The organism is Sulfitobacter sp. SK025, assembly GCF_003352105.1.
Lineage (GTDB): Bacteria > Pseudomonadota > Alphaproteobacteria > Rhodobacterales > Rhodobacteraceae > Sulfitobacter > Sulfitobacter pontiacus.
Genome location: NZ_CP025808.1, coordinates 2,294,508 through 2,350,431 on the forward strand (window position 1 = coordinate 2,294,508; position 55,924 = coordinate 2,350,431).

A 55,924-nucleotide genomic window follows, 5' to 3' on the forward strand; every position below is an offset into this window, starting at 1 on the left:
CGGCATAACGCTTAACACCATGAGCGATCTCACCGGATTTGTAGGCGAAATATTCGGGGCTGGCTAACCGCCCCTTCAAGGAAGGCAAGACGACCATGGAAGGTTTTACCATCATTGACGGGGTTGTGGCGCTTGTCATCGTTCTGTCGGCTTTGCTGGCTTATGGCCGCGGGCTTGTACGCGAATTTATGGCGATCGTGGGCTGGATTGCCGCCGCGATCCTTGCGTTTCTCTTTGCGCCGCAGGTTGAACCGCTGGTGTCAGAGATCCCTGTTGTGGGCGAATTCCTCGCCGACAGTTGTGAACTATCGATTATCGGGGCCTTTGCCATCGTCTTTGCCATCGCGCTGATTGTGGTCTCGCTGTTCACCCCGTTGTTTTCGTCGCTGGTGCAGCGCTCTGTTCTGGGTGGTCTGGATCAGGGGCTCGGGTTTCTTTTCGGCGTGGCGCGCGGCATCCTCTTGGTCGCCATCGCGTTCTTTGTCTATGACACCGTGATCACCGGCCAGACCTTCACCATGGTGGACGAAAGCCGGTCGGCACAGGTCTTCGGGCGCTTTACCGGCCAGATCGAAGAGCAGAACCCGGAAGCCGCATTGGGCTGGATCACCACCCGCTACGAGGCTCTGGTTGGGGCCTGCGGTGCCTAATCGCCGCTGACGCTGCCAAAAGTTATCCATGCGCCCCCGTTTTCGGGGGCGTTTGCATTTCTGCGATATGTTGCATCGCAGCATATGCGGGGGCAAAATGTAACGGCGGGGTGACAAGGCCCGCCCAAAGCCCTACATAGCCCCTATCCCTTCATCGGATTCGGAGTTGCCCCGTTGTCCAAGATCATGCCCCCCGCACACCCGTTTGATTCCTCCTATCTGCGTGATGCAGATGACGGGGATAAACTCAAAGAAGAATGCGGGGTGTTCGGCGTGATCGGCGTTGCAGACGCCTCGAACTTTGTGGCCCTCGGCCTGCACGCGTTGCAGCACCGTGGTCAGGAAGCCGGCGGGATCGTCAGCTATGACCCCGCTGCCGGTTTTCAGTCCGCCCGCCGCTTCGGCTATGTGCGCGACAACTTCACCTCGCAAAAGGTGATGGAGACACTGCCCGGCGAACTGTCTATCGGGCATGTGCGCTATTCGACCTCTGGTCACAAAGGCCCGACAGCGATCCGCGATGTGCAGCCCTTCTTTGGCGAATTCGCCATGGGCGGTGCCGCGATTGCCCATAATGGCAATATCACCAACGCCAACGCCCTGCGCCGCGAGCTGATTGAACGCGGGTCGATCTTCCAGTCCTCGTCGGACAGCGAATGTATCATCCACCTGATGGCGCGGTCCCTGCAACGCAACATTCCCGAACGCATGGAAGACGCGCTGCGCCGTGTCGAAGGCGCGTTTTCGGTCGTGGCGATGACCCGCACCAAGCTGATCGGCGTGCGCGATCCTTTGGGTGTCCGCCCGCTGGTTCTGGGCAAGCTTGGCGACGGTTGGGCGCTCAGCTCCGAGACCTGCGCGCTGGACATCATCGGTGCCGAATTCGTCCGCGAGATCGAGCCCGGCGAGATGGTCGTGATCACCCCTTCGGGCGTCGAAAGCCATTTCCCCTTCCGCCGTGTCGCATCGCGTTTCTGTATCTTTGAACACGTCTATTTCAGCCGCCCCGACAGCATCCTTGGCGGTCGTTCGGTCTATGAAACCCGCGAAGCCATCGGGCGCGAGCTGGCAAAGGAATCGCCGGTAGAGGCGGATCTTGTCTGCCCCGTCCCCGACAGCGGCACGCCTGCGGCCATCGGTTTCAGCCTCGAATCGGGTATTCCCTATGCGATGGGGATTATCCGCAACCAATACATGGGCCGGACCTTCATCGAACCGACCGAGCAGATCCGCAACATGGGCGTGCGGCTAAAGCTCAACGTGAACCGCGCGCTGATCAAGGGCAAGCGGGTCATTCTGGTCGACGATTCGGTTGTGCGTGGCACCACCAGCCGCAAGATCAAAGAGATGATCCTTGATGCCGGCGCGAAAGAGGTCCACTTCCGCATTGCTTCGCCCCCCACCGCGTGGCCCTGTTTCTACGGTGTGGACACGCCGCAACGTGAAAAGCTGCTGGCGGCCACCATGTCCGAAGAGGAAATGCGCGAGCATTTGCAAGTGGATAGCCTCAAGTTCATTTCGCTCGACGGGCTTTATCGCGCCGTGGGCGAGGCAGAGGGTCGCAACAACAAGTGCCCGCAATATTGCGATGCCTGCTTCTCGGGCGATTACCCCGTCACCCCTGCCGACCAGATCAATCAAGGGTTCGAGATGAAGCCAGCCGCAGAATAAAGCCGCCGCTTCCAGACAAGTTCCGCAAGGGCGGGCGCAGGGTTCAACCCCTCGCCCGCCCTTTTGCTATTTCGCACCCCCGTGCCGCTGGCAAAGCTTTGCCGACGTGCAAGCCAGTCTTTGCCAGCTTCCCCCGCGCCCTCTTTCGGCGGTCAGGCAGCTTTGTTAGCCCCTCGGTCTAACCATTCTTTGCCCCCCTAAGCGCAGCAAGAGGCACCCATGTCGACTGACGAAAAAGGCACTCCGACCCCGCAGAAAACACTCAATCTGGCAACGCAGCAGGCGTCCCTGCCCAAGCTCGCCCTGATTGGTACCTTCGGCAGCCTGACCGACCCCGGCGCGTTGATCCGCGATGGCCGCGGACGCATCCACCGCGTGACATTGAACGACAAGATCAGCGACGGCATCGTCGCCGCCATTGGCGACGACAGCGTGGTTCTGGCGCAGCGCGGGCGCACGGTGACGCTCAAACTTCCCAAAGGGTGAAACGCCCCGCGACATGACCACGGGTGCCGCGCCCCTCTTGACGGGGCGCGGTGGCTCAGGCAAAGCCACCCCATGACAAAAACAGCTCTTATCACTGGCGCGTCCCGCGGTCTTGGTGCCGCCCTGGCCGAAGCACTTTGCGACACGCATCACATCATTGCAGTCGCCAAAACCACCGGTGCTCTGGAAGAGCTGGACGACCGCATCCAGTCCCGCGGCGGCAGCGCGACGTTGGCCCCGATGGACATCACCAATGCCGATGCGATGGCGACCCTGTGCCGTGGCATCTATGACCGCTGGGGCAGCCTTGATCTGTGGCTGCACACCGCTGTCCATGCCGCCCCTTTGGCCCCGACCGATCACATCGACGCCAAGGACATGGCCAAATCGGTCGCCTGTAACGTCACGGCCACCTCGACCCTGATCACCTATGTGGCACCGCTGCTGGGGCAGTCGGGTCAGGCCGTGTTCTTTGACGATCCGGTTGTAGCGACCAAGTTCTTTGGTAGCTACGGGGCCACCAAGGCCGCACAGATCGCGCTGGCCAAAAGCTGGCAGTCCGAAGCCGTGGCAATCGGCCCGCGCGTCCACATCATGACGCCCGCCCCCATGCCAACCGCGACACGCGCGCGTTTCCACCCCGGTGAAGACCGCGAGGCGCTGAACACGCCACAGTCGCAAGCCGCTGAAATTCTGGCGCAACTGGCTGTTTCCCAGCCTTAAAACATGATGCGGTGAAGGCTCCTGCCTTGCCGCGCCGCGCCCCGTCGCCTATCAAGGCGCAAAGGGGAATTTATGCGCATTCTGATCACCAACGACGACGGTATTCACGCTCCGGGTCTGAAGACCCTGCAGGGCATTGCCACCGACCTGGCCGGACCCGATGGCGAGGTCTGGACCGTGGCCCCCGCCTATGAGCAATCCGGCGTCGGGCATTGCATCAGCTACACCAAGCCGATGATGGTCGAAAAGGTCAGCGACCGGCGCTTTTCGGTCGAGGGCAGCCCGGCCGATTGTGTGATGGCGGCACTGCATGACTGTATGCTGGATGCCCGCCCTGATCTGGTGCTGTCGGGTGTGAACCGCGGCAACAACGCGGCTGAAAACACGCTCTATTCCGGCACGATCGGTGGCGCGATGGAGGCGGCGCTGCAAGGCATCCCCGCCGTGGCGCTGTCGCAATATTACGGCCCTGCCAACCGCGATCTGGATGACCCGTTCGAGGCCGCCGCCGGCCACGGGGCCGATGTGATCCGCCGTATTCTGGATGCGACACCGGCGCATGGGGATGGCTACCGTCTGTTCTATAACGTGAATTTTCCGCCCGTCGCAGCGGCAGAGGTTCAGGGCATCCGTTTGGCCCCCCAGGGGATGCGCCGCGATACCAGCTTTTCCACGATCCCGCAGTTGTCGCCGTCAGGGCGGCGGTTCTTGTGGATCAAGGGCGCGGACCAGCAGATCCCGACGGACAACGGCACCGACGCCGCGCTGAACCTTGACGGCTATATCTCGGTCACGCCCATGCGCGCCGACCTCACCGCTCATGATACATTTGACGCGCTAAAAGCCATCAATACATGAACGACGAAGAAGACATCACAGACGCGACACGCAAGATGCAATTTCTTTACGCACTCCGCTCCAAGGGCGTCACCGATGCCCGTGTCCTGAACGCGATGGAGCAGATCGACCGTGGTCCCTTCATCCGCGGCCTTTTCGCGTCCCGCGCCTACGAGGACATGCCCCTGCCGATCGCCTGCGGTCAGACCATCAGCCAGCCTTCGGTTGTGGCGCTGATGACGCAGGCGCTGGATGTGTCGTCGCGTGACAAAGTGCTCGAGGTGGGGACCGGATCAGGCTATCAGGCCGCGATCCTCAGCAAACTGGCGCGGCGCGTCTATACCATCGACCGCCACCGCAGGCTGGTGGTAGAGGCCCGCCAGATCTTCGAGGATCTGGCCCTGTCCAACATCACCGCGATCATAGGCGACGGCAGCTTTGGCCTGCCCGAACAGGCCCCCTTTGACCGGATCATCGTGACCGCCGCCGCCGAAGACCCCCCCGGCCCGCTTCTGGCTCAGCTCAAGGTGGGCGGCATCATGGTCGTGCCCGTGGGCCAGTCGGACACGGTTCAACACCTCATACGTGTACGCAAAACCGAGACCGGGCTGGAATATGACGAGCTGCGCAAGGTCCGCTTTGTTCCCTTGCTTGAAGGGCTGGGAAAAGACGGCTAAATGCAGTATAGCAAGGGGAACTCCGCCCGAACGGGGACCCCAAGGCGCTGACGGCACCGAAGACGAGGACGAGCAGATGATCCAACCAAACGTGACCCGTACCCTCAGGCTGACGGTACTGGCGGGCAGCTCTGCGCTTTTGCTCGCCGCTTGTGAACAGCCCCTTGATATGGATTTGCGCGGCGGCTTTGGCGACGGTTTCACCACCGCCCACGCAGCCACCGGCCCGCTGGATGAACGCCCCGCACCGGACAACCGCGGTGTGATTTCCTACCCCAACTATCAGGTCGCTGTGGCGCGGCGTGGCGATACGCTGTCTGACGTGGCCACCCGCGTGGGTGCCGATGTGGGCAGCCTGTCGCGCTACAACGGCATCGACCCCACTGTTCCCCTCCGCAAGGGAGAGATCATCGCCCTACCGACCCGCGTGGCCGAACCCTCGCCCGCGACTGGCGCGTCGGGCACCGGTCCGATCACCACCGCAGCGGTCGATATCCAGACCATCGCAGGCGGCGCGATCAACCGGGCACCCGCCACCCCCGGCGTGCAGACCACCACCCTGCCCTCGGCGCAGACCACCACCCGCGAGAACCCCGCGAAACAGACCGGGATCGAGCCTGTACGCCACAAGGTGGAACGTGGGGAAACCGCCTATACCATCGCGCGTCTCTATGCCGTGCCGGTTGAAACGCTGGCCGAATGGAACGGGCTTGGCGCTGATTTCTCTGTCCGCGAAGGGCAGTTCCTGCTGATCCCCGTGGCGCAGCAGGCCGCCCCGAAACGCAGCGCTGCGGTGCCAGCCGCCGCGACGGCCACTGCACCGACAACGACCAGCTTGCCCGGCACCGGATCGCCAACGCCGACCCCGCCGAGCGCCGCGAAGCCGCTACCGCCCGTGGACGAAAAGCCCGCCGCGCCAAAGCCCGAACCCGCCGCAGCCAAGCCTGTCGCCGATGTGGGCAAGACGACGCAACCCGCCTCTTCCGGCCGCATGTCGCCCCCCGTACAGGGCAGCATCATCCGCGCCTATTCCAAGGGCAAGAACGAGGGCATCAACATCAAGGGCACACCGGGCGCTGCGGTCAAAGCCGCCGATAGCGGCACCGTCGCCGCGATCACCAAAAGCGCCGAGGGCGTGCCTATTGTCGTGATCCGCCACCCTGACAACCTGCTGACCGTCTATGCCAACGTCGCCAATGTGTCGGTCGCCAAAGGGGATAGCGTGTCCAAAGGCGAAAGCATCGCCAAGCTGCGCCCGGGCGATGATTCATTCGTACATTTCGAGGTGCGCAAAGGCTTTGATAGCGTCGATCCGACGCCCTACCTGAACTAGGCCAACTGCAAAACGGAACAGCTTCAACACGCGGCCCCTTTTCGGGGCCGCTTGCTTTTGTGCAGGCCGCTTATCGCTTACAGCGCGACGCCGCGACGCCCTGCCAGATCAACGAAATACTGCCACGCCACACGACCCGACCGCGCCCCGCGGGTCGCTTGCCATTCGATCGCCTCGGCGTGCAGCGTCTTGGCGTCAATCTCGACCCCGTAAGCCTCGCAATAGCCGCGGATCATATCCAGATACTGTTTCTGGTCGCAGGGATGGAAGCCCAGCCACAGCCCGAACCGATCCGACAGCGATACTTTCTCTTCGACCGCCTCGGCAGGGTTGATGGCAGAGCCACGTTCGTTCTCGATCATGTCACGGGGCATCAGATGCCGCCGGTTCGACGTAGCATAAAGCACGACATTCTCTGGCCGCCCCTCGATCCCGCCATCCAGCACCGCCTTCAGCGATTTGTAATGCGCGTCGTCATGACCAAAGCTCAGATCATCGCAATACAGGATAAACCGTTGCCGCGCACCGCGCAGCAGGCTCAGCAGACGGCCAACCGATGGCAAGTCCTCGCGTTGCAGTTCCACGATGCGCAGACGGTCGTGCGTCTCGCGGACATGGGCGTGCACGGCTTTCACAAGGCTCGACTTGCCCATCCCGCGCGCGCCCCACAGCAGGGCGTTGTTGGCGGGCAGACCGGCGGCGAATTGCATCGTGTTGGCCAGCAATGTGTCGCGCGCACGATCCACCCCGACCAGCAGCGACAGATCAACCTTGCTGACCGTTTCGACCGGTGCCAGATGGTCCGGCCCTGTCTGCCAGACAAAGGCCCCCGCTACATCAAAATCCGGGGTTTTCAGCGGCGGAGGAGACATCCTCTCCAACGCCGCTGCAATACGGTCCATCGGGTCACGGTTCACTTCAGGTCGTCCTCATCCTCTTCGAACTCTGCGAGGATCGGGTCATCATACTCGTCGTCATAATACCCGTCTGCGCGCAGCTGCTCTTCTCGTTTGCGTTCAACCCGCCCTACAAGAAAGATAGAGATTTCGTAAAGCCCATAGACCACAACAAACAGGATCCCTTGGGTGATCACATCCGGCGGCGTGACAAGTGCGGCCAGCACCAGAATACCAACCACCGCATATTTGCGCACGTTGCCAAGCCCTTCGGCGCTGACCAGTCCGGCCTTACCCATCAGGGTCAGCAATACGGGCAGCTGAAAGCACAGGCCAAAGGCCACGATGAACTTGATCGTCAGGCTCAGATATTCTTGAGCCGACCCCTGGAACGCGATGGCCGCGATCCCGCCTGCGTTATCCGTCCCCTCGCCGACAAGCGTACCCGCCTGCTGGAACCCAAGGAAGAAATCGAAAGCCAGCGGTGTCACGACATAAAAGGCAAAGGACGCGCCCAAAAAGAACATCAGCGGGCTCGAGATCAAGAAGGGCAGAAACGCGCCCTTCTCGTTCTTGTAAAGCCCCGGTGCCACGAAGCGCCACAGCTGGTAGCTGATATAGGGGAAGCCCAAAACCAGCCCGCCCAGCAAAGAGATAGAGATGGCGACGAAAAAGCCCTCTTGCAGCTTGATCAGGATCAACCCGCAGTCTTCCTGCCCGCGCTCGGCCATAGCCGAACACAAAGGGTTCGTCAGGAAGTTAAAGATAGGATTCCAAACGGTAAAACAGATCACCATGCCGATGATAAAGGCGATCACCGAATGGATCAGCCGCGTGCGCAGCTCGGCCAGATGCTCGATCAGCGGGGCGGCGCTGTCGTCAATATCGTCTGATGCACTCATGTGTCACTCTTTTTGGCCGCTGGCGCTTTGGGCGCGGCTTTCTTGGCTGCAGGTTTCGCTGCAGCAGGTTTCTTGGCGGCAGGCTTCTTCGCAGGTGTGGCTTTGGCTGGCGCTTTGGCGGCAGCTGCCTTCTTGGCTGGCGCTTTCTTGGCTGGCGCTTTCACCGCCGGCTTCTCGATCTGCGGCGCGGCGGCGGGTGTCGCCAGTTTGGCCTCTGCGGCATCGGCCTGTGCCAGCGCTTCGGCAGCTTCACGCTGTTTGCGCTCGGCACCGGCACGGGCGGTGGCGGCCTGGATCTTCTTGACATCCTCGGCCCGCTGCGAGGCCAGTTTGCCCGTCTCGCTTTCGGGGTCGAATTTGGACAGGGATTTGGTCGCTGATTTGACTTCGTCCATCGCCGATCCCAGCGGGTTCGTCGCGGTTTTCAACGTCTTGTTCAAACTGGACGACATCTCGCGCATGCCCGTGTCATCGGCGGCATCATTCATCGCATTGCTGAACTCGCGCGCCATCCCCTTGGCCTTGCCCACAAACTGGCCGACCTTGCGAAACAGCACGGGCAGGTCCTTGGGACCCACCACAATCAGCGCGACAACGCCAACGACCAACAGCTCTGACCACCCCATATCAAACATGAGAGCTTACACCCGGTCCTTGTCGGTCTTCGTGTCGGTGACAACAACGGTGTCATCGCTCAGCTCGGCGGTGTCCTTGTCGCCGTTTTTCACGTCATCTTCGCCTTCGCTGATGCCTTTCTTAAAGCTGGTGATGCCCTTGCCGACTTCGCCCATCAGGCTGGAAATCTTGCCGCGCCCGAACAGGACCAGCACCACAACGGCAATCAGCAAAAGACCCGGAAGGCCGATATTGTTCAACATAGTCTCAACTCCATAATCCGAATATGTGGCAGGGGGACTGCCCCCGCCGGTAAACTCTGTCTCTTTTTAGGCCCCTGCTCTGGCAGCTTGAAGGGCCAAAGCGTTTCCCCCCCCGCGCGGCCCCGCAAAATTTACGCCCTCCGACGACCACCCCAACACTCCTGACAGTTTTTTGGCAGTTGCCTTGCGCCCTGCCCGCCTGCGTGGCACAGATAGACCATGCGCCGCAGCGACCGATTGTTTTCCCTGCTCTCCCTCTTGGGCGACCACCAGCTCCACCGGGCCGAGGATATGGCGCAGGCGGCGGGCGTGTCCTTGCGCACGCTCTACCGCGACATCGCGCGTCTGCAGGCGTCGGGCGTTGCGATCACCGGCACCCGTGGCGCAGGCTACCGGCTGACACCGGCGACGGTGCTGCCGCCGCTATCCCTCTCCCCCGATGAGATAGAGGCGTTGCAACTCGCCCTCGCCGTTGTGCTTGAAACAACTGACCCCGACCTACAGGCCGCCGCGACCTCTCTGGCGCAAAAGATCGACGCGGCCTTGCCCGAAACCGCACAGCCCGCAACGCAGGACTGGCAGCGCATCGAACACCCTTTCGCCAATGCCGCGCGGGGGATGGGGCATCTGCCCGTGCTGCGCGCCGCAATCCGCGCGCGCCAGAAACTCAGGATCGTCTATAACGCCGACGATGGCTCGCTCGATACGCTAGTGCTCCACCCCCACGCGCTCAACCATGCCGCGCGCAGTTGGACCCTGTCGGGTTGGGATGAAACCAAAGGGCAAAACACGACCCTGCGGCTTGACCTGATCGAGGCGACACACCCGCTGCCCGAGCTATTCACCGCGCCGCCCGCCTTCCAAATGGATTAAATCCTCGCCGAAGGCATCCCGCGGTGCCACAGGGGCAGCCGCCAGCGGTCTACCCTGCCGCATGCACCGGAAAAACAAAACAACGATCGCGGCGCACGGTCAGCCACATGACGGCCCCGGGCTGCGGCAAGAAGACATTGGGCACGGTGGCGCGCAGGGTGCTGCCGTCATGGTCCATCACAAATTCCACGAGACTCTCATTCCCCATGAAACGCGCACGCGCAACAACGGCGCGGGCTGCGGTGCCATCGGTCGAGGTTGGCAACGGCCCCTTGCCCGCACGGTCAAAGTCGATGCGCAAATGCTGGGGGCGGAACACGATATCCACCTGCGTCCCGTCCGGCACGCCGGGGGCCAGAAACCGGCCAAAGACAGTATGCGCAAGCGCCCCAGACACCTCGGCCCGCAGCACATTCGCGTCCGAGAAAAACGCCACCGACGCGCGGTCGACGGGACGCGTATACACGTTATAGGGGGCCCCCTGCTGCACGATCTTGCCGTCGCGCATCAAGGCGATCTCGTCGGCCATACGCATGGCTTCCTCGGGCTCGTGGGTGACCAGCAAGACGGCGGTACCTTCCTCTTTCAGGATGCCCAAAGTCTCGTCCCGGATGTCATCGCGCAGCCGGTTATCAAGACCCGAGAAGGGCTCGTCCATCAGCATGATCTTGGGCCGTGGGGCCAAGGCACGCGCCAGCGCCACGCGCTGTTGTTCGCCCCCTGACAGTTGATGGGGATAACCGTCGATAAATCGCAGCAGGTCCACACGTTCAAGCAGTTCCTCGATACGGGCGCGGCGTTCGGCCTTGGTGCCGGTTTTCAGACCAAAGCCCACGTTGTCGGCCACGCTAAGATGCGGAAACAGCGCGAAATCCTGAAACATCAACCCGATTTCGCGCCGTTCGGGGGGCACACGGAAAACCGTGTCACAGATCAGCTTGCCATCGACGTGGATCGTACCGCTGTCCTGCATCTCGACGCCGGCGATCATCCGCAGGGTGGTCGACTTGCCACAGCCCGATGGCCCCAGAAGGCAGGTCACCTGCCCCGGCATGATCTTCAGGCTGACATCATCCACGACGGCCCGCCCGCCATAGGCGCGCTGCAGGTTCTTGATTTCCAGTCTCGGGTGCACGTCAGTCATTTCAGTCATGGGCGCGGTCTAATCCGATCAATTCGCTCGGGATCGACCGCTATCAGCCCCGCCGCGCGCCCGCAAGCACCGCCGCGAAGCCTGCGACCAGAACGACCACACAAATCACCAAAAGCTGTTCGTATTTATGCCCATCTGGCAGCACCGCGGCAAAGGCTGGCCACGCACGGGCAAAATAGGCAAAGGCCCCAACCATCGCCGCCCCGAAGGCCGCCAGATAGGCCCATAGGGCGATCTGCCGCTGCATTACCAGCCCGACCACCAGCACCGGCGTCAGGAACATCGACGCAGTACCCGACACGGCCACCGCATCGAACAGCGTCGCATTGCCCCAGAGCGTCAGCACCGTGCCCGCGGCCATAAAGCCCAGCATCACGATCCGCCCGCCGTTCAGGCTACGCGGTGCGAGCTTCAGCTCTTCAACCACCAGACGCGCGGCAGAAGAGAGCGCGGAATCCAGCGTGCTCAGCGCCGAGACCAGCAGCGAAATCATCAGCGCGACAAACACCCACGCAGGAAACATCGTGGCCCAGGTGCCGATCAGCTCCCCCTCGTAGGCCGCACCGACAAGGCTCGCCTGAATGCCGAAGAACCCGAAGCCGATGATACACAGGGTCGAGATCCAGAAGGCATGCAGAAAGGACCGACGCGTCACCTCCGGGTCGGCGATAAACCCGCGGTCCATCATCACCGGATCATGCGCGGGGTAGGAAAACACCTGCAACAGCGCCACGGCCAGCAAGACCCAGCCGTTATAGGCCCCTGCTGTCCCCGGTGCTGTGACAACCGCACCCAGATCAAAGCCGGGCGACACGACCAACGCCACAAAGGCAACGCCGAAAACCACAAGGAACACGACCATCTGCACCACATCAGTGCGCAGCGCAGCGCTCAGCCCGCCCCAAGCGGAATAGCCCAGCCCCACGAGCGCCACGATCAGGATCGCAGGCGTGCCGCTGCCCGCCAGCACGGCGTTAAAGATCAGCCCCACCACCAGCAGATTGGCAAACACCTCGGACAAGAGCCGCAGCGCGATGACCAGATTATAGCAGGCGTTGCCCGCCCCGCCAAAGCGCGCGCCCAGCCAATCCTGCACCGACAGGGCGCCGTTCTGGCGCAGACGCCCGACGATAAAGCCCCCGGTCAGGAAAGACCCGTAGTAGGCCGCATAGGCCAGCGTGCCCGCGATGCCGTAGTAATATCCCAGGATCGCCGCGTTCATCAGGCTGCGCGCGAAAATCCATGTGGTGACCTGGCTGAGCACCAGCGTCCAAAGCCCCGGCGCACCGCCTTGGGCCGTCATCCCGCCAAAGAACCCCTCGACCGAGGCGCGGCGCGGTGCGGCCAGCAGACTTGCGGCGATGATGGCACCGAAGAGGACAAACAGAACAATGGGGGACATCCGGGAATACCTTTGAAAGGGACAGCAACGTCCATGGGTAGCCTAGCAAAAACCGCCGCGCTATCTGTTGCGCGGCGGTCTGTCGTAAACGTGATGAAATATGTCAGACGGGCGCGCGCTCCGCGCGGACATCGCAGCGCCCGGCCCTCGCCCTTACATCGTGATATTGGTCGCCCCGCCGTCCAGCAGCAAGTTCTGCCCGACGATAAATCCCGCGTGTTGCGAGCACAGGAAAGCACAGGCCGCGCCGAATTCATGCCGCGTGCCATAGCGCCCTGCGGGAATCGTCGATGCGCGCTCGGTGCGGGCCTCTTCCAGCGTGATGCCCTTTTGTTTGACGACGCCGCCATCCAGTGCATCAGCGCGGTCGGTGGCGTGGATGCCGGGCAGCAGGTTGTTGATCGTGACACCCTTGCCCGCGACCTGACGCGAGGTGCCCGCGACATAGCCGGTCAGACCGGTACGGGCCGAGTTGCTGAGCCCCAGAACGCCGATTGGCGCGCGCACGGATTGCGAGGTGATGTTGACGACGCGGCCCCAGCCACGGTCCATCATCGCGGGCACCAGCGCCTTGATCATCGCGATGGGGGCCAGCATGTTCGCATCGAGCGCCTTGATGAAATCCTCGCGGTCCCAATCGCTCCACATGCCGGGGGGTGGGCCGCCTGCGTTATTGACCAGAATGTCGATTTGGCCCGCGGCCTCCAGCAACAACTTCTGGCCTTCATCCGTGGCGATATCGGCGGCGATGGTGGTGACCTCGACGCCATAGTCCTGACGGATGCGTTCGGCGGCTGTTTCCAGATCAGCGGCACCGCGTGCGTTCATCACCAGATCCACACCCGCTTCGGCCAGCGCCTCTGCGCAGCCCAGGCCGAGGCCCTTTGACGATGCGCAAACCAATGCGCGTTTTCCCTTGATTCCCAGATCCATAGCGATCTCTCCCGGTTAGTGTTCGCGCAAGTCGTAGCACTGTCTTCGCGGACAATGCCAGCAAAAGGCCAAAGGCTTGACCCGAATGGGACACAATCCTATGGCAAGGACACAAGAACCACCGGCAGTTGTGTGACTGCCGACCCCGATATCAGTCCCCTTTCGCGCGCAAAGGCCCGCCCCATGACCTCGCCCCGCCCTTCCCCTCCGCAAAGTGTCCCTGTCTACCGTGCGACGCAATTCACGGCGACGGATGGTGCGAATATGGGCGACACGCTGTCTTTTGCCTCGGAGCTGCTGCTGGATGATGTGTACGAGCTGTCCTACGGGGCGGAACCAGTGCGGCTTTCGATCCAGACGGCACCGGATGGCAGCCTGTCGATCGCGCCCGATACGCAAACCGGCACCAGCGGGGCCGCCCTGCATCTGGATTGCGCCCTGACCTTCATGTCGCCTGACGGGCAGATCAACGATGCGATCCTGCTGGTCGAAGTGGCCGATGACGACCATGCCGAAGCGATCTATCTCATCCCGCTCAGCGCGCTGTCGTCGAAAGTGGAATACCGGCTGGTTGGCATCGACACCGAGACGATGCGCCAGAAGTTCGCGCAAGTGGCCTGTGTGTCCTTCACCCGCGGCACGCATATCACCATGGCCACCGGTGAACAGCGCCCGATCGAAGAACTCTGCGTCGGGGACAAGGTCCTGACCCGCGATGACGGCGTGCAGGCGATCCGCTGGATCGGACAAAGCACCGTGCGCGCGGTCGGCGAATTCGCCCCGATCTGCATCGACGCGGGCACGTTGAACAACGACAATGACCTGATCGTCAGCCCCGATCACCGCCTGTTCATCTACCAGCGCGAAGATCGTCTGGGCGCCGGCCGGTCAGAGCTGCTGGTCAAGGTCCGCCATCTGGTCAACGGCGATACGGTACGGGTGCAGGACGGCGGCTTTGTCGACTATTTCCAACTGCTGTTTGACGGGCACCAGATCATCTATGCCGAAGGCATCGCGGCGGAATCCATGCTGATCGACAGCCGTACCAAAGGCGTGCTGCCGCAAGAGCTGTCGGACGCCATGGGCGATGTCATCCCCGGCCATTCCGACCTGCCCCATGCGGGGCTGGATGTGTCGGAACCCCTGCTGGACCGCCCCGACGCGGCAGAACTGCTGCGCCGCGCCAGCATGCGCTGATCAGCCAAAGAATTCCTCGCGCACGATCTTGCCATTGGCCACGTGGTAGATGGCGACCTCTTTCATCTCCATCTCGGTGCCGCTTTCCTTTTCGCGCGCCGCAACATCAAAGATGACGGCAAAACGGTCATCGCCGTGGAGCATCGGGTCGCTGACATTCTGACGCGTCACCTCCATCGCGCTGTCCCACCACGCATGCTTGCCCTTGATGCCCTCAAGGCCCTGCGTCTCGCGCCCGTTTCCGTGGTCCATCCCTTCAACCGACACGGCGTCCTGCGCATAAAGCCGATCAAGGTTCGCCACCTCGTGGCCCTCGCGGCAGCCTTTTACCAACGCATCTGCGATCTCTTTCAATTCCATTGTCACACCCCCTCTTGTTTCATCTGCCCCCATGATACCGCAGTTTCGCGCCTACCCCCAAGGAAATGCCAGCACGCGCCTGATCCAAGCAGACTTGCGCGTGTGTTCGGGCGTGGATATATGCCAATCCATGTTGGATACCCCCTCAAACCGCCCCGCTTTGCCTGCCGAAATCGCTCGGCGTCGCACCTTTGCGATCATTTCCCACCCCGATGCGGGGAAAACCACGCTGACAGAGAAATTTTTGCTGTTCGGCGGGGCGATCCAGATGGCCGGTCAGGTCCGCGCCAAGGGCGAGGCGCGGCGCACCCGCTCTGACTTTATGGCGATGGAAAAGGATCGCGGCATCTCTGTCTCGGCTTCGGCCATGTCATTCGATTTCATGAACAAGGGCACGAATTTCCGCTTTAACCTCGTGGATACGCCCGGCCACTCTGACTTTTCCGAAGATACCTACCGCACGCTGACCGCCGTTGACGCGGCCGTGATGGTGATTGACGGTGCCAAAGGCGTGGAAAGCCAGACACAAAAGCTGTTCGAGGTCTGCCGCATGCGCGACCTGCCGATCCTGACCTTTTGTAACAAGATGGACCGCGAAAGCCGCGATGTCTTCGAGATCATCGACGAGATTCAGGAAAACCTTGCCATTGATGTGACCCCTGCAAGCTGGCCCATCGGCGTGGGCCGCGACTTTATCGGCTGCTACGATATCCTGCGCGACCGGCTTGAACTGATGGACCGTGCCGACCGGAACAAGGTTTCTGAAAGCATTGCGATCGAAGGGTTGGATGACCCCAAGCTGGCCGAACACGTGCCCGCCGCCCTGCTAGAGAAGCTGCGCGAAGACCTTGAAATGGTACGCGAGCTGATGCCGCCGCTGGATGCGGCGCTGATGGCCGAAGGGTCGCTGACACCGATCTGGTTCGGATCTGCGATCAACAGCTTTGGCGTCAAGGAACTGATGGACGGCATCGCCACCTACGGCCCCGAACCGCAGATTCAATCGGCAGAGCCAAGACAGATTTTACCTGAAGAACCAAAGGTTTCCGGCTTTGTCTTCAAGGTTCAGGCGAACATGGACCCCAAGCACCGCGACCGCGTGGCCTTTGTCCGTCTGGCGTCGGGCCATTTTACCCGTGGCATGAAGCTGACCCATGTGCGGTCCAAGAAAACCATGTCTGTTACCAACCCCGTGATGTTCCTTGCCGCCGACCGCGAGCTGGCCGAGGAAGCATGGGCCGGTGACATCATCGGCATTCCCAACCACGGGCAACTGCGCATCGGTGACACCCTGACCGAGGGCGAGGCGATCCGCGTCAGTGGCATCCCGTCCTTCGCGCCAGAGCTTTTGCAAGGCGTGCGCGCGGGCGATCCGATGAAATCGAAACACCTTGAAAAAGCGCTGATGCAATTCGCCGAAGAAGGTGCGGCGAAGGTCTTTAAACCCGCCATCGGCTCGGGCTTTGTTGTGGGCGTCGTCGGGCAGCTACAGTTCGAAGTGCTCGCCAGCCGGATCGAACTGGAATACGGGCTGCCGGTGCGGTTCGAACAATCGCAGTTCACCTCGGCTCGATGGGTGAACGGTGACCGACAAGCCGTTGATAAGTTTACAGAAGCCAATAAACAGCATATCGCCCATGACCACGATGGCGACATCGTTTACCTGACGCGGCTGCAATGGGATATCGACCGTGTAGACCGCGATTACCCCGATGTGCGCCTGACCGCGACCAAGGAAATGATGGTCTGACTTGGGCTTGCCAGCCCGACCGACGCACCGCAAACTGGCCCCATGACTGATGTGACATGGGGCATCGCCTCTACCATTCTGGCACCGACGCGCGACATATTGCAGTTCGCCGCCTATCATCTGGCGGCGGGCGCGCAGCGTCTTTACATCTATCTGGATGCGCCCAATGACGAGGCCTTTGCCCATCTGGACGCCCATCCGAAAATCCGTGTCATCACCTGCGACGCGCGCTATTGGAAGCAGCGCAAACGTGACCGGCCAGACGCCCACCAGCAACGCCAGACGGCAAATGCGACCCATGCCTACAACCGCCGCCGCGAGGTGGACTGGCTGATCCATATGGATGCGGACGAGTATCTGGTCGCAGGCCGCCCGATCGCTGACATTCTGGCCGATATCCCGCAAGCTGCGCCCGCCACCCGCATCCGCCCGATGGAGCAGCTTTCAGGCGATCCGACGGCGTTCAAGGGGTTCATCCCCGCCGGCCCCGACCGCGCGCGCATTGTGGCAGAGCTTTATCCGACCTATGGCGCTTATTTGAAGGGCGGGTTTCTCAGCCATCTTGCGGGCAAGGTATTTGTCCGCACGGGGCTGCCGCATATGCATCTGCGCATCCACAACGTCTTTCAAAAGGGCGAGATGCTGGACTGTCACGACGCCCCGCCCGACATCACGCTGGCCCATGCCCATGCGAAAACATGGGACGACTGGATCGCCGCCTACCGCTACCGCGTGACCAAAGGCAGCTACCGCCCCGAACTGCGCCCCAACCGCCCCTATGATCAGGGCGGCCTATCGCTCAATGACCTTTTCTCGATGATAGAGAGTGAAAGCGGCGAGAACGGGTTGCGCGCGTTTTTCAACGAAGTCTGCGCCGATACGCCGGAATTGCGCAGCCGTCTGCGCGGTCACGGGCTCCTGCGCGAGGTTGATCTGGCGCTGCCCAACCATCTGGCAACACATTTCCCCCGTTTCACAGGGCTTTAGCGCATCCATTTGACGCGACGGGGAGTCTTTGTTAATGGGTGCAGAACATGTCGCGGAGAGCCTCCGCCCCTTGGGCCATGCGGGCCGACATGAATGCTGCCGCGGGCCAAGTGTATGTCCGCTATCATCGGACACACATGACAAAATTTTCTGATCTAAACCTTAATCCTAAAGTCCTGAAAGCCATCAATGAGGCCGGGTATGAAACCCCCACGCCCATTCAGGCCGGCGCGATCCCCCCTGCCCTTGAAGGCAAGGACGTTTTGGGAATCGCCCAAACAGGCACCGGCAAAACTGCCAGCTTTACCCTGCCCATGATCACCCTGCTTGCCCGTGGCCGCGCCCGCGCCCGGATGCCGCGCAGTCTGGTGCTGTGCCCCACGCGGGAACTGGCGGCACAGGTGGCCGAAAACTTCGACACCTATACCAAGCACCTGAAACTGACCAAAGCGTTGCTGATCGGCGGCGTGTCGTTCGGAGAGCAGGACAAGCTGATCGACAAGGGCGTTGACGTTTTGATCGCCACGCCCGGCCGTCTGATCGACCACTTTGAGCGCGGCAAGCTGATCTTGTCCGACGTGAAGATCATGGTCGTGGACGAGGCCGACCGGATGCTGGATATGGGGTTCATCCCCGATATCGAACGCATCTTCCAGATGACGCCCTTTACCCGTCAGACGCTGTTCTTCTCGGCCACGATGGCCCCCGAGATCGAGCGGATTACGAACACCTTCCTCTCTGCGCCCGAGCGTATCGAAGTGGCCCGTCAGGCCACCACGAGCGAGAATATCGAGCAAGGCGTGCTGATGTTCAAAGCCTCACGCAAGGACCGCGAAGCGACGGAAAAACGCAAAGTGCTGCGCGCGTTGATCGACGCCGAAGGCGACAAATGCACAAACGCGATCATCTTCTGCAACCGCAAGATGGATGTGGATACGGTCGCTAAGTCGTTGAAAAAATACGGCTATGACGCGGCTCCGATCCACGGGGATCTTGATCAAAGCCAGCGGACCAAAACACTGGAAGGGTTCCGCAACGGCGATCTGCGCTTCCTTGTTGCCTCTGACGTGGCGGCGCGCGGTCTTGATGTGCCGTCGGTCAGCCACGTGTATAACTACGACGTGCCTTCCCATGCCGAGGATTACGTGCACCGGATCGGCCGCACGGGTCGCGCGGGACGTGATGGCAAGGCGATCATGATCTGCGTCCCGCGGGACGAAAAGAACCTCGAAGACGTTGAACGTCTGGTACAGCGCGAGATCCCGCGCCTCGACAACCCCTTGGGCGGTTCGGAGGCAAAAGCTGCCCCCGCAGCAGAGGCCAAGACAGCCGATGCCCCCGCTGCGAAATCCGATGAGGCGGCCAAATCTGAGAAGCCCAAACGCACCCGCACGCGCAGCCGTAAAAAGCCTGATGCGGCCAAGGCGGATGCCGACCAGACAGAGACGGCGCAGGCGGACAGCCCTAAGGCTGACAAACCCGATGCCAAAGCGGACGCCAAATCTGACGCAAAGCCGCAAGACAAAAAGTCGGACAAACCAGCCAAGGAGTCCGCAGACAAGGCCCCTGCCCAAAAGGCAGAAGCCGCTCAGGACGACAAACCCAACAACCGTCGCGGTGGCCGTGGCGGGCGCGGTGATAACAACCGTCAGCAGAACAACCGCAACGACAACCGCGTCGTCGGTCTGGGCGATCACACGCCCGAGTTCATCGGCCTGAGCTTTGCCGAGCGTCGCGAATAACCCCACGCACCACTGACAGAAACGATTAAAGGCGCAGAGCATCCTCTGCGCCTTTTTCTTTGTGGTTACCGCTTTGCCTTCCAGCAGTTCCGACGCGCCACACCCTGCCCCCACAAACGCAAAACGCCGCGCAGAGGGCTGCGCGGCGTTTCGATGAGCATGAGAGCGTTTTAGCTCAGGCGGCTGACCACGATGGTAACCTCGGGCTTTTTGCCGATCTCATCGTTGGCGGACTGACGCACGGTGCGCTTCAACCCATCGTGCAGCTTGTCGTCGTCGCGCAGGGTCTTGGCATTAGCACGGCCAAGGAACTGGGCCAGATCGGCTTCCAGCACATCAACCAGCGACGTCTTGGACCGACCTTGCTCTGGCAGACCCATGGCATCGACCCAAGGATCGCCCAAAGCTTCGTCATTCTCGTCCAGGATGACGGTCACGGTGACGTGGCCGTTCAACGCCATGCGGATACGGTCGCGCACAACGCCGTCCATCGCGCCGATTTGCGTCGATCCGTCCAGATAGGTCCGCCCGCTGTCGACATATTCCACGACCTTGGGCTCGTTGCCCGACAGGTCGATCATCATGCCGTTGACGGCCAGAACACCCTTCATCCCCTTGGCGTTGGCGATTTTGGTGTGCTCGCGCAGGTGGCGGTGCTCACCATGCATCGGGATCAGAATCTGCGGCTTGACCACGTCATGCAGCGTTTCCAGATCGGGACGGTTGGCGTGGCCCGATACGTGATACAGACCCGAGCTGTCGTCGACGATATCAACGCCCATCTCGGAGAATGCGTTGATCACCTTGATCACGCCACGCTCGTTGCCCGGAATGGTTTTGGAGGAGAACAGGAACATGTCCCCTTCCTTCATTTCCAGCCCCATGTATTTACCGCGCGCCAGCTGTGCCGACGCCGCACGGCGCTCCCCCTGCGAGCCTGTCACCAGCAGCATCAGGTTCTCGCGCGGGATACCGCGGGCTTCTTCCGGGCTGACGACCGGGGGGAAGTCCTTCATCACGCCGGTTTCAAGCGAGGCTTCGACCATGCGTTTCATCGCGCGTCCCAGCAGCACAACCGACCGCCCTGCCCGTTCGCCCGCATCCGCCAGCGTCTTCACACGCGCGACGTTAGAGGCGAAGGTCGTCGCGACGACCATACCCTGCGCCGTGCCAAGCAGTTTTTCAATCTCTGGCCCGACGGTCGCTTCGGACCGGCCTGCATGCTGCGAGAAGACGTTGGTACTGTCACAGATCAGCGCCTTAACGCCGTCTTTGGACACGTCGGCCCAAAGTTCGGGGTCGTAGGGTTCACCAACACCGGGTGTCATGTCGATCTTGAAGTCACCCGAGTGGATCAGCCGATCGCCGGCCACGTCGATCACCAGCGACGACGATTCAGGGATAGAGTGGGACATGGGCAGGAAGCCCACTTTGAACGGCCCTACGGTGGTTTGCTGCGGCCAAGGGGCCACGGTGGTCACCGCATCGTCGGGGTGGCCGTATTCGTCCATCTTGCGCTTGGCGATATTGGCGGTGAATTTCCGCGTGTAGATCGGCGCGCGCAGACGGTCATAGGTATGGGCCACGGCACCGATATGGTCTTCGTGGGCGTGGGTGATGAAAATCGCCTCGATCTGGTCGCGGCGTTCTTCAAGCCAGGCGATATCGGGGATGATCAGATCCACGCCGGGGCTTGTGTCCATGTCGGGGAAGGCCACGCCAAGGTCGACAACAATCAGCCGCTCCTTACCGGGTTTCCCGTATCCATAAACATAGGCATTCATGCCAATTTCACCTGCCCCACCGAGGGGCAGATAGATCAATCTTTCGCTGCTCATATGACTAAGCGGTATCCTTGTTATAGTTATAAATCACGGTCAGGCCGTGCATCGTCAAATCATCTTGGTATGCATCAAACAGATCTACTGTCTGTTGAAAGAGCGGGGCCAGCCCGCCTGTGGCAATCACGCGCATTTCGCGGCCGCGCTCAGCCTTTATTCGGGCACATATCTCACGGACGAGGCCAACATAACCCCAAAAAATGCCCGATTGTATGCAAGAGACGGTATTTGTACCAATCACCGCCTGTGGTTTCGAGATGTCTACATGAGGTAAGGCCGCTGCGGCGTTATGCAATGCCTCAAGGCTCAGGTTTACACCGGGGGCAATCACCCCGCCGATATAGGCCCCGTCCGTATCGACCACATCAAAGGTCGTCGCCGTGCCGAAATCGACAATGATCAGATCACCGCCATAAAGATCATGTCCCGCCACCGTGTTGACCAGTCGGTCAGGCCCCACGGCGGTGCCTTCGTCAACGCGGACATCCACCGGCAGCAGGCAATCGGGTTTGCCCACCACAATGGGCCGCGTGTCAAAATAGCGGTCCGCCAGAACGCGCAGGTTGAACACCACCCGCGGCACGGTCGAGCTGATGATGACATCGGTGATATCTGCCTCGACGCCCTGAAACTTCATCAAGGTGCTGAGCCAGACGTAATATTGGTCAGAGGTACGCTGCCATTCGGTAGAGGTCCGCCACGTCCCGAGGAACCGCGCCCCGTCCCAGATCGAAAAGACTGTATTGGTGTTTCCGCAGTCAATCGCCAACAGCATGGCACATCCCTCCGCTCGCGCTTAGAAAAATACATCCGCCGCAGTGATGGGCACACGGCCTTTAGGGGTGCGCAGGATCAGGTTGCCTTGCGCGTCCACGTCTTCGAACACACCACGGGTTTCGTCCTTCATGGTGCGCGCGATGATCTCTTCGCCCAAACGCGCGGCATGGGACAACCACGCGGTACGGATGGGGGCAAAACCATAGGTCTGGAACTGGGTTTCCAGCTGCGCGTATTCCGCCGCCAGCGCATCCAGAAAGACCTCGGGCGGGACCACCTTGCCAGTCTCTGCCACGACGGAAACGGGGCGCAGGGCCCCTGCCTCGACCTGATCGGCACCGGGCGCATGGGCAAGGTTCACCCCGATCCCGATGGCCAGAAAATCACCGATGCTTTCCAGCAGGATGCCCGCGACCTTACCGCCATTCAGCAACACGTCGTTGGGCCACTTGAGGGTGAAGGCCCCCTCGTCCCGCGTGGTGGCGACAAAGGCACGGCGCAGGGCAAGCGAGGCGACAAAGCTGCGCAGCGCAGCAGTCGAGGGGCTTTCGGACCGGCGCATCATCAGCGTCGCGGCAAAATTGCCCCGTGGCGTGGCCCAGGACCGACCGCGCCGACCGCGTGCGGCGGTCTGCTCCTGCGCGAGGATCCATGTGGACCCAGTTAGCTCGCTCGCTTGGCGTGCCGCCTCGCTCAGCGTGGAATCGACGCTATCGAAAACCTGCCGCCCATAGCCATCGGGCCAAGACGCGTTTTGCGCCTTGGCCCCCGTTGCTTCCATACCGGAAGCGCCATTGTTCACCGATGTCACCGGCGGATCAGTTGATCAGCGTCGCCGCTGCAGAGATCGCAGCAGTTTCGACGCCAAACATGTTCAGGATACCCACGACCATGATCACGGCAGAGGCAACAACGAACCCCGACAATAGGCTGCTTTTGCCTTCGTCCAGACGGTCATCGCCTTCGGCACCGAAATACATCAGGAAAACGATACGCAGGTAATAATAGGCACCGATGGCCGAGGCGACGGCGCTGGCAACAACCAGCCAGACCAGCCCCGCATCCACACCCGCCTGCCAGACACCCAGCTTGGCGAAGAAGCCCAGCATCGGCGGCACACCAGCAAGCGAGAACAGCAGCACCAGCATCGCCAGCGCCTTACCCGGCGCGCGTTTGGAATACATGTTCAACGCCGAGATATCGGTGACCGGCTGGCCGTCTTTCTCCATCCCGAGGATGAAGGCAAAGGTGCCGATGTTCATGGTCACGTAGATCGCCAGATAGACCAGCATGGATTTGACACCCAGTTCAGTCCCGGCGGCAAGGCCGATCAGCGCATAGCCCATGTGGGCGATCGAGGAATAGGCCATCAGGCGTTTGATGTTGGTCTGACCAATCGCGGCGACGGCACCAAGGAACATGGACAGGACCGACAGCAGCGCGACGATCTGGCTCCAGTCGGCGACAGCATTGCCAAAGGCGTCATGCAGCACGCGGGCAAACAGCGCCATCGCGGCAACCTTGGGGGCTGTGGCGAAGAAAGCTGTAACCGGCGTCGGTGCGCCCTCGTAGACATCGGGCGTCCACATGTGGAACGGCACGGCCGAGACCTTGAACGCCAGACCAGAGACGACAAAGACGATCCCGAACAACAGGCCAATCGATGTCTGCCCTGCGCTCGCAAGGCTCATGACGCCCGCGAACTGCGTGGTGCCGGCGTAGCCATAGACCAGCGACACACCGTAGAGCAGCAAACCAGAGGACAAAGCGCCCAGTACGAAATACTTCAGACCCGCTTCGGTCGATTTCACGCTGTCACGACGCAAAGACGCGACGACATAAAGCGCCAGCGATTGCAGCTCGAGGCCCATGTAAAGGGTCATCAGGTCGCCCGCGCTGACCATCATCATCATGCCGACGACGCTCAGCGCGATCAGCACCGGATATTCAAACCGCAGCAGCCCGCGCTTTTTCATATATGCTTCGGACATCGCCAGCACCGCCGCCGCGCTGAGCAGCATGGTGACTTTGGCAAAACGGGCAAAGCTGTCTTCGACGAACAGACCGTTAAAGGCGATGCGCGTGGTGCCACCGCTGGTCATACCGATCCAGATCGCCAGCAGCGTCATCACGATTGCCGTGGCCCAGACGATCACCCCCGCGGCGGCGTCCTTGTTGGTGTAAACCGCCCCAAGCAGTGCCAGGATCGCGAAAAGCGCCAGCAGGATTTCGGGCAGGATGACATTCAGATCAGCGGAAATCATCGCGCGGTCCTTTATTCTGAGGCCGTCTGGACAGCGGCACCTGCCGCCTCCAGGGCCGTATCATAGCTATCAACTAGGGCGGCAACCGAAGGCCCGATCATGTCGAGCACCAGCGCCGGGTAGACACCCAACAGCAACGTCATTGCCACCAGCGGGGCAAAGATCCAGCGTTCGCGGCGCGACATGTCGGTGATGGTGCGCAGGCTTTCCTTGATCAGATCGCCCATCACCACGCGGCGATAGAGCCACAGCGCATAGGCCGCCGAGAAGATCACCCCGGAGGTGGCTACCGCCGCGACCCAGGTGTTCACCTGGAACGTACCCATCAGCGTCAGGAATTCCCCGACAAAGCCCGATGTCCCCGGCAGACCGACGTTGGCCATGGTGAAGAACATGAACACCAGCGCATAGGCAGGCATCCGGTTCACCAGACCGCCATAGGCGTCAATCTCGCGGGTGTGCATCCGGTCATAGATCACGCCGACACAGAGGAACAACGCAGCCGAGATGAAGCCGTGGCTGATCATCTGGAAGATCGCGCCATCCAGCCCCTGCTGGTTGAAGGTAAAGATACCCATGGTCACGAAACCCATATGCGCGACCGAGGAATAAGCGATCAGCTTTTTCATGTCTTCCTGCACCAGCGCCACCAGTGAGGTATAGACAATCGCGATCGCCGACATCCACAGCACCAGCGGGGCCATCACGTCTGCCCCCACAGGGAACATCGGCACCGAGAAGCGCAGGAAGCCGTAGCCGCCCATTTTCAGCAGGATCGCCGCCAGCACCACGGAACCGGCTGTCGGCGCCTGAACGTGCGCGTCCGGCAACCATGTGTGCACCGGCCACATCGGCATTTTCACCGCGAAGCTGGCAAAGAACGCCAAGAACATCATGGTCTGCAAACCGCCGACCACGGTGATCCCCGCAATCGAGAAGCTGTCGGAGGCAAAGGTATGGGTCAGTAAGCTGACCTCGCATCCGCCAATACAAGTCGTGCCGGCATCCGCGTACATCATCACCATCGCCACCAGCATCAGGACGGACCCGAGGAAGGTATAGAGGAAGAACTTGAACGAAGCGTAAATGCGGTTCGCCCCGCCCCAGATGCCGATGATCAGGAACATCGGGATCAGACCTGCTTCGAAGAAGAGGTAGAAGAGCACCAGATCCAGCGCCATGAACACGCCCAGCATCAGCGTTTCCAGCAGCAGGAAGGCGATCATATATTCCTTGACCCGCGTCTCTACGTTCCAGCTGGCGGCAATGACCAGTGGCATCATAAAGGTGGTCAGCATCACGAAGAGGATCGAAATCCCGTCAACGCCCAGGCGATATTTCAGGCCCATCAGCCACTGCGCCTCGTCGACGAACTGGAACCCGGTGTTGGACGGGTCGAAGTCGAACAGGATGAACAGCGAGATCAGGAAGGTGACCGTCGTCGTGATCAGTGCGAGCCACTTTGCATTGCGCCCCGCTGCGGCGTCATCGCCCCGCAGGAACACAGCCAGAATAAGCGCCGCAAAGCTGGGCATGAAGGTAATGATGGAAAGCAAGTGATGATCCATTAGTGTGCCCCCCCGCTCATCGTCATCCAGGTCACAAGGACCGCGATGCCGATCACCATGGCAAAGGCGTAGGTAAAGATATAGCCGGACTGCGCGCGCCCTGCCAGTCGGGTGAGGAACGGGATGATCCCCATAGCGACACCGTTCAGCGTGCCGTCGATCACATTGCCGTCCCCGCGCTTCCAGAAGAAGCGACCGATAGCCATCGCGGGTTTGACGAAGATCACGTTATAAAGCTCGTCGAAATACCACTTGTTCAGCAAGAACAGATAAAGCGGCCGTTGGTTCGCCGCCAGACGCGACGGCAGGGTCGGGTTCCAGATGTAGAACCACAAGGCCATCACAAGGCCAAAGACCATCGCGATGAACGGGCTGACCTTGACCCATGCCGGTGCGGCGTGGGCGTCGTCCAGAACGTGGTTGTCCGGTGCGATATACAATGCCCCCTCGCCCGGTGCACCGGCGAAGGCGGGACCGTGGTGACCGGCATCGGCACCTTGGCCGTCTTCATCGTGGTCACCTGCGTCGGCGTGGCTGTCTTCCGCCCCTTCAACATGGGTTTCACCACCGGCGGCGATCTCGGCCATGGGGATGCCATAGAACTCGCCCACATCCTCGGCGTGGCCAAAGAAGCTGTTGTACCAGATCATACCCGCAAAGATCGCGCCAAGGCTTAGCACGCCAAGCGGCACCAGCATGACCATCGGGCTTTCATGTGCGTGGTCATGGGTATGCTTGTCGCCGCGCGCCTTGCCAAAGAAGGTCAGGAACATCAGGCGCCAGCTGTAGAAGCTCGTCATCGCAGCCGCGATCACCAGCATCCAGAAGCCATACATGGACCCGCCGCCCCAGGCGCTTTCGATGATCGCATCCTTGGACAGGAAGCCCGCGAAGCCGAAATGCGTCAACGGAATACCGACACCGGTAATGGCCAGCGTACCGATCATCATCGCCCAGAAAGTATAGGGGATTTTCTTACGCAGCGCGCCATAGTTACGCATGTCCTGCTCGTGGTGCATCGCGTGGATCACCGACCCCGCCCCCAAGAACAACATCGCCTTGAAGAACGCGTGGGTGAACAGGTGGAACATCGCGGCAGAATACATGCCAACGCCAGCGGCCACGAACATATACCCAAGCTGCGACATGGTCGAATAGGCGATGACGCGTTTGATGTCGTTCTGCACCAGACCGATGGTCGCGGCGACAAAGGCGGTGGTGGCCCCAAGGAAGGTGACGAATGTCATCGCCTCGGGGGCGACCTCCATCAACGGAGACATGCGGCAGACAAGGAAAACACCGGCCGTCACCATCGTCGCGGCGTGGATCAGCGCCGACACAGGCGTCGGGCCTTCCATCGCATCGGGCAACCATGTGTGCAGGAAGAGCTGCGCCGATTTACCCATCGCACCGATGAACAGCAGGATCGCGATCAGGTTCGCGGCATTCCAGTCGGCCCAAAGGAAACCAACGGTTGTTTCCGCCAGTTCGGGTGTTGCGGCGAAGACATCGTCGAACTTGATCGAGTCGGTCAGATAGAACAGGCCAAAGATACCAAGCGCAAAGCCGAAGTCACCGACACGGTTGACCACAAACGCCTTGATCGCCGCCGCATTCGCCGAGGGCTTCTTATAGTAGAAGCCGATCAGCAGATAGGATGCGACACCCACGCCTTCCCAACCAAAGAACATCTGCACAAGGTTGTCAGATGTCACCAGCATCAGCATCGCGAAGGTGAAGAACGACAGATAGGCGAAGAAACGGGCGCGATAGGGTTCAGCGTCCGAGAAATTCTCGTCATGGGCCATGTAGCCGAAGGAATAGAGGTGCACGAGGCTGGAGACCGTGGTGATCACGATCAGCATGATCGCGGTCAGACGGTCGAGACGGATCGCCCAATCTGTCGACAGGCTGCCGCTTTCGATCCAGCGCAGGATCTGGATGTGCTGTGTTTCACCGTCAAACGAAAGGAAGACGATCCAGCTGAGCAGTGCCGCGAGGAACAGTAGACCCGTTGCCACATATTGGCCGGTCTTCTCCCCGATCAGCTTCCAGCCGAAACCACAGATCAATGCACCGACAAGTGGTGCGAAAAGAATGATCGTTTCCATGATCTTAGCCCTTCATCACGTTGACATCTTCAACCGCGATCGTACCCCGATTGCGGAAGAAGCAGACCAGAATGGCCAGCCCGATTGCGGCCTCTGCCGCAGCGACGGTCAGGACGAACAGCGTGAACACCTGCCCCACCAAATCACCCAGATAATAGGAGAAGGCGACAAAGTTGATGTTCACCGCCAAGAGCATAAGCTCGATCGACATCAACATGATGATGATGTTCTTGCGGTTCAGGAATAGCCCGAAAATGCCAATGACAAACAGCGTCGCCGCTACTGTCAGGTAATGTTCAATTCCGATCATGTCGTCCCTCGGTTCTTTTGCCCGTTTCAGGCGTTCTTTAGTTCTTGTCGCGGGATGTTTCCATCCCGATCCCGTCGCACCTAGAAAATGCTGTAGCCGCCCACGACCACGATCAAAACGACGACAAGCACCACAATTGTATTACGTGACATGGATCACATCCTTGATTGGGCAGGCCGCCTAAAGGCCCTGCCCGGGTTTCACATCATTCAGTTTCATCGCCAGCTTCGGATCGCGCATCATCTGATCTACCACGTTCTGGCGTTTCACATCCGCACGGTGGCGCAGCGTCAGAACAATCGCCCCGATCATCGCGACCAGCAGGATCAGACCCGACAGCTGGAACAGCAGGAAGTATTGATCATAAAGGATCAGGCCCAATGCGGCGGTATTATGCACCTCGTCGGTGATCACCTGCGTGCGCAGCCCCTCGGCGGCAGAGTTCGCATCCCATGCGCCGAACGCCATCACGAATTGCATCAGGATCACCAGACCGATCAGCAGGGCCAGCGGCATATAGCGCGCCATTTCGGCCTTGAGCTCGGCGAAGTCGACATCAAGCATCATGACAACGAACAGGAACAGCACCGCGACCGCGCCAACATAGACAATGATCAGCAGCATCGCGACGAATTCGGCGTTGAGCAGCACGAAAAGCCCCGCCGCGCTGAGGAAGGACAGGATCAACCACAGCACCGAATGCACGGGGTTGCGGCTGATCACAGTGAACAGCCCGCCAGCGATCACGCTGATCGCGAAGAGGTAAAATGCGAAAACGCTCATGCGTCACCTTCCTTGTCATCCAAAACACCCTGCGCGATTTCCATTGCGCGGGTCATGGCAGGGATGCCGGCGAAAACCGCCATCTGCCCGATCGTCTCTATCACTTGCTGCTTGTGGGCCCCTGCCTCTACCGCGTGGATCACGGCCTGACGCAGCGCCACGTCATTCTGGGCACCCTGCATGGTCAGCCCCGAAATCGTCAGCAACATCCGTGTTTTGGCATCCAACCCGTTGGGGTTCATGGTATTGCCAAAAAACGTTTCCATCATGTCTTTGGGCATCTTGCCCATCATCGCCTCGAACCCTTTGGGGGAAAACGCATCCATTGCAGGAAAGGCTTTGGCCATATCCTGCATCTGACGCATCATCTCTTCAAAAGGGTTCTGGCTGTCGGTCATCGGTACGGCGCGTCCAGTTCGAGGTTGCGCGCGATTTCAGCTTCCCAGCGTTCACCGTTGTCCAGCAGCTTGGCCTTGTCATAGAACAGCTCTTCGCGGGTCTCGGTCGAGAATTCAAAGTTCGGCCCCTCGACAATCGCGTCAACCGGACAGGCTTCCTGACAGAAACCGCAGTAGATGCATTTGGTCATGTCGATGTCATAGCGCGTGGTGCGGCGGCTGCCGTCATCGCGCGGTTCCGCGTCGATGGTGATCGCCTGCGCCGGGCACACCGCTTCGCACAGTTTGCACGCGATGCAACGCTCTTCCCCGTTGGGATAGCGGCGCAGGGCGTGTTCACCACGGAACCGAGGGCTCAGCGGGCCCTTTTCATGCGGGTAGTTGATCGTCGCCTTGGGCTTGAACATATACTTAATGCCCAGCTTCAAGCCGTGATAGAAATCCTGCAGCAGGAAGTATTTCGCGTGACGGGTATAGTCGGTGTTAGCCATATCAGCCCCCTACTGTCCAACGGGCATAGATACCCCAGAACCAATCGAATTTCGCGGCGAAGGATACGAAGACAACCCAGAACAGGCTGAATGGCAGGAACACTTTCCATCCCAGACGCATCAGCTGGTCATAGCGGTACCGCGGGGTGATCGCCTTGACCAACGAGAAGAAGAAGAACACCAGCCCCATCTTGGCGACCATCCAGAAGATGCCGTCCGGCAGGCCGGGGATCGGCGACAGCCAACCGCCAAAGAACATCAGCGAGATCAGCGCGCACATCAGCACCACGGCGACCAGTTCACCGATCATGAACAGCAAGAAGGGCGTGGAGGAATATTCGACCTGATACCCGGCAACCAGTTCCGATTCCGCTTCGGGAAGGTCAAACGGCGGGCGGTTGGTTTCGGCCAGCGCCGAGATAAAGAACAGGATCAGCATCGGGAAGTGCGGCAGCCAGTACCAGTTCAGCAGACCGTAGTCGCCGCTTTGCGACAGCACGATGTCCCCAAAGTTCAACGAGCCAGAGCTGATGACGACGCCGATGATGATCAGACCGATCGACACCTCGTAAGAGATCATCTGCGCGGCAGAGCGCAGCGAGCCCAGAAACGGGTATTTGGAGTTTGACGCCCACCCGCCCATGATCACGCCATAGACTTCAAGCGACGAGATCGCGAAGACATAAAGGATCGCGACATTGATGTTCGACAGAACCCAACCGTCGTTGAACGGGATCACCGCCCAGGCGACCAGCGCCATAACCAATGTGACCATCGGAGCCATGAAGAACACGGCGCGGTCCGCACCAGCGGGCACGACCACCTCTTTGACGATGTATTTCGCGAAATCCGCAAAGGATTGCAGCAGACCGTAGATGCCTACAACGTTCGGGCCGCGGCGCAGCTGTACCGACGCCCAGATTTTCCGGTCGGCGTACATCAGGAACGCAAGGGCAAGAAGCAGGGGAATCACAACAAGGAAAATCTGGCCAATAATCAGCAGGATCGTCCCCAGCGTGGTGTTGAAAAAGAAGTCAGCCATAGGTCCTCACACCGTCGGTATGCCTTTTTCCATGCAGTTCTGCACGGTCACTTCAGCATCTATTGTCTTCAAGCCCGCAGGCAGGCTCGGCGAGATGGTGTAAACAGCATCTGCGTGCCAGACACCACCCTCGATCTCAACATTTGTACGCACGTGGCGGGCAAAACCAAAGCCCCGGATCAAAGTATAGCGCGCCGCGGCGCATTCCGCGTATTCCGCTACATTCTCGGATGACTGCGCTTTGGTCATCGCCACGTCGAACTGGACAAGATCCCCGTCCAGCAGTTTGGTTTCAACACCGCGATACTCGGGAATGAAATCTTCGGCCATGGGCGCTTGCGTCTCGCAGGCACCCAGAACCAAAGGCAACATCATCCCCAAAATCCTCACTCCGCCGCCAGTGGTTTTTCGCGGCGGGCTTTGGCGTTGGCCGAAAGCTCTGCCATCAACTGGCTGGCGCGGGCGATGGGGTTGGACAGGTAGAAATCGGCAATCGCAAAGCGCAACGGGCTGTCGCCCAGATCGCCTATGGCCACCGGCTGCCAGTCGTTTTCCGCGACCTGATCAATATTCCCCAGATGCGGGACATCAGCGACCAGCGCCTTGCGCAATGCTGCAAGCGAATCGAACGGCAGCTTGGCGTCCAACTCGGCACTCAGCGCGCGCAGGATGGCCCAGTTTTCCTTGGCCTGACCGGGAGCAAAGCTGGCGCGCGCGGCAAGCTGCGGACGGCCTTCGGTATTGACGAACAAACCGCCCTCTTCCGTATAGGCGGCACCGGGCAGGATGATATCGGCACGGTGCGCGCCGCGATCCCCGTGCGAGCCTTGATAGATCACGAAGGGGCCGGCAGGAATGTCGCCCTCATCGGCGCCAAGGTTATAGATCACATCGGCGGCCAGCACATCGATGATGCCATTTTCAGCAACGGCACCGACGTCCATCGCACCCACACGGGATGCGGCAGTGTGCAAGACCATGAAGCCGGATTGCGTCGCCTCGGCCAGCGCCATGGCAGCGGCCAGAACCTCTGCCCCGTCTTCGCGCGCCAAGGCCCCCATGCCCACAACGATGACCGAGGATTTCTCGGCGATGTCGGCGTGGTCCTTTTTCAGCAGGTCATTCAGCAGCGACGGGCTGTCGCCCAGATGATCGTAATCGTAGGTCAGATCGACCGCAGGGCCCATCAGCGCCACATCCGCGCCACGGGTCCATGCCTTGCGGATACGGGCGTTCAGCACCGGTGCTTCCACCGCGGGGTTCGCGCCGATCAGCATCACGGCTTGCGCGTGATCCAGATCTTCGACCGTAGCGGTCCCGACATAGCCCGACCGGTTGCCCGCAGGCAGCTTCGCGCCATCGGTCCGGCATTCGACAACGCCGCCCTGCCCCTCGATCAGTTGTTTCAACGCATATGTCGCCTCGACCGAGGCAAGGTCACCGATCAGACCGGCGACAGTCTTACCCTTCATCGCAGCAGCGGCAGCGGCCAATGCTTCGGGCCAGTCAGCTTTGCGCAATTTACCGTTTTCACGAATATAGGGCGTGTCCAGACGCTGGCGGCGCAGTCCGTCCCAGACGAAACGGGTTTTATCGGAAATCCATTCCTCGTTCACGCCATCATGGTTGCGCGGCAAGAAGCGCATGACTTCGCGGCCTTTGGTATCCACACGGATGTTCGACCCAAGCGCATCCATCACGTCGATCGATTCGGTCTTTGACAGTTCCCACGGCCGTGCGGTGAAAGCATAGGGTTTCGAGACCAGCGCCCCCACGGGGCACAGATCAATGATATTGCCCTGCAGGTTCGAATCGAGCGTCTGCCCTAGATAGGCTGTAATCTCGGCATCTTCACCACGGCCGGTCTGGCCCATCTGGTGAATGCCCGCGACCTCGGTGGTGAAGCGCACACAACGGGTGCAGGAAATGCAGCGCGTCATATGGGTTTCGACCAATGGACCCAGATCCAGGTCTTCGGTCGCGCGTTTCGGCTCGCGGTAGCGGCTGAAGTCGACGCCGTAGGCCATCGCCTGATCCTGAAGGTCACACTCGCCACCCTGATCGCAGATCGGGCAATCCAGCGGGTGGTTGATCAGCAGGAACTCCATGACCCCCTCGCGGGCCTTTTTAACCATGGGCGAATTGGTTTTGACGACAGGCGGCTGGCCCTCTGGGCCAGGACGCAAGTCGCGCACCTGCATGGCGCAGGACGCCGCAGGCTTAGGTGGGCCGCCCACGACCTCCACAAGACACATCCGGCAGTTACCGGCAATCGACAGACGTTCATGGTAACAGAAACGCGGAATTTCCACCCCTGCTTCCTCGCACGCCTGAATGAGCGTCATCGCCCCTTCGACTTCGACTTCCTTGCCGTCAATGATGATCTTGCGGGTATCGCTCATATGCTTATTTCGCTCTCAGTAACGAACCGATCCGGCTCGATTTTTGGATTTCTGCACGCCCTAACGCACAATAGCTTTGCGGGTCCGAAGTATCGACCCCCTTCGCCTTTAAATATGCGGCCCCACGGGCCTTCATGCGCGCCTTTTCAGCATCGCTTTTGCGGTAAGCGTCAATTTCGTCCGACGTATAGCCCAAAGATGTCGCCGTATTGTGCACATTGTTCAAATAGCTGAGTGCGCGGATCATACGGGCCGAGATATCGGGGCATTCTTTGCGAATCCGGTCGGCCAGTCCAAGATCAAGCAGCGCATCATCAACAGCCGGTACATCACGCAGCGGCGGCTTTGCGGCGACAGGGCTGGCCATCAGGGCCACGGTTGTTACGGCGATCAATACGTTACGCATCTTACTCTCCTCATGTAGCGGGGCGGACTGCCCCTTGCTACACATGGGAACTGACCCCGATGTTATTCAATAACATCTCCGGATCAGCCATTTGCCAGCGGTATGTCGCGCAAACGATCAGGAAGGGCAAGCCCCCTGAAACGTCAAAGCGTCGTCCACAAGGCGCAAATTCTCGGGCGGGGTGTCCGGCCCCACGACCCATTTGATATCCGAACTGCCATAGTTGGTCACACAATAAACCGTCGCTTCATAGCGCGCCGCTTCGCGGGCACCGTTGATCGACTGAGACGCATTGCGCACCCGCAGGGTAAAGACATCGCGTTGCCCGTCAACTTTGCTCAGCTTGGTGCGGAAATATTTACCATCAAAGGCCAGACGGTCTTCGCGGGCGGTACAGCCGGCCAAGACCGCGGCCGTTATACAAAATAGAACAATCTGCTTCATCTTCCCTCACTCTGCCGGTGTGGCCGGACCCGTCTTTTTGTGCAGCCCCCTGCCCGATCAACGGGTGAAAGCTATCGTTCTTCAGTCGTGCCTCAGAAGGCTGCGAAAATCGCCAGGACCGCCAAGGCCAGAATACAAACCAGCCCCAGCATAAAGAACAGCGACCGCATCGGCTGGTTGGTCGTCCCGATATGCACCACGGCCATCGCGACCCGCACCGCTACGAACAGCGCCGCAAAGAGGTTCACCCAGAACACAGGCGCGCCAAGCAGCACCGCCGCAAGTGTCGATGCCAGAAACGGGCCCGACGCCTCTATCGCGTTCATGAACGCGCGTTCGCGGCGATAGACCACATCGTCGTAGTTCCGCTTGGGCTTGCCGCAATCGCAGCGCCCCTCTGGCGTGCGCCCCATGGTAGAGAGCGCGCCGAGGACACTGATCAGAATGGCCCAAAAAGCCAAAGCAGTCAGCGCGTGGCTATAGGCGGCAAAGCTTTCCATCAAAGCTTACTCCGCCGCGACGGCGCTGACGCGGCCGGTGCGTTTGTGCTTGATGCGATCCTCGATCTCGTCGCGGAAGTGACGGATCAGACCCTGAATGGGCCAAGCCGCCGCATCCCCAAGAGCGCAGATCGTGTGGCCTTCGACCTGCTTGGTCACGTCGAGCAGCATGTCGATCTCTTCGGGCTCCGCATCGCCGCGCACCAAACGGTCCATCACGCGCATCATCCAGCCCGTGCCTTCGCGGCATGGCGTACACTGACCACAGGATTCGTGCTTGTAGAACTTCGCCAGACGCCAGATCGCCTTGATCACATCGGTGGAGTTATCCATCACGATGACCGCAGCCGTCCCCAGGCCCGAGCGTTGTTCGCGCAGATAGTCGAAATCCATGATCGCGTCGCGCATCTGCGCACCGGGGATCATCGGCACAGACGACCCGCCGGGGATCACAGCCTTGAGGTTGTCCCAGCCGCCACGGATACCGCCGCAATGCTTTTCGATCAGTTCTTCAAAGGTGATGCTCATCGCTTCTTCGACGACGCAAGGATTATTCACATGGCCAGAGATCGCAAACAACTTGGTGCCTGCGTTGTTCGGACGGCCAAAGCTTGAAAACCATTCAGGACCGCGACGCAGGATCGTTGGGACCACCGCGATGGATTCCACGTTGTTCACCGTGGTCGGGCAGCCATAAAGACCGGCCCCCGCAGGGAACGGCGGCTTCATCCGCGGCATGCCTTTCTTGCCTTCAAGGCTTTCCAGCAGCGCGGTTTCCTCGCCACAGATATAGGCACCTGCCCCGTGGTGCAGATAGATGTCGAAATCATAGCCGGATTTGCAGGCGTTCTTGCCCACAAGACCCGCGTCATAGGCCTCGTCAATCGCGGCTTGCAGCGCTTCGCGCTCGCGGATGTATTCGCCGCGGATGTAGATGTAGCAAGCGTTGGCGTTCATCGCGAAGCTTGCGATCAGGCAGCCCTCGATCAGCGTGTGCGGATCGTGGCGCATGATCTCGCGGTCCTTGCAGGTGCCGGGCTCGGATTCATCGGCGTTCACTACCAGATAGCTGGGGCGACCGTCGCTTTCCTTGGGCATGAAGGACCACTTCAGACCGGTGGGGAAGCCCGCACCGCCACGGCCCCGCAGCCCCGAGGCTTTCATCTGGTCGATGATCCAGTCGCGCCCGTTCTTGAGGATGCCCGCCGTGCCATCCCAATGGCCACGCGCCTGCGCGCCTTTCAGCGTGCGGTCGTGCATACCGTAGATATTGGTAAAGATGCGGTCTTGATCCTGAAGCATGAAGCTAACCTTTATGTGTCACGGCTGGCCGCGCGGGCCCGCCTCATCTGATATATATTGACCATCGCCCAGATCAGGGCTGCCAGCGCGGCAAAGTCGAACAGCAGCGCATAGCGTCCGGGCAAGCCGAACTGCGGCGCAAGCCATTGCGCCGCGATCCAAAGCAACATGGTGCCGGCAATGACAAGGCCGACCATCCGGCCCTTACGGGCCAGCGCGATTTCTTCCTTATCTGTCATTACACGGCATCCATGTCAGGCTCAGGTCTTTTTACTGCGCGTGGAGAATTCGGTCTCTCCACCGGAGGCGAGGGTTTTGGCCTGCGCCATCCAGTCATCACGTTGAATACGGCCTTTGAACCGCACGCGGGCATCAACCCAAGCGACTTCAGCCGCGGTCCATTTGGCGATCTGATCAAAGTGATAGATCCCCAGCTCATTCAGCGTTTGTTCAAGTTTCGGCCCTACCCCACTGATAAGCTTGAGGTTATCGGCACCGCCGGCGCGCGGCTGGTCTAGCGTTTCGGGGCTGCTTTCCACAGTACCCGCCGGAATATCCGCGATCCCCGAACGGGTCGAGGTAGCCCCCTTGACGGTGGCCGGTGCCTGCGGTGTTTCAGCCGGCGTCGGTTCCGGGATAGAGGCGACAGGTTCCGCCGACGCTTCTGCTGCGGGCGCAGGAGCCGGAGCCGCCTTGGCCTGTGCAGGCTCGGCTGCGGGGGCTTCGTATTTGTAGCTGCCCTTGCGCGCAGCGAGTTCCTCTTGACCCTTCAGCTTGGCCGTGGGCTTGATCCCCGAGAAAGCGGCGGGTTCGTCTTTGGCCGCCGGCGAGGTGCCCGCTGTCGCCTCTGACGCGGCACCGCCGACATCGGCCTCGGCCTGACCGCCGGTCGTGTCTTCGGGGCGAGTCTCTACCGTTTCGGTAGCAGCGGGTTCCGCCTCCAGCGTCGGCTCAGGCTCTACCTCGGCGTCGCTGGTTGGTGCGGCGCTGGCCGCCTGAGTTGTGGCCGCCGTTGCAGGGGCCGCAGCCGCCGCAGGAGTGCTGGCTGTCTGCATAGGCTCATCCCCAAGCGACCCGCACATGAGTATGGACAGGACCACAAAGGTCACAAGCCCCAGTATGATCCCGAGGAACAGGGAGGCGATAAAGCCCCAGCCGAAAACCAGCCAAAATAGCAACGCGAGGACAAGGCCGACCCCGGCCCCCCACCGCATGCAACCGCGTTTGCATTGCTCTTTTTGCGTCAAATCAGTCATGTCCGTCCCTTCGTTCGCCATTCAAGATGATCTATTATGTGTTATAGATACCATCTTTTGTGGCGCGCGACGAGAATTCTGTTTCTTCACCAGCAGCAAGCTTTTTCGCCTGCTCGACCCAGTTGTCGCGGGTCACGCGGCCCTTGAAACCTTCGAGGTTCTGATCCACCCAGGATACCTCGTTCGGGCCCCAGTCAGCGATCTGGCTAAAGTGGTAAAAGCCCATCTTGTTCACCAGCGCTTCGAGCTTGGGACCGATGCCCTTGATCATCTTGAGGTCATCCGCCGCGCCGCCTTCGGGGGCATCCAGCGTCTTGGGCTTGGTGGCCGCAGCATCCGCATTGGCCTCGGCAGACTTCGCAACCGATGCTTTTTTGGTGCCCGCGGTAGAGGCTTTGGGCGCAGGGGCCGGATCGCCGGGTGCGACGCTGCCTGCTTCGGGTTTGCCCACAGCTTCGGTGCCGTCAGCCTCCCCCGGTGCTTCGGAGCGTTGATCCGAGGCATCGCCCACGTCACGTGGTGCGTCTTCCTCTGCGGCGGTACGACCGCCTTGGGCACCGTCAGGACCTTCGGGTGGCATATTGTCATCCCGCGCAACAGGCTGTTCCTTGTCGGAACCGGCGCTGTCTGCACCATCTTTACCCTGCCAGGGCGCTGTCAACGGCACTTCGGTACCATCGATGCGCTTGAGCGTATCTCCGATGTCCACGGCCAGTTGTGCGCTGGCGTTATATTGTGTCTTGCCGCTGTCGTGATCGGTCAGGCTGGTCAGCCCGGACAGCGGTTCAGAGGCATAGCGCCCGTTCTGCGGGCCGGGCACAGGCACCTGCCCCGCCGCCATCTCGTCGATCATGGCGCGGAAGCCGTCGACGGTCAGATCTTCGTAATAGTCCTTGCCGATCTGCGCCATGGGCGCGTTCGAACAGGCGCCCAGACATTCGACTTCTTCCCACGAGAATTTGCCGTCTGCGCTGATCTGATGTGCCTTGGGCGCGATGCGCTCCTTGCAGACCTCGATCAGGTCTTCAGCACCGCAGATCATGCAGGATGTCGTGCCGCAAATCTGGAAATGCGCGACCTCGCCCACAGGCTGAAGCTGGAACATAAAGTAGAATGTCGCGACTTCGAGCCCGCGGATATAGGCCATGCCCAGCATTTCCGAGACATGTTCGATTGCAGGGCGGCTCAGCCAGCCTTCCTGTTCCTGCGCACGCCACAGCAAAGGGATGATCGCGCTGGCCTGACGGCCTTCGGGGTATTTCGTGATCTGCGCTTCGGCCCAGGCCTGGTTGGCAGGGGTGAAGGCAAAGCTTGTCGGTTGGTCAGGGTGCAAACGGCGCAGCATCAGATCAGGCTTTCGTTCTTGCGGAAACGGCGGGCGCCTCCGGCGGGAGTTTATTTGGCAAAATGAAGAGGACCCGGCTCAACGGTCGACCTCTCCGAAAACGATGTCCATGGTGCCGATGATCGCCGCGACATCCGCCAGCTGATGCCCCTTGGCGATGTAATCCATCGCTTGCAGGTGCAGGTAGCCGGGCGCACGCAGTTTGGCACGGTAGGGTTTGTTCGATCCATCGGCCACAAGGTAGACGCCGAATTCGCCCTTTGGGGCCTCGACCGCGCAATAGACTTCGCCGGCGGGGACGTGGAACCCTTCGGTGTAGAGCTTGAAGTGGTGGATCAGGCTTTCCATGTCGGTTTTCATCGCGGTCCGGCTGGGGGGCGTGATCTTGCCCCGCGCCAATACATCGCCCTGCCCTTCGGGCGCGCGCAGCTTCTCGATGGCTTGCTGGATGATGTAGGTGGACTGGCGCATTTCTTCCATCCGGACGAGGTAGCGGTCATAGCAATCGCCGTTCACGCCAGTCGGGATCTGGAAGTCGAATTCATCGTAGCATTCATAGGGCTGCGCCCGGCGCAGATCCCACGCCAGGCCAGAGCCGCGGACCATCACGCCCGAGAAGCCCCAATCCTGGATGTCCTGTTCAGACACGATGCCGATGTCAGCGTTACGTTGTTTGAAGATCCGGTTTTCTGTCAGCAGCTGATCAACGTCGACCATGAAGCCCGACAGGAACTTGTGGGTCCATGCCTCGATATCATCAAGCAGCGCGGGCGGCAGATCCTGGTGGACCCCGCCGGGGCGGAAATAGGCCGCGTGCAGACGGGCACCGCAGGCGCGTTCGTAGAAGATCATCAGATCTTCGCGTTCTTCAAAGCCCCAGAGCGGCGGTGTCAGCGCGCCCACGTCCATCGCCTGTGTGGTGACGTTCAGCAGGTGTGACAGGATGCGGCCAATTTCGGAATAGAGCACGCGGATCAGCGAGGCGCGACGGGGCACTTCGACACCGGTCAGCTTTTCGATAGCCAGACACCAGGCGTGTTCCTGGTTCATCGGGGCCACGTAATCGAGCCGGTCGAAATACGGCAAGTTCTGCAGGTAGGTGCGGCTTTCCATCAGCTTTTCGGTGCCACGGTGCAGCAGGCCGATGTGCGGATCGCAACGTTCGACGATCTCGCCGTCGAGTTCGAGAACCAGACGCAGAACCCCGTGCGCCGCAGGGTGTTGCGGGCCGAAGTTGATGTTGAAGTTGCGGATCTTCTGCTCGCCGGTCAGGGCGTCTTCGAAACCTTTGGTGCCGTCCATCATTTACGCTCCAGCTCGGTCAGTTTGACGCCCATCCACCACAGAAGGGCGACGGTGCCCAAAGGCACGATACAGGCAACAGACCAGTATTTATTGATCCCGAAAAACGGCAACAGCTTGACCATCGGGATGATTGTGAGGGCAGAGAGTATGAACCACCACATGCCCCCCATTATTTTGCCTCCGGCTTTTCATCGCCCGGCAGAATATATTCGGCCCCTTCCCAAGGCGACATAAAGTCGAACTGGCGATATTCCTGAACGAGGCTCACGGGTTCATAGACCACGCGCTTTTCCGTCTCGTCATAGCGGACTTCGGTATAGCCGGTGGTTGGGAAATCCTTGCGCAGCGGGTAGCCGCGGAACCCGTAGTCGGTCAGCAGGCGACGCAGGTCGGGGTGGCCGGCAAAGATGATGCCGAACATGTCAAAGACCTCGCGTTCGAACCAGTTGGCCGACGGGTGGATATCGACGATCGAGGGGACCATATCCTCTTCGCGCGCGACGACGCGCAAGCGGATGCGCTGGTTCTGGTACATCGACAGGAAATGATAGACGACATCAAAGCGTTTGGCGCGGCCCGGGTAATCCACCGCGGTGATATCCACCAACGAGGAGAAACGGCAGGTCGCGTCGCTTTTGATAAACTCCACCAGACCGGGCAGATTGGCCTGGGTGACATCCATGTTCAGCTCGTCAAAGGCGATATCCCAGCCGAGGATACAGTCGGGGCGTTTCGCTTCGATATACGCGCCAAGTTCGTTCAGTTGTTCTGACATATCAGCCCCTTAGCGAACAATTGTGCCGGTGCGGCGGATTTTGCGCTGCAGCTGCATGATACCATAAAGCAACGCCTCTGCCGTGGGCGGGCAGCCGGGCACGTAGACATCCACAGGCACGACACGGTCACAGCCGCGCACCACGGAATAGCTGTAGTGGTAATAGCCGCCGCCATTGGCGCAAGACCCCATAGAGATCACATAGCGCGGTTCCGGCATCTGGTCATAGACCTTGCGCAGGGCCGGTGCCATCTTGTTGGTCAGCGTGCCCGCAACAATCATCAGGTCGGACTGACGCGGAGACGCGCGTGGCGCGGTGCCAAAACGTTCCAGATCGTAGCGCGGCATCGAGGTGTGCATCATCTCGACGGCGCAGCAGGCCAGACCAAAAGTCATCCAGTGCAGCGAGCCAGTACGGGCCCAGTTGATGATGTCTTCGGTCGAGGTCAGCAGGAAGCCTTTGTCCTGCAGTTCCTTGTTCAGGTTCTGGGTGGCCACATCGCGGTCCATCCCGGCCACATTGGCCCCGGCGGCTGCTACTGCCATTCCAGTGCTCCCTTTTTCCACTCATATGCAAAGCCGGCGGTCAGCACGGCAAGAAAGACCATCATCGACCAGAAACCGGCCATGCTCACGTCCTGAAAGGCCACGGCCCAGGGGAAGAGGAAAGCAATTTCGAGGTCAAAGATGATGAACAGGATCGACACGAGGTAGAACCGCACGTCAAATTTCATCCGGGCGTCGTCAAAGGCGTTGAAACCGCATTCATAGGCCGACACTTTTTCAGGGTCCGGGTTGCGCACGGCCAGCACCACGGCGGCCAGGATCAAAACAATGCCAAGGACAATCGCCACGGCTAGAAAAAGTAGGATCGGCAGGTATTCCCGCATCATGTCGTCCAAGGGGAAGCTCCTTTTGCGTATGCGACGCGCCACGCGCCCTGTCAGCCAAACGGCACTATTGGCTTTGGTCGGTTTACTCCGCTGTCCGGTCAGGGTCAACCGAGCCCGCCATATTTGCGTCATCCTGTCGTGGGGCGCGGCACACCCTGCCCGCGCCCGCCGGATTGGCGCTATTTTTCCAGCAGATCGCGGCTCTCGCGCCAGCTGTGCTGCGGCGCGAAGCCTAGCAGGTCACGCGCCTTTTCGATGCTGTAGAATGTCTCGAACTGGCCCATATCGCGGGTCTGGCGCACGTCTTTATAGTAGCGATCAATCAAGTCAGACGTTTGTGCGGCGACAGAGGTGTCGGCGTTAGCCACATTGAACACCTCGTACCCCAAGCCGTCGACCTCGAGACAGCGTTGCACCATCTGCCCCAGATCGCGGACATCGATATAGGCGAAGATATTGCGCCGCCGTTGATCGGGGTCGTGAATGAAGCCGGGGAAAAGGCTGGCGTATTCATGCGGTTCGATCACGTTGTTGATTCTCAACCCGTAGATATCCGCCCCCGCGCGCGCCTGAAAGCTGCGCGCCGTCGCCTCGTTACAGACTTTGGACATGGCATAGCTGTCTTCGGGCACGGTCGGGTGCTCTTCATCGACGGGGATATAGTCGGGCTTACGCTCCCCCTGGGCAAAGCAGATGCCATAGGTCGTCTCGGATGAGGCAAAGATGATCTTGGGCACCCCCGCCTTCACGGCAGCATCGATGACATGATAGGTGCCAAGCGTATTGACCCGAAACACCTCCGTATCCGACGTGATCAGGATGCGCGGCACGGCGGCGAAATGCACAACGGCGTCAAACCCCTGCACGCCGGCGCCCTCATCCAGTTCGCCCAGATTCATCAGACTATGCATCACATCATGCATCTGGCCCGCATCGGTGATATCGGCAATGCGGTTGTCAACGCCGGGGTGATCCAGCGGCTGCTGGTCCACGTTCAACACCTGATGCCCCTGATCCATCAGATAGGGGATCACATGCCGCCCCGCCTTGCCGCTGCCGCCGGTGAATAGAATACGCATGGGGGCCCCTCTCGCCGTTGATTTCGTGGCAAATCCTAGAGCCTTGCCGCCCCGCTTCAACCCGTAACCCAGGCCGCCTTGCGCTTGTCGAAGAAGGCACCGATTCCCTCGGCCGCCTCTTCGGTTTCCCAGCGGTCGGCCAATGCGGCGATGGTATGGTCCACGACCTGCGCGTCGATCCGCGGCCCCAGATCCCGCGCGAGCTGTTTCGCCGCAGCCACGGCCCCCGGCGCACAGGACAGATAGGGCACGACCTCGGCCTCGATCGCAGCGTCCAGCGCATCCGCCGGCACGGCACGGGCCAGCAACCCCAGATCAACCGCCTCTGCCGCGTCAAACAGACGGGCCGACATGAACACCCGCCGCGCGCGCCCCTCGCCCATACGGGCCAGCACATAGGGGCCGATGGTGGCCGGAATGATCCCCAGCCGCGTCTCGGTGAACCCCATCTTCAACGTATCAACCCCGATCGCCACGTCACAGACCGAGGCCATGCCGACACCGCCACCAAAGGCATTCCCCTGCACCCGACCGATCAAGGGCTTGGGCAGCGTGTTCAGCGCGCCCAGCATCGTGGCCAGCTTGCCTGCCTCGGCCGAGCGTGTCGGCCCATCCATATCGCGCTGCGCCTGCATCCAACCCAGATCACCGCCCGCGCAAAAGCTTTTGCCCGCGCCGGTCAGCACCACGACCCGCACAGCGTCATCAGCGGCCAAGGCGGCGGCGGCCCCGGTCAGCTCCGCGATCATCTGCGCGGACATGGCGTTGTGCTTTTCCTCGCGCGCCAACGTCAACGTCGCGACCCCGCGCGCGTCGGTCTCCAGCTTCAGTGTCTCGTACATCATCCTGCCCTCATCCGCCGCGCCATCTCGGCGGCTTCCTCGATCACCGCCTGATCCAACCCGGTGTCATAGCCAAGCGCCATCAGATGCGCGTTGACCTTTTCCGTAGCAACATTGCCCGCAGCCCCCGGCGCATAGGGGCACCCCCCCAAGCCGCCTACGGCGGCATCGAACACCCGCACGCCCATGGACACGGATGCATCGATGTTGTCCATCGCCCGCCCGTTGGTGTCATGGTAATGCCCGGCCAAACGCCCCACGGGCACCACATCGCGCACCGCCAGCAACATGCGCGCAATCGTATCCGGTGTGCCCGCCCCGATGGTGTCGCCAAGCGAGACCTCATAGCAGCCCATAGAGAAAAGACGATCCGCCACTTCCGCCACCTTGGATGGCGCGACCGCCCCGTCATAGGGGCATTCCACCACGCAAGAGACATAGCCCCGCACTGGCATATCGACATGGCGTGCCTGCTCCAGGATCGGCGCGAAACGCTCGAACGCCTCCTCGATGCTGGCGTTGATATTCTTCTGACTGAACCCCTCGCTGGCCGAGGCGAACACCGCGATCTCTCCCGCTTTGGCCGCGACCGCATCCTCGTAGCCCCGCATATTCGGCGTCAGCGCGGCATAACGCACCCCCTCGACCCGAGCAATCCCGCCCAGAACCTCACCCGATCCGGCCATCTGCGGCACCCATTTGGGGCTGACAAAGCTCGCCACCTCGATCCGGGAAAACCCCGCACGGCTCAGCAGGTCGACCAGCGCGATCTTCTCCGACACCGGAATTTCGCGCGCCTCGTTTTGCAGCCCGTCCCGTGGACCGACCTCGAATATCTCGCAGACCCCTTTATCCATAACGCCCCCTCCCCTTCATTTTGCCAAATAAACTCACCTGCGTGACGGTAGCATCACTCGACCGGCCACGGGTCATAAAACGTCCGGTCAAACAACGGCACATCTTTGGGCAGCGACAGCTGGAACGCCTCGCGGTCGGTGATGCGCGCATACCAGGCCGCCACATTGGGGTGATTGTCGAGCTTGGCGAAATGCTGCGCCATATAGACCGCCTGCCCCACGTTCACATCCGCCGCCGTGAAACCGCTCATCAAAAGATAATCCTGTGACAGTATCCCGCCGCCCAAACGCGCCTCGATCGCGTCGTAACACTTCATCAAACGCGCGGCTTCCAGCTTCATCACGATGGGGCTGCGCATGGAATCATCGCGCAGCGCCACATGCTGCTGGGTCAGCGCGGCACAATGCTGCGATACCGTCTCGGCAAAGTGGATCCACACCAACCACGCCATGCGATCCGGCACCCCCGGCATCCGCCCCAAACGATCAGGGCTGAACCGTTCGCAAAGGTATTCCGCGATGGCGCCTGTCTCGAACATGCGCTCCCCGTCGATCTCGAGTGAGGGCACACGCCCCGCCGGCGAAATTGCCAGATAGCCCGGATCACGCAGGGACTTGTCGAAGGCGTGGATCGACACCTCGAAGGGCACCTCCAGCTCTTGCAGCAACCAAAGGGTGCGCATGGAACGGGTCTGTTCGACGTGGTGCAGGGTAATCATGGTGCGGTCTCCTATGCCTCGGGCTCTAGCCGCACCAGTGCTACACCCGCCTCGACCTGATCACCAGCCTGCGCCAGAACCTCGGCGATAACGCCATCGCGCGCGGCAAGCAGGCTGTGCTCCATCTTCATGGCTTCCAGCACCGCAAGGCGGTCGCCTTTGGTTACCGTCTGGCCGACCTTGGCATCCACGACACGCACCAATCCGGGCATCGGGGCCTCGATCAGGTTGCCGTCGCCGTGACCACCCGCGGCACGGGCCAGCGGGTCGATAACGTCAAACACCAGCGCATAGCCGTCAAATACCGTTACGCGCCCCTCCGCAACGGATACAGCCGCCGCCTGTTGCCCGCCCACGGACCAGCGTCCGCCGATGCGCTGCGCCACGACCTCTGTCCCCTCCACGGTCCAGATCTGGTGATCCGCCGAGACGACCTGAACCTGCAGCAGATGATCCTCGCCGCCCCAGGTCAATCCAACCGCGCGGCGCAGCGGCTGCCACAGCGTAAATCCCGCGCCCCCGGCCGGATCCAGCAACGACAGTGCCGCCATCCCGGCAAGCGCCGCATGGCGCGGCGCCACCTCGGGCGTTTGTGTCAAAGCATCAATGTCACGGGCGATCAGCCCGGTATCCACATCCCCCGCCGCAAACCCTTCATGCGCTGCCAAAGCGCCCAGAAACGCAAGGTTCGTGACCGTCCCCGCCACCTCGCAGCCGGTCAGCGCCGCGCGTAGGCGCGACAGGGCGATCTCGCGCGTGTCGCCATGCACGATTACCTTGGCAATCATCGGATCATAGAAAGGGCTGATCGTATCGCCGGCGCGCACCCCGCTATCGGCACGGCAGGCCGGCGTGAACTGCAAATGCGTCAAGGTGCCCGTGGCGGGCAGGAAACCCTTGGGGACATCCTCCGCATAAAGCCGCGCCTCAAACGCATGTCCGTGGATCGACAGTTCGTCCTGGCGCAGGGGCAGCCCCTCGCCTGCCGCCACGCGCAACTGCCAGGCCACCAGATCAACGCCGGTGATCGCCTCGGTCACGGGATGTTCCACCTGCAAACGGGTGTTCATCTCCATGAAAAAGAAGCCGTCCGTCTGCAACCCGCCAGAGCCGTCGACGATGAATTCAATCGTGCCCGCCCCGGCATAGCCGATCGCCTCGGCTGCTGTGACGGCCGCCTGCCCCATCGCTTCGCGCATTTCGGGCGTCATGCCGGGGGCCGGAGCTTCCTCGATCACCTTCTGGTGACGCCGCTGAAGCGAGCAATCGCGTTCAAACAGATGCACGGCCTTTTTACCGTCGCCAAAGACCTGCACCTCGATATGGCGCGGTTTGGTGACGAATTTCTCGACCAGCACATCGGCGTTGCCAAAGGCTGTCTTGGCCTCGGAGCGCGCACTCTCCAGCGCGGCCTGAAAACCGTCCGCCGCCTCCACCAGCCGCATACCTTTGCCACCCCCACCGGCGACGGCCTTGATCAACACCGGATAGCCGATCTTATCCGCCTCTGCCGCCAGCAGCGCGTCATCCTGATCGGCCCCGTGATACCCCGGCACAACCGGCACGCCCGCCTCGACCATCAAGGCCTTGGCGGCGTCTTTAAGCCCCATCGCGCGGATGGCCTTGGCCGACGGGCCGATAAAGACCAGCCCCGCCGCCTCTACCGCATCCACGAAATCGGGGTTCTCGGACAAAAAGCCATAGCCCGGATGGATCGCCTGCGCGCCCGTATCCAGTGCCGCCTGAATGATCACCTCGCCGCGCAGATAGCTATCCGCAGGGGCCGACCCGCCGATATGCACCGCCGTATCCGCCATCGCCACATGTTTCGCCGCGCGGTCCGCGTCGGAATAGACCGCCACACAGCGCACCCCCATGGCCTGCGCTGTCTCCATCACGCGGCAAGCAATCTCGCCCCGGTTCGCAATCAGGATCGTATCAAACATCACGCAGTTCCCTCACATCCATCTTATCTTCATTTTGCCCCTTAAACTCCGGGGGTCCCCGGGGGCTGGCCCCCGGCCGCATAAAGGCCAACCGCAGCCTACATCCGGAACACACCAAACTTCGTATCCTCGATCGGTGCGTTCAAGCTTGCCCGTAGCGACAGCGACAGCACCTCGCGGCTGTGGCGCGGGTCGATCACGCCGTCATCCCAAAGCCGTGCGGTCGCATAAAGCGGATGCGACTGTTCTTCGAACATATCAATCGTGGGCTGCTTGAACGCTGTCTCTTCTTCCTCGGTCCAGCTGTCGCCCGCGCGTTCGATCGCATCGCGTTTTACCGTCGCCAGAACGCCCGCCGCCTGCGCCCCGCCCATGACCGAAATGCGCGAGTTCGGCCATGTCCACATGAAGCGCGGAGAATACGCTCGCCCCGCCATACCATAGTTACCGGCCCCGAACGACCCGCCCACCAGCATGGTGATCTTGGGTACATTGGTCGAGGCGACAGCCGTCACCATCTTGGCCCCGTGCCGCGCGATGCCTTCGTTCTCGTATTTGCGCCCGACCATGAAACCGGTGATGTTTTGCAAGAACACCAGCGGGATCTTGCGCTGCGAACACAGCTCGACGAAATGCGCGCCTTTCTGGGCGGATTCCGAGAACAATACGCCATTGTTGGCGATGATGCCGACGGGGCAGCCTTTGACATGGGCGAAGCCACAGACCAGCGTCTCGCCAAAGCGCGCCTTGAATTCGTCGAAGCGGCTGCCATCGACCAGCCGCATGATGACTTCGCGGATGTCATAGGGCGTGCGCAGATCGGCGGGGACAACGCCCAGCATCTCGGCCGGATCATAGGCAGGGTCTTCGGCGGGTTGCCACTGCACATTCATCGGGGCCGCGCGGTTCAGACCGGCCACGGCACGCCGGGCGAGCGCCAGCGCGTGGGCGTCATCCTCGGCCAGATAGTCCGCCACACCTGACAGACGGGTATGCACGTCGCCGCCGCCCAGATCCTCGGCGCTAACAACCTCGCCCGTGGCGGCCTTGACCAACGGCGGACCTGCCAAAAAGATCGTGCCCTGCTCTTTCACGATGATCGACACATCCGACATCGCAGGCACATAGGCCCCGCCTGCGGTGCAGGACCCCATGACTACAGCGATCTGGGGGATGCCCTTGCCGCTCATCCGCGCCTGATTATAGAAAATCCGGCCAAAGTGGTCACGGTCGGGAAAGACCTCGTCCTGATTGGGCAGGTTCGCGCCGCCGCTATCGACCAGATAGATGCAGGGCAGATGGTTTTCCTCGGCGATCTCTTGGGCACGCAGGTGTTTTTTGACGCTCATCGGGAAATAGGTGCCGCCCTTCACCGTGGCGTCGTTGCACACGATCATGCAGTCGATGCCCTGCACCTTGCCGACACCCGCGATCACACCGGCCGCAGGGGCGGCCCCGCCATAAAGCCCATGCGCCGCCAGCGCACCAACCTCAAGGAAGGGCGATCCGGGGTCGAGCAGATTGGCCACCCGTTCGCGGGGCAGCATCTTGCCGCGGCTCACGTGACGGGCGCGAGATTTCTCGCCGCCGCCCAGTTCCGCCGCATCCGCCGCCTCGCGGATGGTTTGCAGCGCGGCCAGATGCGCGGCCTCGTTCGCTTTGAAGCTTTCGGACGAGGGCAAGGCTTGCGAAATCAGCTTCATGTCGGTCTCCTTGATCGGATGGAATGGGGGGGCGTCACAGGGGGGTACGGCATTACGCGGCCCCTTCGGCAGCCGCGCGGGCTTTCAGCTCGCGGCGGATCACCTTGCCTGTGACGGTCATCGGCAAAGCATCCAGAAAGGCCACCTCGCGCGGGTAGGAATAGCTGGCAAGGCGGGTTTTCACCCAGCCTTGCAGGGTCTGCTCATCGACAGTCGCACCGGATTTGCGCACGACATAGGCTTTGACGATCTCTGTCCGCAGCGAGTCGGGCTTGCCCACCACACCGCAGGTTGCCACATCGGGATGGGTCAGCAGGCAATCCTCGATCTCTGCCGGACCGATGCGATAGCCGCTTGAGGTGATCACATCATCCTCGCGCCCGATAAAGCGCAGGTAGTCACCGTCGAACACGCCGCGATCACCGGTCAGCATCCAGTCACCCCGGAATTTTTGTGCTGTCTCGTCGGGGCGCTGCCAATAGCCCAGCATCATCGCGGCTGATCCCTTGCGGATGGCGACGTCGCCTTCGTCTGCCGTCGGCGCACCGTCATCATCCAGCACCGCGACGTCATGACCCGGCACAGGTTTACCGATGCAACCGGGGCGCTGCGGGAACTGGCTGCCCGCGCTGGTGGCGACCATATTGCATTCGGTCTGCCCGTAGAATTCGTTGATGCTCAGGCCAAAGGCTTGCTGCCCCCATGCCAGCATCTCGGCCCCCAAAGGCTCCCCCCCAGATGCGACAGAGCGTAGCCCCGCGATTGTGGCTCCCTCGGCCTTGAGCATCCGCAGCGCGGTCGGAGGAAAGAACACGTTGCGCACATCGCCCTCGCGGAGGATGCGCGCACAGGCGTCTGGAGAGAATTTCGCTAAGCGTGCCGCGACAACAGGCACGCCAAGCGCCAGCGCGGGCATTGCCACATCGAACAGCCCGCCGATCCACGCCCAATCCGCTGGCGTCCAGAGGCAATCGCCGTCTTGCCCCAGCACGTCATGGCTGAGCGAGACGCCGGGCAGATGGCCCGTCAGCACCCGATGGCCATGCAGCGCACCCTTGGGCGACCCCGTCGTGCCCGAGGTATAGATCAGCACCGCCGGATCGTCCGGGCCTGTGTCGGCAAAGGCGACAGGATCGCCCGCCACGCCGACGCTATCTGCCATCAAGGGCGTCGCCAGCCCCCCCAGCAGGTCGCGCCCTTCGGGATCGGTCAGCACCAGCGTCACGCCCGCATCACGCACCCGCGACGCAAGGGCATCATACTTGAAGAGTTTAAACAAAGGCACTGAAATCGCGCCGATTTTCCAGATCGCCAGATGGGCCGCAGCACACCACGGGCTTTGCCCTAGCAGCACGCCCACGCGATCGCCGGCCAGCACCCGCTGCGCCAAGGCGCGTGCCAATCCGTCGACCATATCGGACAGGGTGCCAAAGCTGACATCGCGTCGCGCATCGCCTGTCAGATCAATGATCGCGCGCCGCGCGGGGTCATGGGACAGACATTGCGCCGCCATGTTCAGCCGCGCCGGGATGTCCCACGCGCCCGTTGCGTCCAGACCTGGCAGGACGTCAGCCATCAGCCTTCCCACACGTCCAGCGACAAAGCCTGACGCGCGGTCTGTTGCATCAGACAGTTAATCGCCGCAGGTCCGCGCCCCGTGCCCCCCTGCCAAAGCGAGGCTTCGTAAGTGCACGCCTTGTCGCGGAACACGATCCACGCCCGCTGCATCTCGCGCAGGGCATCCGCCACGCCGGGGCTTCCCTCGGGCCCCGGGATCGCATCGGCATCCATCCGTTTGGCCTGCACCATCACCGCGGCGTAATTATCGTTCAACCGCTGGTCCCAGAATTGCAGCTCACGGTCCAGACACCCGCCCATACCATAGGTGCTGCTCCCGCCCGGAGAATCCTCCATGCACTGGTTCGCAGAGACACCGACGCAGGCCATCTCGGCGGCAAAACCATCGGCGTCGGCGAGGCAAATCTCTGTGCCGCGATCAGTATATTGCAGATCCTGCGCGGCAAGCGGTGAGGCGCAGAGCATCAGGGCAAGGGCCAGAGGTTTCACGCCATTGCTCCCATCATCTCGCGGCCCACCAGCATGCGGCGGATTTCAGAGGTGCCTGCCCCGATCTCCATCAGCTTGGCATCGCGGAAGATGCGGCCCACGGGGTTGTCAGACAGGTAGCCCGCCCCGCCCATGGCCTGCACCGCCTGATGCGCCTGTTTCATCGCCTCTTCGCTGGCATAAAGACAGCAGGCGGCGGCATCCGCACGGGTGACATCACCGCGATCACAGGCCTTGGCGACCTCGTAAACATAGGCGCGGGCCGAATTCATCGCGGTGTACATATCCGCCATCTTGCCCTGCATCAGCTGGAAGTTCCCGATGGGCTGCCCGAATTGCTTACGCTCGACCATATAGGGCATGATCTCGTCCAGACAGGCGGCCATGATCCCCAGACCGATCCCCGCCAGCACCACGCGTTCGTAATCAAGCCCCGACATCAGCACCGCCACGCCGCGCCCCTCTTCCCCCAGAACGTTTTCAAACGGGACTTCGACATCGTCAAAGATCAGCTCTGCCGTGTTGGACCCGCGCATGCCAAGCTTGTCGAAATGCGGGCTGGTGGTGAAGCCTTTCATGGATTTCTCGATCAGGAAGGCGGTGATGCCTTTCGATCCGGCATCGGGGTCGGTCTTGGCATAGACCACCAGCGTGTCGGCGTCAGGGCCGTTGGTGATCCAGTATTTATTTCCCGACAGGCGGTAGTGATCGTTGCGCTTTTCGGCGCGCAGTTTCATCGACACCACGTCGCTGCCCGCAGAGGGTTCGGACATCGCCAGCGCGCCCACATGTTGACCCGAGCACAGGCCCGGCAGGAATTTCGCCTTCTGCTCGGGGCTGCCGTTCAGACGGATCTGGTTCACACAAAGGTTCGAATGCGCCCCGTAGGACAGCGAGACCGAGGCCGAAGCGCGCGCGATTTCTTCAACCGCGACGGTGTGCGCGACATAGCCCATGCCCGAGCCGCCGAATTCTTCCTCGACCGTCATGCCAAGCAGACCAAGGCTGCCCATCTCTTCCCAGAGCGCGGGCGGGAATTCGTTGTGGGTGTCGATCTCGGCGGCCATCGGTTTGACCCGCTCCTGCGCCCAACGGTGCACCATATCGCGCATCTCGTTCACGTCGTCGCCCAGATCGAATTTCATGGTGGTGTTGAACATAGACCCCTCCCCCGAGTTTATTGAACAGTTGTTCATTACACTACACTTCTCGCGGATTCGGTCAAGCAAATGTCGCAGGCTGCGCGGAACTGCACCCGCGCCGCCGATGTTACCCCCGTGACACAGGATAGAAAGGACGCCCCGATATGAGCACGTCATTGAAGAAAGAATTCTGGGACCGCGTAGACGACACCCGCATCGGCATGCTGGCCACCGATACCGCCCGCGCCATCCCCATGAGCCACTATGCCGATCACGACGCCAACTGCCTGTGGTTCATCACCGCACGGGACACCGATCTCGCGAAATCCGCCCAAACCGGTGCTGCGGCCGAATATCTGGTGACCAGCAAGGACGAACACCTATACGCCCGGATCGACGGCACCGTTCAGGCTGTGACCGACCCTGCCAAACTGGACGAGTTGTGGAACGCCTTTGCCGCCGCCTGGTTCAAGGACGGACGCAAGGATGACGACGTGCAACTTGTGCGTATGGACCTCAAACAGGCGGAGGTCTGGCTGACTGGCGGCAGCCTGTCCTTCCTTTACGAAATCGCCAAAGCCAATGTGACCAAACAGGTTCCGGATGCGGGCGAACATGGGACCATTCGCTTCTGAACGGCGGAGACGCCACTATTCACATCAAGGGCGGGCCGTTGTGTCTGCCCTTTTCGCTACGCCATGCTAGGGTGCTGCCGGACACCCACGGCCTTTGCTCGACACCCTGTCTGATACAGCCATGAACGGATGAACTGATATGAAAATCTATGTAACCAGCATCTTCGTTGACGACCAAGACAAGGCCCAGAAGTTCTACTGCGACAAGCTGGGATTTGAGGTGAAGAACGATATTCCCCTCGGGACGCACCGCTGGCTCACCGTGGTATCGCCCGAACATCCCGACGGGACAGAGCTTTTGCTAGAGCCCAGCGATCACCGCGCCGTCGGCCCCTACAAACAGGCGCTGGTGGAGGACGGGATCGCAGCCCATTCCTTTCAGGTTGAGGATCTGGATGCCGAAGTCAAACGGCTGACCGACAGCGGTGTCGCCTTCACCCAAGACCCTATTGATGCCGGCCCTGTCCGCATGGCGGTACTGGATGACACCTGCGGGAACCTCATCCAGTTGATCCAGATGGCGACCCCCGGCGCGGCCTAGCCCTGCTGGAACACCGCCGAGACTTCCGCGCGAATGATCCTTGCGATCAGCGCGCAGTCGTCCAAAGAGAACGTCAGCGGGACGCGCATGTCGATGATACTGGCGAGCACCGCATCGCTGGCGGGCAGCGCAGAGGGTTCGGCATAGCGCCATGAATCGTAGCGGCTGGTAAAGCCCACAGGCTCCGCCCCGCCGAACCACTTCAGTTCCACCCCGCGGGCGGCGCAGCGGGTCAGCACTGATGCGATGGCCTCGGGGGCCCAGCCAGACAGCAGGAACTGGAACGACGATCCGACAAAACGTTCCATCGCGGGGCGGTTGATGAGGGTCAGGCCGGGCGTGTCGCGCAAGCCGTCCTGAACCACATGATACCGCGCATTCCACCCGTCGATCTGTGTCTCAAGCCGCTTGAGCTGCGGGCGCAGGATCGCCGCGCGCAGGTTATCCATCCGGCCAGAGATATTCGGCGTGTCGTATTTCACCGTCTCGAAGGTTTCGGGCGGCGGCCCTGCCAGATGCCGGTCATAAAGCATATAGGACCCTGAGAGCATGATCGCCCGCGCCGCAAGGGCGGCATCATCGGTGACCAGTAGCCCGCCCTCGCCCGCGTTGACGTGTTTATAGGTCTGGCAGGAATAGCACCCCACCGCCCCATGCCGCCCCGAGGGCACGCCGTTCCAGCTTGCCCCCATGGTATGGGCGCAATCCTCTACCACGGTGACACCGGCGGCATCACAAAGCGCCATCAACCGGTCCATATCGCAGATATGCCCGCGCATATGGCTTAGCAGCAGCACCCCCGCCTGATCCAGTTTGGCGGCCAGATCGTCCAGATCGATCACCAGACCTTGGGTGACATCGACAAAGACCGGCGTGGCCCCGACCGCGGCAATCGCGCCGGGCACGGGGGCCAGCGTGAAAGCGTTGGATAGCACCCGATCCCCCGGCTTGACGCCAACGGCCCGCAAGGCGGTGGCGATGGCATAGCCGCCCGAGGCCACGGCAAGGCAGTAGTGCGCGCCCACCATCGCGGCGAACTCCTGCTCTAGCAGCGCGGCCTCGGCGGTTTCGCCGGGCGCGGTGTTATAGCGGTGCAGCCGCCCATGGCGCATCACGGCGACGGCGGCGTCGATAGCTTCCTCGGGGATCGGTTCTTGCTGGGTGAAGCTGCCGGCGAACACCTCTGCCGTGTCAGATGCCATGTCAGACAGCACCGATCAGACGGGTGACGATGTCGGGCAGGTCGTCATAGTGGTCCAGCAGGGCTTCGGGGCCAAGTGCCGCCATATCATCGCCCGAGGGGCCGAAGGAGACCAACACGCAAGGCACCCCCGCCGCGCGCGCCGTCTCGCGGTCGGTATTGGTATCGCCCACAAGCAAGCACAGCGCGGGGTCGCCCCCGGCACGCCGCGCGGTTTCGAACAGATGCTCCGGATCGGGCTTGCGGATCGCCAGCGTATCGGCCCCCACCATCGCGCCAAAGGCATCGCGCACGCCAAGCTTGGTCAGCAGCGTATGCGCCAGCCCCTCGGGTTTGTTGGTGCAGATCGCCACGCGGTAGCCCGCGGCTTTCAACGCCTCCACCGCCTCCATCGCGCCGGGGTACAGCACGGTATGGGTGTCGATCTCGCGGCCATAGGCTTCGAGCAGCATGGGATAGTAGCGGTCGATCGTCTCGGCGTCGTCGGCGCGCCCCAAGCGTTCCATGCCCAACCGCAGCATCGCGCGGCCGCCTTTCAACGCCGTGCCTGCATCGGTCTTGGCATCCAGCACATCGCCCTCGCCCATGTCGCGGAAACAGGCATTGGCCGCGGCGATCAAGTCTCCGCTGGTGTCCGCGAGCGTCCCGTCGAGGTCGAATACGACTGTTTTCATCGGCATTCCTTTGCTGAATGTGTTGCAGGCGGAAATCTTCTTTGATGACCCCTAGCCTTGCGCAAAATCGCCAACAAGGTAAAGAGAGCAGACATTAAATTGATTAAAGAGATTATACATGGAAGTTGCACTGATCCTTTTGGCCGCAGGCAAAGGTACCCGTATGCAATCGGATCTGCCCAAGGTTCTGCATGCGGTCGCCCACGCACCATTGTTAGAGCACGCCATGGCATCAGGTGCCGCACTGTCGCCTGCCCGCACGGTCGTTGTAGCAGGCCACGGGGCAGATCAGGTCCGCGCCGCAGCGCAGGCATTTGACGACGAAGCACAGGTCGTTGTGCAAGAGGAACAATTAGGCACCGCCCACGCCGTTGGACAGGCGCGCGAGGCGCTGGCAGGCTTCGGCGGCACGGCCATCGTGCTTTATGGCGATACGCCTTTCGTGCAGACCGAAACGCTTGAAAACATGTGCGCGGCACTTGAGACGAATGATGTCGTCGTGCTGGGCTTCGACGCCGCTGATCCTGCCCGCTATGGCCGTTTGGTAATGCAGGGCGACAGCCTTGACCGCATCGTTGAATACAAGGATGCCACGGATGAAGAGCGCGCTATAACCCTTTGTAATAGCGGTGTTGTCGCGTGCAAATCCGATCTGCTGTTTGATCTGATTGATGCCGTCGGCAACGACAACGCATCGGAAGAATACTACCTTACGGATATCATCGGCATTGCACGGGAACGCGGGTTGAAAGCCACTGCCGTCACCTGTGACGAGGCCGAGACGATGGGCGTGAACTCCCGCGCGGATCTGGCCGCTGCCGACGCCGCGTTCCAGTCGCGCGCCCGTGCAGCCAT

60 protein-coding genes (2 of these 60 only partly in view) are annotated in these 55,924 nt (G+C 61.2%); 16 read left to right on the forward strand and 44 right to left on the reverse strand.

The genetic code is table 11. The annotated features are described in order from the left end of the window. From radA to C1J04_RS11175, 8 genes are all read left to right on the forward strand, one after another. On the forward strand, positions 1-67 hold the 3' portion of the coding sequence (gene radA / locus C1J04_RS11140; protein ID WP_009824836.1) for a DNA repair protein RadA. 1,301 nt of this gene lie to the left of the window's left edge; 67 of the gene's 1,368 nt are visible here — the last part of the coding sequence; the start codon falls outside the window, past its left edge; it ends in the stop codon at positions 65-67. Positions 68-95: 28 nt separating this feature from the next. Then, on the forward strand, positions 96-650 hold the full coding sequence (locus tag C1J04_RS11145) for a CvpA family protein (RefSeq protein ID WP_005853908.1): 555 nt from the start codon (positions 96-98) through the stop codon (positions 648-650). A gap of 186 nt (positions 651-836) precedes the next feature. After that, positions 837-2,321 carry an amidophosphoribosyltransferase gene (purF, locus tag C1J04_RS11150; RefSeq protein WP_037944446.1) on the forward strand — a complete coding sequence of 495 codons (1,485 nt, stop codon included), beginning with the start codon at positions 837-839 and terminating at the stop codon, positions 2,319-2,321. Positions 2,322-2,540: 219 nt separating this feature from the next. Beyond that, positions 2,541-2,807, forward strand: coding sequence for a hypothetical protein (locus tag C1J04_RS11155; RefSeq protein WP_005853915.1), 267 nt, complete (start codon positions 2,541-2,543; stop codon positions 2,805-2,807). 72 nt (positions 2,808-2,879) lie between these two features. Then, on the forward strand, positions 2,880-3,530 hold the full coding sequence (locus C1J04_RS11160; protein ID WP_009824837.1) for an SDR family NAD(P)-dependent oxidoreductase: 651 nt from the start codon (positions 2,880-2,882) through the stop codon (positions 3,528-3,530). Positions 3,531-3,602: 72 nt separating this feature from the next. Further along, positions 3,603-4,388 (forward strand): 5'/3'-nucleotidase SurE, encoded by a 786-nt coding sequence (gene surE, locus C1J04_RS11165; RefSeq protein ID WP_009824838.1) that lies wholly within the window; start codon positions 3,603-3,605, stop codon positions 4,386-4,388. Next, positions 4,385-5,044: a protein-L-isoaspartate(D-aspartate) O-methyltransferase gene (locus C1J04_RS11170; RefSeq protein ID WP_005853921.1), complete on the forward strand. Its 660-nt coding sequence runs from the start codon at positions 4,385-4,387 to the stop codon at positions 5,042-5,044. The genes surE and C1J04_RS11170 overlap by 4 nt, the downstream gene beginning before the upstream one ends. Before the next feature lie 76 nt (positions 5,045-5,120). Then, positions 5,121-6,377, forward strand: a complete 1,257-nt coding sequence (locus C1J04_RS11175) for a peptidoglycan DD-metalloendopeptidase family protein (RefSeq protein ID WP_037953745.1) — start codon at positions 5,121-5,123, stop codon at positions 6,375-6,377. 77 nt (positions 6,378-6,454) lie between these two features. On the opposite strand, the gene C1J04_RS11180 is transcribed toward C1J04_RS11175, so the two are convergent. Genes C1J04_RS11180 through C1J04_RS11195 form a run of 4 tightly spaced genes read right to left on the reverse strand, consistent with a single transcriptional unit; the run spans position 6,455 to position 9,053 of the window. Continuing rightward, positions 6,455-7,294 carry an ATP-binding protein gene (locus tag C1J04_RS11180; protein ID WP_005853925.1) on the reverse strand — a complete coding sequence of 280 codons (840 nt, stop codon included), beginning with the start codon at positions 7,292-7,294 and terminating at the stop codon, positions 6,455-6,457. Then, positions 7,291-8,175, reverse strand: coding sequence for a twin-arginine translocase subunit TatC (tatC, locus tag C1J04_RS11185; RefSeq protein WP_005853927.1), 885 nt, complete (start codon positions 8,173-8,175; stop codon positions 7,291-7,293). The genes C1J04_RS11180 and tatC overlap by 4 nt, the downstream gene beginning before the upstream one ends. Continuing rightward, entirely contained in the window at positions 8,172-8,810 is a 639-nt protein-coding gene (gene tatB, locus C1J04_RS11190) for a Sec-independent protein translocase protein TatB (protein ID WP_009824841.1), read from the reverse strand. Before tatB ends, tatC begins: the two co-directional genes overlap by 4 nt. 6 nt (positions 8,811-8,816) lie before the next feature. Continuing rightward, positions 8,817-9,053, reverse strand: a complete 237-nt coding sequence (locus C1J04_RS11195; RefSeq protein WP_005853930.1) for a twin-arginine translocase TatA/TatE family subunit — start codon at positions 9,051-9,053, stop codon at positions 8,817-8,819. 219 nt (positions 9,054-9,272) lie between these two features. On the opposite strand from C1J04_RS11195, the gene C1J04_RS11200 reads away from it, so the two are divergent. Next, complete coding sequence (locus C1J04_RS11200) at positions 9,273-9,926, forward strand: helix-turn-helix transcriptional regulator (RefSeq protein ID WP_009824842.1); 654 nt, start codon at positions 9,273-9,275, stop codon at positions 9,924-9,926. Positions 9,927-9,975: 49 nt separating this feature from the next. Here the strand turns inward: C1J04_RS11200 and C1J04_RS11205 are convergent, their stop codons facing one another. The 3 genes from C1J04_RS11205 to C1J04_RS11215 form a co-directional block, all read right to left on the reverse strand. Further along, a complete protein-coding gene (locus tag C1J04_RS11205; protein ID WP_009824843.1) occupies positions 9,976-11,079 on the reverse strand; it encodes an ABC transporter ATP-binding protein in 1,104 nt (367 codons plus the stop codon). Between the two features lie 43 nt (positions 11,080-11,122). Continuing rightward, on the reverse strand, positions 11,123-12,481 hold the full coding sequence (locus tag C1J04_RS11210; protein ID WP_114865363.1) for a sodium:proline symporter: 1,359 nt from the start codon (positions 12,479-12,481) through the stop codon (positions 11,123-11,125). A 153-nt stretch (positions 12,482-12,634) separates the two neighbouring features. After that, complete coding sequence (locus C1J04_RS11215) at positions 12,635-13,414, reverse strand: SDR family oxidoreductase (protein ID WP_009824845.1); 780 nt, start codon at positions 13,412-13,414, stop codon at positions 12,635-12,637. 183 nt (positions 13,415-13,597) lie between these two features. On the opposite strand from C1J04_RS11215, the gene C1J04_RS11220 reads away from it, so the two are divergent. Continuing rightward, the gene (locus tag C1J04_RS11220; RefSeq protein ID WP_009824846.1) at positions 13,598-14,611 is read left to right on the forward strand and encodes a Hint domain-containing protein; all 1,014 of its coding nucleotides are present in this window, start codon (positions 13,598-13,600) and stop codon (positions 14,609-14,611) included. Here the strand turns inward: C1J04_RS11220 and C1J04_RS11225 are convergent, their stop codons facing one another. Continuing rightward, the gene (locus C1J04_RS11225; RefSeq protein WP_037953749.1) at positions 14,612-14,971 is read right to left on the reverse strand and encodes a nuclear transport factor 2 family protein; all 360 of its coding nucleotides are present in this window, start codon (positions 14,969-14,971) and stop codon (positions 14,612-14,614) included. 130 nt (positions 14,972-15,101) lie between these two features. Here C1J04_RS11225 and C1J04_RS11230 point away from each other — a divergent pair, with 130 nt between their 5' ends. The 3 genes from C1J04_RS11230 to C1J04_RS11240 all read left to right on the forward strand — a co-directional run bounded on the left by C1J04_RS11230 (position 15,102) and on the right by C1J04_RS11240 (position 19,450). Next, positions 15,102-16,721: a peptide chain release factor 3 gene (locus tag C1J04_RS11230; RefSeq protein ID WP_037953751.1), complete on the forward strand. Its 1,620-nt coding sequence runs from the start codon at positions 15,102-15,104 to the stop codon at positions 16,719-16,721. Positions 16,722-16,763: 42 nt separating this feature from the next. After that, complete coding sequence (locus C1J04_RS11235; RefSeq protein WP_009824849.1) at positions 16,764-17,708, forward strand: glycosyltransferase family 2 protein; 945 nt, start codon at positions 16,764-16,766, stop codon at positions 17,706-17,708. Positions 17,709-17,845: 137 nt separating this feature from the next. Further along, positions 17,846-19,450, forward strand: coding sequence for a DEAD/DEAH box helicase (locus C1J04_RS11240; protein ID WP_037954451.1), 1,605 nt, complete (start codon positions 17,846-17,848; stop codon positions 19,448-19,450). A 170-nt stretch (positions 19,451-19,620) separates the two neighbouring features. On the opposite strand, the gene C1J04_RS11245 is transcribed toward C1J04_RS11240, so the two are convergent. From C1J04_RS11245 to C1J04_RS11405, 34 genes are all read right to left on the reverse strand, one after another. Then, the gene (locus C1J04_RS11245) at positions 19,621-21,288 is read right to left on the reverse strand and encodes a ribonuclease J (RefSeq protein ID WP_005853949.1); all 1,668 of its coding nucleotides are present in this window, start codon (positions 21,286-21,288) and stop codon (positions 19,621-19,623) included. A 4-nt stretch (positions 21,289-21,292) separates the two neighbouring features. After that, a complete protein-coding gene (locus C1J04_RS11250) occupies positions 21,293-22,066 on the reverse strand; it encodes a type III pantothenate kinase (protein WP_009824851.1) in 774 nt (257 codons plus the stop codon). A 21-nt stretch (positions 22,067-22,087) separates the two neighbouring features. Further along, positions 22,088-22,849, reverse strand: coding sequence for a biotin--[acetyl-CoA-carboxylase] ligase (locus C1J04_RS11255; protein WP_114865364.1), 762 nt, complete (start codon positions 22,847-22,849; stop codon positions 22,088-22,090). 37 nt (positions 22,850-22,886) lie between these two features. After that, on the reverse strand, positions 22,887-24,332 hold the full coding sequence (gene nuoN / locus C1J04_RS11260) for an NADH-quinone oxidoreductase subunit NuoN (protein ID WP_005853955.1): 1,446 nt from the start codon (positions 24,330-24,332) through the stop codon (positions 22,887-22,889). An 11-nt stretch (positions 24,333-24,343) separates the two neighbouring features. Then, positions 24,344-25,900, reverse strand: a complete 1,557-nt coding sequence (locus tag C1J04_RS11265; protein ID WP_009824853.1) for an NADH-quinone oxidoreductase subunit M — start codon at positions 25,898-25,900, stop codon at positions 24,344-24,346. Beyond that, on the reverse strand, positions 25,900-28,011 hold the full coding sequence (gene nuoL / locus C1J04_RS11270; protein WP_009824854.1) for an NADH-quinone oxidoreductase subunit L: 2,112 nt from the start codon (positions 28,009-28,011) through the stop codon (positions 25,900-25,902). The genes C1J04_RS11265 and nuoL overlap by 1 nt, the downstream gene beginning before the upstream one ends. Positions 28,012-28,015: 4 nt before the next feature. Beyond that, positions 28,016-28,321, reverse strand: coding sequence for an NADH-quinone oxidoreductase subunit NuoK (nuoK, locus tag C1J04_RS11275; protein ID WP_005853964.1), 306 nt, complete (start codon positions 28,319-28,321; stop codon positions 28,016-28,018). 180 nt (positions 28,322-28,501) lie between these two features. After that, positions 28,502-29,104: an NADH-quinone oxidoreductase subunit J gene (locus C1J04_RS11280; RefSeq protein ID WP_005853967.1), complete on the reverse strand. Its 603-nt coding sequence runs from the start codon at positions 29,102-29,104 to the stop codon at positions 28,502-28,504. Next, positions 29,101-29,502 (reverse strand): carboxymuconolactone decarboxylase family protein, encoded by a 402-nt coding sequence (locus tag C1J04_RS11285; protein ID WP_005853969.1) that lies wholly within the window; start codon positions 29,500-29,502, stop codon positions 29,101-29,103. Before C1J04_RS11285 ends, C1J04_RS11280 begins: the two co-directional genes overlap by 4 nt. Then, positions 29,499-29,993 (reverse strand): NADH-quinone oxidoreductase subunit NuoI, encoded by a 495-nt coding sequence (nuoI, locus tag C1J04_RS11290; RefSeq protein ID WP_009824856.1) that lies wholly within the window; start codon positions 29,991-29,993, stop codon positions 29,499-29,501. Before nuoI ends, C1J04_RS11285 begins: the two co-directional genes overlap by 4 nt. A 1-nt stretch (position 29,994) precedes the next feature. Then, positions 29,995-31,035 (reverse strand): NADH-quinone oxidoreductase subunit NuoH, encoded by a 1,041-nt coding sequence (gene nuoH / locus C1J04_RS11295; RefSeq protein ID WP_005853973.1) that lies wholly within the window; start codon positions 31,033-31,035, stop codon positions 29,995-29,997. A 6-nt stretch (positions 31,036-31,041) separates the two neighbouring features. Beyond that, the gene (locus C1J04_RS11300; RefSeq protein ID WP_005853975.1) at positions 31,042-31,410 is read right to left on the reverse strand and encodes a hypothetical protein; all 369 of its coding nucleotides are present in this window, start codon (positions 31,408-31,410) and stop codon (positions 31,042-31,044) included. Between the two features lie 11 nt (positions 31,411-31,421). Beyond that, entirely contained in the window at positions 31,422-33,437 is a 2,016-nt protein-coding gene (nuoG, locus tag C1J04_RS11305) for an NADH-quinone oxidoreductase subunit NuoG (protein ID WP_009824857.1), read from the reverse strand. A gap of 4 nt (positions 33,438-33,441) precedes the next feature. Continuing rightward, a complete protein-coding gene (locus tag C1J04_RS11310) occupies positions 33,442-33,804 on the reverse strand; it encodes a DUF5333 domain-containing protein (RefSeq protein ID WP_254655184.1) in 363 nt (120 codons plus the stop codon). Positions 33,805-33,960: 156 nt separating this feature from the next. Beyond that, a complete protein-coding gene (locus C1J04_RS11315) occupies positions 33,961-34,287 on the reverse strand; it encodes a hypothetical protein (RefSeq protein ID WP_005853981.1) in 327 nt (108 codons plus the stop codon). A gap of 92 nt (positions 34,288-34,379) precedes the next feature. Beyond that, positions 34,380-34,787, reverse strand: a complete 408-nt coding sequence (locus C1J04_RS11320; protein ID WP_009824860.1) for an MAPEG family protein — start codon at positions 34,785-34,787, stop codon at positions 34,380-34,382. Between the two features lie 6 nt (positions 34,788-34,793). Continuing rightward, entirely contained in the window at positions 34,794-36,089 is a 1,296-nt protein-coding gene (gene nuoF / locus C1J04_RS11325; RefSeq protein WP_009824861.1) for an NADH-quinone oxidoreductase subunit NuoF, read from the reverse strand. Positions 36,090-36,100: 11 nt separating this feature from the next. Further along, entirely contained in the window at positions 36,101-36,328 is a 228-nt protein-coding gene (locus C1J04_RS11330; RefSeq protein ID WP_005853987.1) for a DUF5337 domain-containing protein, read from the reverse strand. Between the two features lie 21 nt (positions 36,329-36,349). After that, positions 36,350-37,366 carry an endonuclease gene (locus tag C1J04_RS11335; RefSeq protein WP_009824862.1) on the reverse strand — a complete coding sequence of 339 codons (1,017 nt, stop codon included), beginning with the start codon at positions 37,364-37,366 and terminating at the stop codon, positions 36,350-36,352. Between the two features lie 13 nt (positions 37,367-37,379). Further along, positions 37,380-38,690, reverse strand: coding sequence for an NADH-quinone oxidoreductase subunit E (locus C1J04_RS11340; protein ID WP_005853991.1), 1,311 nt, complete (start codon positions 38,688-38,690; stop codon positions 37,380-37,382). A gap of 78 nt (positions 38,691-38,768) precedes the next feature. Next, positions 38,769-39,992 (reverse strand): NADH-quinone oxidoreductase subunit D, encoded by a 1,224-nt coding sequence (locus C1J04_RS11345; RefSeq protein WP_009824863.1) that lies wholly within the window; start codon positions 39,990-39,992, stop codon positions 38,769-38,771. After that, entirely contained in the window at positions 39,992-40,156 is a 165-nt protein-coding gene (locus C1J04_RS19345; protein ID WP_005853995.1) for a hypothetical protein, read from the reverse strand. The genes C1J04_RS11345 and C1J04_RS19345 overlap by 1 nt, the downstream gene beginning before the upstream one ends. An 8-nt stretch (positions 40,157-40,164) precedes the next feature. Continuing rightward, a complete protein-coding gene (locus tag C1J04_RS11350; protein ID WP_009824865.1) occupies positions 40,165-40,770 on the reverse strand; it encodes an NADH-quinone oxidoreductase subunit C in 606 nt (201 codons plus the stop codon). Between the two features lie 9 nt (positions 40,771-40,779). Further along, the gene (locus C1J04_RS11355) at positions 40,780-41,316 is read right to left on the reverse strand and encodes a NuoB/complex I 20 kDa subunit family protein (protein WP_005853998.1); all 537 of its coding nucleotides are present in this window, start codon (positions 41,314-41,316) and stop codon (positions 40,780-40,782) included. Then, positions 41,307-41,672 carry an NADH-quinone oxidoreductase subunit A gene (locus C1J04_RS11360; RefSeq protein ID WP_005854000.1) on the reverse strand — a complete coding sequence of 122 codons (366 nt, stop codon included), beginning with the start codon at positions 41,670-41,672 and terminating at the stop codon, positions 41,307-41,309. Before C1J04_RS11360 ends, C1J04_RS11355 begins: the two co-directional genes overlap by 10 nt. 170 nt (positions 41,673-41,842) lie before the next feature. Beyond that, positions 41,843-42,742, reverse strand: a complete 900-nt coding sequence (locus tag C1J04_RS11365; RefSeq protein ID WP_009824866.1) for an NAD-dependent epimerase/dehydratase family protein — start codon at positions 42,740-42,742, stop codon at positions 41,843-41,845. Between the two features lie 56 nt (positions 42,743-42,798). After that, a complete protein-coding gene (locus tag C1J04_RS11370; RefSeq protein WP_009824867.1) occupies positions 42,799-43,584 on the reverse strand; it encodes a crotonase/enoyl-CoA hydratase family protein in 786 nt (261 codons plus the stop codon). Continuing rightward, on the reverse strand, positions 43,584-44,441 hold the full coding sequence (locus C1J04_RS11375; protein WP_009824868.1) for a hydroxymethylglutaryl-CoA lyase: 858 nt from the start codon (positions 44,439-44,441) through the stop codon (positions 43,584-43,586). The genes C1J04_RS11370 and C1J04_RS11375 overlap by 1 nt, the downstream gene beginning before the upstream one ends. A gap of 53 nt (positions 44,442-44,494) precedes the next feature. Further along, positions 44,495-45,160: a glutathione S-transferase family protein gene (locus C1J04_RS11380; protein WP_009824869.1), complete on the reverse strand. Its 666-nt coding sequence runs from the start codon at positions 45,158-45,160 to the stop codon at positions 44,495-44,497. A gap of 11 nt (positions 45,161-45,171) precedes the next feature. Continuing rightward, positions 45,172-47,106: an acetyl/propionyl/methylcrotonyl-CoA carboxylase subunit alpha gene (locus C1J04_RS11385; RefSeq protein ID WP_114865365.1), complete on the reverse strand. Its 1,935-nt coding sequence runs from the start codon at positions 47,104-47,106 to the stop codon at positions 45,172-45,174. A 98-nt stretch (positions 47,107-47,204) separates the two neighbouring features. Next, positions 47,205-48,809: a carboxyl transferase domain-containing protein gene (locus tag C1J04_RS11390; protein ID WP_005854009.1), complete on the reverse strand. Its 1,605-nt coding sequence runs from the start codon at positions 48,807-48,809 to the stop codon at positions 47,205-47,207. Between the two features lie 52 nt (positions 48,810-48,861). Then, positions 48,862-50,385: an AMP-binding protein gene (locus C1J04_RS11395; RefSeq protein ID WP_009824871.1), complete on the reverse strand. Its 1,524-nt coding sequence runs from the start codon at positions 50,383-50,385 to the stop codon at positions 48,862-48,864. Next, the gene (locus tag C1J04_RS11400) at positions 50,385-50,876 is read right to left on the reverse strand and encodes a lysozyme inhibitor LprI family protein (protein WP_009824872.1); all 492 of its coding nucleotides are present in this window, start codon (positions 50,874-50,876) and stop codon (positions 50,385-50,387) included. Before C1J04_RS11400 ends, C1J04_RS11395 begins: the two co-directional genes overlap by 1 nt. Further along, on the reverse strand, positions 50,873-52,036 hold the full coding sequence (locus tag C1J04_RS11405; RefSeq protein ID WP_009824873.1) for an isovaleryl-CoA dehydrogenase: 1,164 nt from the start codon (positions 52,034-52,036) through the stop codon (positions 50,873-50,875). The genes C1J04_RS11400 and C1J04_RS11405 overlap by 4 nt, the downstream gene beginning before the upstream one ends. Positions 52,037-52,182: 146 nt before the next feature. Here C1J04_RS11405 and C1J04_RS11410 point away from each other — a divergent pair, with 146 nt between their 5' ends. Further along, positions 52,183-52,653, forward strand: a complete 471-nt coding sequence (locus C1J04_RS11410) for a pyridoxamine 5'-phosphate oxidase family protein (protein WP_005854017.1) — start codon at positions 52,183-52,185, stop codon at positions 52,651-52,653. 139 nt (positions 52,654-52,792) lie between these two features. Then, on the forward strand, positions 52,793-53,194 hold the full coding sequence (locus C1J04_RS11415) for a VOC family protein (protein ID WP_009824874.1): 402 nt from the start codon (positions 52,793-52,795) through the stop codon (positions 53,192-53,194). Here C1J04_RS11415 and C1J04_RS11420 read toward each other — a convergent pair. Continuing rightward, positions 53,191-54,396: a DegT/DnrJ/EryC1/StrS family aminotransferase gene (locus C1J04_RS11420; RefSeq protein WP_037953756.1), complete on the reverse strand. Its 1,206-nt coding sequence runs from the start codon at positions 54,394-54,396 to the stop codon at positions 53,191-53,193. The genes C1J04_RS11415 and C1J04_RS11420 overlap by 4 nt on opposite strands. Before the next feature lies 1 nt (position 54,397). Next, positions 54,398-55,069 carry an HAD-IA family hydrolase gene (locus C1J04_RS11425; protein ID WP_005854024.1) on the reverse strand — a complete coding sequence of 224 codons (672 nt, stop codon included), beginning with the start codon at positions 55,067-55,069 and terminating at the stop codon, positions 54,398-54,400. Positions 55,070-55,187: 118 nt separating this feature from the next. Between C1J04_RS11425 and glmU the strand changes: the two genes are divergently transcribed. After that, positions 55,188-55,924, forward strand: partial view of a bifunctional UDP-N-acetylglucosamine diphosphorylase/glucosamine-1-phosphate N-acetyltransferase GlmU gene (glmU, locus tag C1J04_RS11430; RefSeq protein ID WP_009824877.1) — the 5' portion only. Its footprint extends 616 nt past the window's final position; the window shows 737 of its 1,353 coding nt (coding positions 1-737); its start codon is at positions 55,188-55,190; its stop codon lies off the right edge, out of view.

Excerpts from the sequence above, each read along its gene's own strand:
- C1J04_RS11255 (WP_114865364.1), bottom strand. The coding sequence starts at position 22,849 with ATGGAAGCAACGGGGGCCAAGGCGCAAAACGCGTCTTGGCCCGATGGC.
- C1J04_RS11425 (WP_005854024.1), bottom strand. The coding sequence starts at position 55,069 with ATGAAAACAGTCGTATTCGACCTCGACGGGACGCTCGCGGACACCAGC.
- C1J04_RS11235 (WP_009824849.1), top strand. The coding sequence starts at position 16,764 with ATGACTGATGTGACATGGGGCATCGCCTCTACCATTCTGGCACCGACG.
- C1J04_RS11415 (WP_009824874.1), top strand. The coding sequence starts at position 52,793 with ATGAAAATCTATGTAACCAGCATCTTCGTTGACGACCAAGACAAGGCC.
- C1J04_RS11395 (WP_009824871.1), bottom strand. The coding sequence starts at position 50,385 with ATGGCTGACGTCCTGCCAGGTCTGGACGCAACGGGCGCGTGGGACATC.
- C1J04_RS11375 (WP_009824868.1), bottom strand. The coding sequence starts at position 44,441 with ATGGATAAAGGGGTCTGCGAGATATTCGAGGTCGGTCCACGGGACGGG.
- C1J04_RS11385 (WP_114865365.1), bottom strand. The coding sequence starts at position 47,106 with ATGTTTGATACGATCCTGATTGCGAACCGGGGCGAGATTGCTTGCCGC.
- C1J04_RS11205 (WP_009824843.1), bottom strand. The coding sequence starts at position 11,079 with ATGACTGAAATGACTGACGTGCACCCGAGACTGGAAATCAAGAACCTG.
- C1J04_RS19345 (WP_005853995.1), bottom strand. The coding sequence starts at position 40,156 with ATGTGGTGGTTCATACTCTCTGCCCTCACAATCATCCCGATGGTCAAG.
- C1J04_RS11420 (WP_037953756.1), bottom strand. The coding sequence starts at position 54,396 with ATGGCATCTGACACGGCAGAGGTGTTCGCCGGCAGCTTCACCCAGCAA.
- C1J04_RS11320 (WP_009824860.1), bottom strand. The coding sequence starts at position 34,787 with ATGGAAAGCTTTGCCGCCTATAGCCACGCGCTGACTGCTTTGGCTTTT.
- C1J04_RS11355 (WP_005853998.1), bottom strand. The coding sequence starts at position 41,316 with ATGGCAGTAGCAGCCGCCGGGGCCAATGTGGCCGGGATGGACCGCGAT.
- surE (WP_009824838.1), top strand. The coding sequence starts at position 3,603 with ATGCGCATTCTGATCACCAACGACGACGGTATTCACGCTCCGGGTCTG.
- C1J04_RS11250 (WP_009824851.1), bottom strand. The coding sequence starts at position 22,066 with ATGCTGTTGGCGATTGACTGCGGAAACACCAATACAGTCTTTTCGATC.
- C1J04_RS11330 (WP_005853987.1), bottom strand. The coding sequence starts at position 36,328 with ATGACAGATAAGGAAGAAATCGCGCTGGCCCGTAAGGGCCGGATGGTC.
- C1J04_RS11195 (WP_005853930.1), bottom strand. The coding sequence starts at position 9,053 with ATGTTGAACAATATCGGCCTTCCGGGTCTTTTGCTGATTGCCGTTGTG.
- nuoG (WP_009824857.1), bottom strand. The coding sequence starts at position 33,437 with ATGAGCGATACCCGCAAGATCATCATTGACGGCAAGGAAGTCGAAGTC.
- C1J04_RS11160 (WP_009824837.1), top strand. The coding sequence starts at position 2,880 with ATGACAAAAACAGCTCTTATCACTGGCGCGTCCCGCGGTCTTGGTGCC.
- tatB (WP_009824841.1), bottom strand. The coding sequence starts at position 8,810 with ATGTTTGATATGGGGTGGTCAGAGCTGTTGGTCGTTGGCGTTGTCGCG.
- C1J04_RS11340 (WP_005853991.1), bottom strand. The coding sequence starts at position 38,690 with ATGCTGCGCCGTTTGCACCCTGACCAACCGACAAGCTTTGCCTTCACC.
- C1J04_RS11155 (WP_005853915.1), top strand. The coding sequence starts at position 2,541 with ATGTCGACTGACGAAAAAGGCACTCCGACCCCGCAGAAAACACTCAAT.
- C1J04_RS11215 (WP_009824845.1), bottom strand. The coding sequence starts at position 13,414 with ATGGATCTGGGAATCAAGGGAAAACGCGCATTGGTTTGCGCATCGTCA.
- C1J04_RS11210 (WP_114865363.1), bottom strand. The coding sequence starts at position 12,481 with ATGTCCCCCATTGTTCTGTTTGTCCTCTTCGGTGCCATCATCGCCGCA.
- C1J04_RS11265 (WP_009824853.1), bottom strand. The coding sequence starts at position 25,900 with ATGGATCATCACTTGCTTTCCATCATTACCTTCATGCCCAGCTTTGCG.
- C1J04_RS11310 (WP_254655184.1), bottom strand. The coding sequence starts at position 33,804 with ATGGCCAGCCCTGTCGCCGCAAAGCCGCCGCTGCGTGATGTACCGGCT.
- purF (WP_037944446.1), top strand. The coding sequence starts at position 837 with ATGCCCCCCGCACACCCGTTTGATTCCTCCTATCTGCGTGATGCAGAT.
- nuoN (WP_005853955.1), bottom strand. The coding sequence starts at position 24,332 with ATGATTTCCGCTGATCTGAATGTCATCCTGCCCGAAATCCTGCTGGCG.
- nuoH (WP_005853973.1), bottom strand. The coding sequence starts at position 31,035 with ATGGCTGACTTCTTTTTCAACACCACGCTGGGGACGATCCTGCTGATT.
- C1J04_RS11315 (WP_005853981.1), bottom strand. The coding sequence starts at position 34,287 with ATGAAGCAGATTGTTCTATTTTGTATAACGGCCGCGGTCTTGGCCGGC.
- C1J04_RS11365 (WP_009824866.1), bottom strand. The coding sequence starts at position 42,742 with ATGCGTATTCTATTCACCGGCGGCAGCGGCAAGGCGGGGCGGCATGTG.
- C1J04_RS11240 (WP_037954451.1), top strand. The coding sequence starts at position 17,846 with ATGACAAAATTTTCTGATCTAAACCTTAATCCTAAAGTCCTGAAAGCC.
- C1J04_RS11145 (WP_005853908.1), top strand. The coding sequence starts at position 96 with ATGGAAGGTTTTACCATCATTGACGGGGTTGTGGCGCTTGTCATCGTT.
- C1J04_RS11200 (WP_009824842.1), top strand. The coding sequence starts at position 9,273 with ATGCGCCGCAGCGACCGATTGTTTTCCCTGCTCTCCCTCTTGGGCGAC.
- C1J04_RS11245 (WP_005853949.1), bottom strand. The coding sequence starts at position 21,288 with ATGAGCAGCGAAAGATTGATCTATCTGCCCCTCGGTGGGGCAGGTGAA.
- C1J04_RS11370 (WP_009824867.1), bottom strand. The coding sequence starts at position 43,584 with ATGTACGAGACACTGAAGCTGGAGACCGACGCGCGCGGGGTCGCGACG.
- nuoL (WP_009824854.1), bottom strand. The coding sequence starts at position 28,011 with ATGGAAACGATCATTCTTTTCGCACCACTTGTCGGTGCATTGATCTGT.
- C1J04_RS11285 (WP_005853969.1), bottom strand. The coding sequence starts at position 29,502 with ATGACCGACAGCCAGAACCCTTTTGAAGAGATGATGCGTCAGATGCAG.
- C1J04_RS11220 (WP_009824846.1), top strand. The coding sequence starts at position 13,598 with ATGACCTCGCCCCGCCCTTCCCCTCCGCAAAGTGTCCCTGTCTACCGT.
- nuoI (WP_009824856.1), bottom strand. The coding sequence starts at position 29,993 with ATGGCTAACACCGACTATACCCGTCACGCGAAATACTTCCTGCTGCAG.
- C1J04_RS11380 (WP_009824869.1), bottom strand. The coding sequence starts at position 45,160 with ATGATTACCCTGCACCACGTCGAACAGACCCGTTCCATGCGCACCCTT.
- nuoF (WP_009824861.1), bottom strand. The coding sequence starts at position 36,089 with ATGCTTCAGGATCAAGACCGCATCTTTACCAATATCTACGGTATGCAC.
- C1J04_RS11225 (WP_037953749.1), bottom strand. The coding sequence starts at position 14,971 with ATGGAATTGAAAGAGATCGCAGATGCGTTGGTAAAAGGCTGCCGCGAG.
- C1J04_RS11175 (WP_037953745.1), top strand. The coding sequence starts at position 5,121 with ATGATCCAACCAAACGTGACCCGTACCCTCAGGCTGACGGTACTGGCG.
- C1J04_RS11170 (WP_005853921.1), top strand. The coding sequence starts at position 4,385 with ATGAACGACGAAGAAGACATCACAGACGCGACACGCAAGATGCAATTT.
- C1J04_RS11350 (WP_009824865.1), bottom strand. The coding sequence starts at position 40,770 with ATGTCAGAACAACTGAACGAACTTGGCGCGTATATCGAAGCGAAACGC.
- C1J04_RS11405 (WP_009824873.1), bottom strand. The coding sequence starts at position 52,036 with ATGTTCAACACCACCATGAAATTCGATCTGGGCGACGACGTGAACGAG.
- nuoK (WP_005853964.1), bottom strand. The coding sequence starts at position 28,321 with ATGATCGGAATTGAACATTACCTGACAGTAGCGGCGACGCTGTTTGTC.
- C1J04_RS11335 (WP_009824862.1), bottom strand. The coding sequence starts at position 37,366 with ATGGCGAACGAAGGGACGGACATGACTGATTTGACGCAAAAAGAGCAA.
- C1J04_RS11410 (WP_005854017.1), top strand. The coding sequence starts at position 52,183 with ATGAGCACGTCATTGAAGAAAGAATTCTGGGACCGCGTAGACGACACC.
- C1J04_RS11280 (WP_005853967.1), bottom strand. The coding sequence starts at position 29,104 with ATGAGCGTTTTCGCATTTTACCTCTTCGCGATCAGCGTGATCGCTGGC.
- tatC (WP_005853927.1), bottom strand. The coding sequence starts at position 8,175 with ATGAGTGCATCAGACGATATTGACGACAGCGCCGCCCCGCTGATCGAG.
- C1J04_RS11390 (WP_005854009.1), bottom strand. The coding sequence starts at position 48,809 with ATGAAGCTGATTTCGCAAGCCTTGCCCTCGTCCGAAAGCTTCAAAGCG.
- C1J04_RS11300 (WP_005853975.1), bottom strand. The coding sequence starts at position 31,410 with ATGATGTTGCCTTTGGTTCTGGGTGCCTGCGAGACGCAAGCGCCCATG.
- C1J04_RS11345 (WP_009824863.1), bottom strand. The coding sequence starts at position 39,992 with ATGGACGGCACCAAAGGTTTCGAAGACGCCCTGACCGGCGAGCAGAAG.
- C1J04_RS11230 (WP_037953751.1), top strand. The coding sequence starts at position 15,102 with ATGTTGGATACCCCCTCAAACCGCCCCGCTTTGCCTGCCGAAATCGCT.